The following is a 45,205-nucleotide window of genomic DNA, read 5'->3' as shown; positions in this document are numbered from 1 at the left end:
TGTTTGAGGTGGGTTTACTATCGGAGTAAAGCTTTCTATTCCCATAGAACCTAAATTGCTCACCGTAAAGGTTGCGCCGCTCAATAAATCAGGGCTGATCTTACCTTCTGACGCCATAGCACCGAGTTCTTTTGCTCTTTTAGATATCTCGTTTAAAGACATTTTATTTGCATTAAATATGGTAGGAACCAAAAGTCCTCTTTTGGTATCAACGGCCATACCCAAATGAACATTATTAAATACCCTTAATTTTTCATCATCATAATGAGCATTAAAACTCTTATGATTTAAAATTACTCTTGATACGGCATACATTATTATGTCGTTTACGGTAATTTTTTCAAGTCCCAAACTTTCCATTGATGATTTTATTATTTTCCTGTATTTCATCATATTTGTGGTGTCAAAGCTACGATTAAATGTAAGCTGAGCCATATTGCTTAAAGATGAATGCATTGATTTTGCAATGACTTTTCTTACGTTTGAATGAGGAATATCTTCATATTCGCTTATTGTATTGTTTACATTATCTTCAATAAAAATAACATCTTCTTTGGATGATTTGTTTATTTTATATCCTTCTTTTGCGAGTTGTAATATATCTCTTTCTATTATTCTTCCATCGGGACCTGTAGGAATGGCTTTTGTTAAATCTAAGTGTTTTTCTTCAGCCATCATTTTCGCTCTCGGAGATATTTTTTCTTCGTTTACTTCTCCCGCTGAAATGATATTTGTACTTTCCGGTATTTCTTTTTTGGTTTCTTTTACTTCTTCTTTATCTTCTGTTTGTGTATTTGTCAAAAATTCGCTTATGTCTTCTCCTTCATTTCCGATAACACACACAACATCAAGACAAGGAACATCATCACCTTCTTCTGCCAAAATCTTTAAAATCATTCCGCTTGTCTGAGCTTCTTCTTCAAATGCGGATTTATCGGTTTCGTATTCGAATAATACGTCACCTTCATTTACCATATCACCTTCTTTTACGTTCCAATTAGTAATTATACAGCTTTCTACCGACTGCCCTTGTCTGGGCATTATAACACCGCTCGCCATATTTACCTCCTTAATTAAATAATGCATATTTAAAATAGTTTTAAACTATTTTTTGTCTATAAAATTTTCGATTATATAATCGGCAATTCTGTTTGAACTTTGTCCGTCTGTATATTTGTAATGAACATCGATAAACTTGTCATAATCGTTAAAATCGAATTTGTTTTCTTTTATCAGTTTTATTACCTCATCTGTTGTTGAAACCTGTTCTCCTATGACATCTTTTTTGAAGTCTTGATAAAATCCCGGATTTTTAATGTATTGTTCAAGATCGTAGACATATAAGATTAAAGGTTTTTTCAGTATTGCATATTCTATTATTGCTGAGGAATAGTCTGTTATAAATATATCGCAAACAGGCATTACCTTGTTTAATACATCCTCTTTATCCAAATAAATCAAGAAATCATCATCTTTTCCTGTTTTGGCTTTTGCACTTAAATGAGGTTTGTATACCAAAGTATATCCGAGATCTTTTAATTCTTCTTTCATTTTACTTATATTCAAATGAAGTTCGGTTTCCGCTTCGCTTCCTCTTCCTCTGAATGTAGGTGCATAAAGAATAATTTTTTTGTCTTTGAGAGAAGGATATTTTTCGTAGAATTCTTTTTTTACTCTTTCAAGTGTTTTTTCGTTGAAGAATAAATCTGTTCTTGCACTTCCCAAAATCAGAACTTTATCTTCATCCATACCAAAGGCTGTTGCATAATGTTTTTTTGAAAACTCACTTCCCATTATGCAGTAATCGTAATTTTTATGTCTGAATTTATCTTCTACCGATTCTCCTGTATTTTCTGCGTCGTTTCCGAATTTTTTAAGAGCTCCCGCCGCATGCCAAACTTGTATTACAATTGTTTTCTTTTTATGCTTTATTATATGAACGGGAAAGTAAGCGTTATCCACTATGAATACTCTTGATGTTGCAAGATGATAAACGCCTTTTATAAGTCTTAAAAGGTATGAAATTTTGCCTGTTAAAGAATAACTGTATTTATCAAATAAAAATACAAATTTTATATCTTTTCTTTTTTTGTTTAGAGCTCTGTAAATATACTTTATGTTTCCGTCCAAGATAGTATTTCTTGGAGTTGAAAAAGTTATTTTTTTGTTGTTAACGGGTATAAACCAAAAGATATAATAAAAAATGTGTAAAAATATATTTGATAAAATGTATTCGAGTTTATTCATTTAAGTCCCTTTCATGTATATGTTTTATAAAAATATTATACTTTATAATGTTTCTTTTGTCAAAGAATTTCGAAGCGAAACGTAAAAAATACTTATGTTTATTTTCACTGTGAAAGAAAAAGAAAGATATCTGTCGTTGAGTTTTTTTAGTATTTTAAAAACAAAGAAGAACGAGTGTTATCGTTCTTCTTTAATGTATTTAATATGTTTTTCATTTTTCTATTTTATAGGTATGATTTAAAATTCGGTGTTTTATATTGATTTTACTGTGAAAATACGATTGATAAATACAATCATTCAAAATATGGCTGCATATATAATCGGAATTATCAGTCCGGGCAGCATATTTAAGACTTTTATATCTTTTATTTTCATCAGTCCCAATCCTATACATATTACCATTGCGTATCCGACAAGACATATATTGTTTACAAGCATATCCGAAAGATAAGGGGATAAATATATTCCCAGAAGTGTTATTGCTCCTTGATATATTCCAACGCTTACTGCCGAAAAGTATACCCCAAATCCCAGTGTTGCGGTAAACAGTATTGCTATTGTACCGTCAAGAATGGATTTTGTGAATAGTATTGTATGATCTCCGTTTAGTCCGTCATTTAATGCTCCTATTATTGCCATTGCTCCGGTACAGAATAGAACAGAAGTAGGTATAAAACCGTCGGCAAATCCGTCTAAAGCAAATTTTTTTTCTATTTTTTTTACGAATGTATTTGATTTTTTGTCTAAGTCCAGAAGTTCTCCTATCAAAGTACCAACGACAAGACTTATTACCAGAAGTAAAGTGTTGCTTGTTTCCAGCATGCCTTTTTCGTTTATTGTTATTCCGGAGGTAATAATTCCGAGAAAGCCTACTATAATAGTAGAGAGCCCCAATATGGTTTTCATGCTGTCTTCAAGTTTTTTATTGACGATTTTTTTTAACATAAGTCCAATCGTACTGCCAATTAATATTGATATTATATTTACTATCGTTCCCATTTTGTACCTCTTAAAAATTACATACAGATATCTTACTATCTTTTAAAATAATTTTCAATAAAACTTGTAATCTTAGCTCACCAAAAGTATTTCTTTCACATAATATAATGTGAATAATGATTTAGGAGGGATTATATATTGAAAAAAGTTTTGGCACTGACGGTCAGTGCATTAATGTGTTTAGCTTGTTTTGTCGGTTGTGGTACGAACGAGTCCAAGCTTGAGAAAGTTAAAGTAAGCGAAGTTGCTCGTTCTATATTTTACGCTCCTCAATATGCGGCGATAAGCCTTGGATATTTTGAAGAAGAGGGAATTGATATAGAATTGACTACGGCTCAAGGTGCGGATAAAGTTACGGCTGCGGTACTCAGCGGTGACAGCGATGTGGGTTTTTGCGGTCCGGAAGCTACGATATACGTTGCACAGGGCGGTGAAAAGGATTATCCCGTAAACTTTGCACAGGTTACTAAAAGAGACGGTTCTTTTCTTGTAGGAAGAAAGGATGAAGCCGGAAAGTTCAAATACTCTGATTTAAAAGGTAAGCACATTATCGGAGGAAGAGCGGGAGGTGTTCCCGAAATGACTCTTGAATATGTACTTAAGAAAAACGGTATAGACATAAAAAAAGATATTAATCTTGATACTTCCGTTCAATTTGCCGCAATGGCCGGTACATTCGTAGGCGGAACGGGTGATTATGTTGCTTTGTTTGAACCCAGCGCAACGGAAGTGGAATCAAGCGGTCAGGGTTACGTTCTTAAATCTATAGGAGAAGAAAGCGGGGAAGTTCCTTACACGGTATATAATGCAAGAAAAAGCTTCATAGAAGAAAAACCCGAATTGATTCAAAGCTTTACAAATGCAGTGGCAAAAGGGCTTAAATATGTTCAGACTGCCGACAGTAAAGAAATAGCAGAGCAAATAGCAGAATTTTTCCCTGACAATGATAAAGAAACATTGATAAAAGTTATCGACAGATATAAAAGCATAGACGCATGGAAAGATACTCCTGTACTTACAAAAGATTCTTTTGACAGACTTCAGGATATTATGTCTTCAGCAGGACAGTTGGATAAAAAGGCCGAGTATAAAGATTTGGTAAATACAACATTTGCGGAAAAAACAAAATAGATTATTATAAGGAGTAGATAGAATGAGAAAGCCTTTAGTAAAAATTGACGATTTGGTAAAAAGTTTTCATACCAAAGACAGTATAATTACGGCGGTGGAAGGGTTTTCTCTGGATGTGTATGAAGGTGAGTTTATTGCCTTGGTTGGACCGAGCGGATGCGGTAAAAGTACTATTTTGTCTATTTTATCGGGGTTACTTGAGCCTAGCAGCGGCAGTTATAAGTTTAGTAAAGAAAATCCGAGCGTAGGATATATGCTTCAGCAAGATGAGTTGTTTCCTTTTAAAAAAATTATGGATAATGCTCTGCTGGGGCTGGAAGTAAGAGGCAGAGGGAAAATAAAAGAGGAAGACAGGGAGTATGTTTTGGGGCTTTTAAAAATGTACGGACTCGAAAATTTTCTCGAGGCATATCCAAGACAACTTTCAGGAGGGATGAGGCAGAGAGTCGCACTTATAAGAACTCTTGCTCTTAAACCCGATATATTGTTGTTGGATGAACCTTTTTCCGCTTTGGACTATCAAACAAGGCTTGCAGTGAGTGAAGATATAAGCCTTGCCATAAGAAGAAACAACAAGACGGCCGTTTTGGTTACTCATGACTTATCCGAAGCGATATCTCTTGCGGATAGGGTAGTTGTGGTTTCCGATAGACCCGCAAAAGTCAAGAGCATATATGATATCAACCTTTCAATCGATTCTTTAAGTCCAGTCGAGAGACGTAAGGCGAAGGAGTTTTCCGATTATTATGACAAGATATGGAGGGATTTGGATGTGCATATATGATGAAATAAAAAGCAAAGAGCATGAAGAATACTTAAGAAAAGCAAAAAGGGAAAAATTTATAGTTGTTTTTTCACGAATTGCCATTTTGTTTGCTTTTCTTATTCTATGGGAAGTAAGTGCCAGATTCGGTTTTATAAATCATTTTATAAGTTCTTCTCCAAGCAGGATTTTTAAAACAATAGTAGAACTTATAAGTACGGACAGTTTATATAATCATTTGTTTGTCACTACATTTGAAACCATGACCGGATTTATTTTAGGGACTGTGCTCGGAACACTTATAGCGATGCTTTTGTGGTGGAGTGAAAGATTTGCAAAGATTATGGATCCTTATTTGGTTGTGTTGAATGCTCTGCCTAAAGTAGCATTGGGACCTGTTATAATAGTATGGGCAGGTGCCGGTATGGGCTCCATTCTAATAATGACTCTTGCTATATCGATAATTGCCACAATAATAGGTGTTTATTCGGGTTTTATGCAGATTCCCGAAGAAAAAATAGTTCTTCTTAAAACCTTTAATGCAACAAAAATGCAGATATTTACCAAGGCTGTTTTTCCTTCCAGCATAAAAAATATCATAAACGCACTCAAAATAAATGTAGGACTTTCTTGGGTAGGCGTAATAATGGGAGAATTTTTGGTGAGTAAGGAAGGTCTCGGATATTTGATTGTTTACGGCTCTCAGGTTTTCAATCTCGATCTTGTAATGGCAGGAGTTGTGATTTTATCCGTTGTTGCCGGGTTTATGTATTTTTTAGTTTCATATCTGGAGAAAAAAGTTATTAAATATGATTAAAATATATTGAAAAATTTTCATTAATCGTATATAATGATGTTAATTTAATATAAGTTTTGGAAGAGATTATAAGAGAAACCATAACTGAAACACATATAGTGTGTTATTATGTTATGGTTTTTTTATATAAAATATATATTATACAAAGAGAGGTACATATTATATGGCTAATGTAACAATACTCGGTGCAGGTGCTATGGGCAGTGCTTTGTCCACTCCTTTAAGAAAAAACGGACATAAAGTAAATTTATGGGGTACTCATCTTGATGGTGAGATAATTGATCAATTAAAAAAAGACGGTACTCATATTAAACATAAATGTAAATTGGAAGAGGGTATCAATTATTTTTACAATGAAGAAATCGAAGAAGCTATTGAGGGTGCCGATTTAATCATTATGGGGATTACCAGTGACGGGCTTGCTGATATATTCAAAAAAGCCATTCCTTATTTAAAAGAAGGTATGGTGGTGGGAAGTGTATCAAAAGGTTTTGAATATGATTTGCATGATAAAAACAAAGTAATTATTCTTCCCGATATATTGGAACAATTGCTTCCGGAAGATTTAAAAGGTAAGATTCCTTTGGTTTTTGTGGGAGGACCTTGTAAAGCCGTTGAAGTTGTATGGGAATGCCCTAACTCAGTTGATTATGCAAGCAAAGATATAGAAGCTGCGAAATATATGAGAAGTCTTCTTGCAACGGATAAATACAACGTAGGAATCACAAATGATGTTATAGGCCTTGAAATTTGTGCTGCAATGAAAAATGCTTATTCCATAGGTCTTGGTATGGCCGAAGGGTTTAAAGATCTTGAAGGGAAAAACAATAATAACTGTAAGGCTGCTTTGTTTACTTTTGCTGTAGCGGAAATGGGTGTTTTAACCAAAGCTATGGGAGGAAGCTATGCTTCTGTAATAGGTCAACCGGGAGTGGGAGATCTTGAGATTACTTGTGAAGCCGGCAGAAACAGAATATTGGGAGAAGTTTGCGGTGCCGGAACACCGGGAAGTAAAGCCATAAAAGAAATGAGAGACAACGATATAACAGTGGAAGGTTACAATGCAATAAAATTTGCATGGGAACTTGTCGCTCAGCTTGAAGAAAAAGGTGTGTTGAAAAGAGAAAAACTTCCTTTCTTGGAAGCTTTGTATGATATTTTATATAACGATGCTCCGTCTTATGAAACGATTGTAAAAGTCATGAATAAATGTACGGGATTTGATTACGAATAGGAGGAATAAAAATGAAAAAGATAGCTGTTGGTGCAGATGCGGTAGGTTTACTTTTAAAGGATGAAATAGTTGATTATTTGAAAAATGAGGGTTATGAAGTCGATGATCTCGGTGTAAAAGAAGAAAGTGACAAAACATTCTATGCAAATGTTGCCGAAAAGGTTGCTTTGGCCGTAAGAGATGAAGATTATGACAGAGGGCTTTTGTTTTGCGGGACGGGTATAGGTATGAGTATTGCCGCAAATAAAGTTCCGGGAGTGTATGCGACGGTATGTCACGATCCTTACTCTGCGGAGAGGGCAAGTTTAAGCAACAATGCAAAGATTATTACAATGGGTTACAGAGTAATAGGAAAAGAAACCGCAAAGGTTGTATTGAAACATTGGCTTGACAATGATTTTGAGGAAGGATGCAAAAGTCAAAGCAATGTGGACGAAGTTGGAAAGCTGGATAACAAATACCGTAAATAATTGTTATTTAAGGTTTTGTATATTTATCATTTTTTCTTTTAGGACCGCCGATAAGGCGGTCTTTTTGTTTTGATTTTTTAAATATGTAAGGGACTTTTAGCTTTATAAACTTTTATTGTAAATTATAAAAAACAGATTGTAAGTATTGTATGGGATATATGATCTTTGTTAAAATAATTTATATAGTAATGTCAGAGGTAAGAATATGAAGAATAATGTTTATGTTGTAAATAATGTCATAGTTGATGGTATTTCTAAAGATTTTAAAACAAAGATGAGAGAAAGTGCTGTTTTTGCAGAAAAGAGGAGTATGGAACAAATACAGCCTTGTAAGGAGTTTTATAATATTCAATTCGATAAATTGATTTATGAGGACTTAAAAAAGGAACTGGACAGATATGAAAATGTGTTTCTTGTTTTTGATGTGGCAAAAAACAGAAGTTTGTTTGATAGGATAACAGAGGATAAGGACAATGATGTTTATATTGAATCAAATCTTGCTGTGGAAACTTTGTTTGGTGATATGATATCATACAAGGTGATGAATGCCGAAAGTTCTGAGTTTACGGCACCTGATTTTCAAAGTGTAAATTTGATAAAAAACGTCAGTTCTATGAATATATCTTATGTTAAGACTAATTTGCTTAAATATTTTTATGAAAAAATCGAGATTTATGTTATAAATAATGGAAAAGCAGAAAAAATAACATTGAGAGATTTGAGCACAAATGAAGAAGATGATTGCAGTATTTTACTGTTAGTTCCTAAATATGATTTTTTATCTGTAAAAGGTGATTTTAAATCTTTTATGGAATTGATAGCATATTTACGAAGTGATAAGGGATGTCCCTGGGACAGGAAACAGACGCATAAGAGTTTAAAAAAGCATTTGCTTGAAGAAACTTATGAGGTTTTGGATGTTATTGACAAAGAGGATATGAACGGTTTATGTGATGAACTTGGTGATTTGCTTCTTCAGATTGCTCTTCACGGGCAAATAGCCAAGGAAAAGGGTTTTTTTGATGAAGATGATATTATATATAATATATCAAACAAGTTGATAAGAAGGCATCCTTATGTGTTTGCGGATGTACATTTGGAGGGGGATGATACTTCAAAAGTTTGGAATGATGTAAAAAAAGAAGAAAAGTCTTTCAAAAATTATACTCAGTCTCTTAAAGATGTTCCAAAGGGCTTCCCTGCCTTGGTGTATGCTCAAAAAATACAAAAGCGAGCAGCTGACGCAAACTTTGATTTTGAAAATTATGAGCAAGCCTTAAGCAAAGTTTACGAAGAAATCGAAGAATTGAAAGCCGAGATTGAAAATAATGATTCTGAAGCTTTGATAATCGAAGGAGGGGATTTGCTTTTTAGTACAGTTAATGTACTCAGACTCCTTGGAGTTGACTGTGAAGATGCTTTAAGGTTATCTTCAAGTAAGTTTGTAGAGAGATTTTCTATGATGGAAAGTATAATTGAAAAGGATAACAATGATATTGTGACATTAAAGGGAGATTTTTGGGAAAAATATTGGGAAAAGGCTAAATTACTATTGAAATAAATATATTTTTTGGTAAAATATAATCTAGAGTTTGAAAGTTGAAATATCAACAAATATAAATTTGGAGGAAAGATTAAATGAATAAATCAGAATTAGTAAACGCTTTAAGCGAAAAAACTGGTCTTACAAAAAAAGAATGTGAAAATTGTTTAGGCGCATTCGTTGAAACTATTACTGAAACTCTTAAAAAGGACGATAAAGTTTCATTGGTAGGCTTCGGTACTTTTGAAGTAAGAGATAGAGCAGAAAGAAAAGGTATTAATCCTCAAACAAAAGAACAAATTACTATACCAGCAAGCAAAGCTCCAGTTTTTAAAGCAGGAAAAGCATTAAAAGATTCTTTAAACTAATATTAAATAAAATATAATTATAAAAAGATACCTGATACGAAGGTATTTTTTTATTGTACTTTATGTTATAATAAACATATTTAAAAAACGGGAGTGATAGGATGCCTAAATATGATGCAATTATACTAGGTTTAGACGGGAGCAAAAAATTCTTTGAACTTGGCTCATTTACAGCATTTTTAGAAAATAAGATGAGATTCAAAGCTGTTTCGGCAGGAGGAATGGGTATAATCAATGCTTGCTTTCTTGTATGTAATGATATAAATCAAGCGATTAAATTTTGGACTATGGCAATAAATACGGATTTGTTTAAAATAAACGAAATTATTGCAGATATTTACGAAAATGAATGGTCAAAACTGGATGATACCTCTTTTGTTAATTCTTTTACTAAGTTTTTATCTTCGGATAAGAGGTTGTATGAACTTAAAAAAGCTTTGAAAAAATATATATCAGAGGACGATGTAAGAAAGAGCGACGTTGAGCTGTATATAGATACGATTAATTTATCGAATCTTAATTTTGAAGCTATAAATTTAAAAAGTATTCCCTTCGGTCAGTTTCATTCGTATATACTTTTATCTCTTTGTTTTCCTGAGATTTCCAGAGTCGGTAAAAGCTCTGGTTTGGTTAATTCGTATAATAACAATCTTGTTAATATTCTTGTGGATAAAGGTTATAAAAATATTCTTTCTTTGGAGGAGACGATTGAACCTTTATCTTTCAGAAAGGTTACCCTTTTAAAAAGCAGTGATTTCTTGGAAGCTGAAAATTCCTGTGAAAGTAAATTGATGAAGGAACAGATAATGACAGGTTATTTGGATACGCTAAAATCAATTGGAAAAGTATCTGGGAAAATATATTATATAGATTATATTGAAGATGATGATTATAAGTCTTTTGACGTACATATAGGAGATTTATTTTCGGATAATAAAGATTATTTGATTATGGAGCTTTTGGGGTTAAATGTTTTAAATAAAAACCTTGTAAGAAAAAGCATATGTGATTTGATTAAGTTTTCCGAATTCAGAAAAGAAAACAACGCTTTATTATCTCTTCTGGAGAATTTGGCATGTATATTTCATGTGGAAGAAAAGAAAAAATATACTTTTTTCGAGTTGAAAAACGAGATAATCAAATCATTTAAAAGTGAAGCAAAGATGCATTTAGCAAAAATAGGGGACAGGGATATTTTAAATTCCATAATCTATGACAGTACTCCTGTTTTTTATGTGGATAAAGATATATTTATGGATTATTTCCTTATCTTGATAAGTGCAAAGCCCGAAAATTATCATGTTATAGCAGGAATGTTTTCTAAAGTTCCCGATAAAATTAAACTTGGCATTGTTGCTCTTATATATTTATTGTATTAAAAAAGCAAGGTGGGTACCCCTTGCTTTTTATTTTCTTATTCTTATAAAAAAATCTTTAATAAGTTCACTGCATATTTTTTCTTCTATTCCAGAATAAACTTCTGTATTTTTTGCTTTGTTATGGCTTAACAGATTGTATTTGCTGCCGCAAGCTCCGTATTCGATATCCATTGCTCCGTATACAACTTTGCTTATTTTAGCGTTTATAATCGCTCCTGTACACATGGGGCAGGGTTCTAATGTTGAATATAATGTACACCCGCTTAAGTTATAGGTATTTAACTTTTCACAGGCTCGTTTTATTGCGGTTATTTCTGCATGTGCTGTCGGGTCGTTGTTTTTTACGACTTCATTATGAGCACATGATATTATTTCATCTTCCTTTGTTATAACCGCTCCTATCGGAACGTCATTTTGACATTGTTTGGCTTCCTCTACGGCTAAAAGCATATATTTATTCATTTAATCGGAAAGAAGACTCCTTAGTTTTTGATTTTTTTCGATTATCAAAAGCAGAGGTAGTCCTATAACATAAAGACTTACTGCTTGACCTATACATACACTTATAAAACCTGCAACAAAAGGTATTGCCGCCATTTTATACAGTACAAATCCTACGAATATGCCGTTATATATTATGCTTGGAAGCTCCATTAGGTATTTGTTTTTGATTTTACTTGCTGTTATGGCTGCAAGGAGTGTTGCAATGGAACCGAAAGCTATATCTATAAGCCCGAAAGGACTCGCAAGATTGGAAAGTATACATCCTACAAACAATCCCGGGATTGCCGCAGGGGTAAAGAATACGAGTATGTTTAGTGCTTCTGATACTCTTACTTGATTTTCTCCGAAAGCAATTGGAGAAATCAACATTGTGCTTACAATGTATAAAGCAGCTATTATGGCCGCTTTGGTTAAAAATTTTACTTTTACGTTTGTTGTCGTCATTTTGGCTCCTATCCACCGCAAAAAAAGCTCTTTTAAAAAGAGTTTGGCGGTTTTATTATTATATTTCATAATAACGGTATAACAGCCTTAGGTACCCCTAAAGGGTATATGAAAAACCATGAAACCACGACGTTTCATATACCAGTAAAAACAAGAGGAATATTCCTCTTGTTTTTGCCTCTTATACATATGTTATTATTGGCGTTATTTATTCAACCGTAACGGATTTTGCAAGGTTTCTTGGTTTGTCTACGTCACAGTTTCTTGCCACTGCAAGGTAGTATGCAAGTGTTTGGAGATAAACAACAGTCGGAATAACCGTTAAATCATCCATCACATTGTCGATATATACTACATCGTCGGCTTCTTTTTCTACATTCGAATTTTGTTCTTTTGCGAATGCTACTATATAAGCTCCTCTTGCAACAACTTCTTTTATGTTGCTGAGCATTTTTTCGAATAGAGCATCTTGAGTGCAAAGAGCGATTATTAAAGTGCCTTCTTCTACCAATGCTATAGGACCGTGTTTAAGTTCTCCTGCTTGATAAGCTTCTGAATGAATATATGAAATTTCTTTCATTTTTAAAGAGCCTTCAAGGGATAAGAAATAATCAAGTCCTCTTCCAAGGAAGAATACATCGTGTACTTTAAAATGTTCATAAGCAATTTTCTTGATGTCTTCTTCTTTTGCCAAAACATTTTCTACATTTTTATCTATATTCATTAATCCTGAAGCTATTTCTTCAAAGCTTTCGTCGCTTAATTTTCCTGTAAGTTTACCGAACAATAAAGCTATAAGGTACATACTTACAACTTGAGTCGAATAAGCTTTTGTTGAAGCAACCGCTATTTCAGGACCTGCCCATGTATAAAGCACATCACTTGCTTCTCTTGAAACCGTGCTTCCGACTACGTTTGTAACTGCAAGGACTCTGGCTCCTTGAGCTTTTGCAAGTCTCATTGCAGCAAGAGTATCTGCTGTTTCTCCTGATTGAGAAATTGAAATCAATAATGTATGTTCGTCTATGATAGGATTTCTGTATCTGAATTCACTTGCAATATCAACTTCAACAGGGATTCTTGCGTATTTTTCAATTACGTTTTTTCCTACGTTACCGGCATAATATGCAGTACCGCAGGCAACGATGTATATTTTGTTTATTTTATCCAAATCTTCTTTTGTAATTGTTATGTCATCAAGCTTTACTTCATGTTTTTCTACGTCAAGTCTTCCTCTTAAAGTATCTCTGATTGCTCTAGGCTGTTCATGGATTTCTTTTAGCATGAAGTGTTCGTATCCGCCTTTTTCCGCGCCGGCAGCATCCCAATTTACTTTTAATATTTGCTTTCCTACTTTTTTACCTTCTTCGTCATAGATTGTAACGTTGTCTTTTGTTATTACGGCTATTTCGTCATCATCCAAAAGGTAAATATCTCTTGTGTGTTTAAGTACGGCAGGAATATCACTTGCAATGAAGTTTTCTCCTTCGCCTTTTCCGATGATTAAAGGGCTGTCTTTTCTTACTGCAATCAGTTCGTCAGGATTATCCTTGCACATAACTGCAAGAGCGTAAGAGCCCGATAATTTTTTTGTTACTTTTTTTACTGTAGAAAGTAAATCACCGTCATATAAATCTTCAATCAGATGAGCCGCAACTTCCGTATCCGTATCGGAAATAAATCTGTATCCTTTTTCTACCAATTCTTCCTTAAGTTCAATGTAGTTTTCGATGATACCGTTATGCACTATAACGATTTTTCCGTTATGGCTTGCATGTGGATGTGAGTTTATATCCGATGGTTCTCCGTGAGTTGCCCATCTTGTATGTCCTATACCTATATTTCCTTCTATATCGTGTTTTTCTAAGCTTTCTCTTAAATTGTCCAGTCTGCCTTTATGTTTTCTTATATCTATGTTTCCGTCTTTAAAAACGGCGATTCCCGCAGAGTCATATCCTCTGTATTCCAGTTTTTCAAGACCGTCAACTAAAATGTCGCTCGCTTTTTTATTTCCTATATAACCTACTATTCCGCACATATTTTTTATGTTCTCCTTAAAATTTTAATTTTTTAATTAAAGTTTTAAATCTGAATTTGTCCTTAAAATTACTTTTAAGTTTTGCCAGACTTTAAGGAATACTTCTATCCCAAAGGGTATCCGCCGAAATTTCGATAAACCCTTTTCCTCGTCAACCATACTTAATATATTCAGGAATTCGGTTCGGGCGCTTTGATTTTAAATTCCTGTTTAAAAACCTCCTTTATACATTATATCAAAAGAACAATAAAAGTAAAACCAAATTAATTTATTTTTAATGTTCTGTTTATATTACTTATAAAAAGTTTAAAAGAGACAGTAAACTGTCTCTTTTGTTTTGATTATTATTTTTAATATTTCTATACTTTATTGGTTGATGTTGCAATTACGAATGCTATCGCATATTCTTTTTCGTGGGATATAGACAGTTTAAAATCATGAATGTTATTTTCTTTCATTACAATTTTTGCATTACCATGGAGTTTTATGAAAGGTTTATTTTCGCTGTCTTTTATGATTTCTATATCTTTGAATTTAATTTTATTCATACCTTTTCCTATAGCTTTCATGGTGGCTTCTTTTGCGGCAAAATAGCCGCTGATGCTTTGGGGGCTGAACATTGTGCTTTCAAAGTAATCTATTTCTTTTTCTGTGAATATTTTTTTTAAAAATAAGCTTTTGTGTTTGCCGTTTATGATTTTTTCTATTCTGCTTACTTTTACTATATCGACTCCGTTTGATATTATTTGTTTGTCAATCATTAATTTATACCTTTTGTTATTATAAAATGCAAAAAGACCTTTCCGGATACGAAAGGCCTTAAATAGTCTATATAATCATACTAACCTAAAGCATTGACTTTTTTAGCTAATTGAGCTTTTTTTCTGTTAGCAGCGTTTTTATGGATAACACCTTTGCTTGCAGCCATGTCAAATTTCTTGCTGGCTAATTTACATGCTTCGTTAGCTTTTTCTACATCATTAGATAAAACAGCTTGTTCAAAATCTTTTTCAACAGTTTTTAAGTTAGTTTTGATAGCTTTATTTCTAAGTCTGCTTTTTTCGTTTGTAATCGCTCTTTTCTTTGCAGATTTAATGTTTGCCACTTGCTACACCTCCACTTTAAATAGTCTCGCGAATGATATTATAGCATTTCTATATATCAAATGCAAGCATTTTTTTCCTTTCTTTTACAATGATTTTTAAAAATATTGATGTTTATATTGCATACTGCTCTTGTTTTTTCAAAATCACTGTTGCTTTGTTTTTGTTTGTGCTTAAATCCTTACAATTTTGTGTTTCTTTTTGGTATTCCAAAAGCCCTTTATCCAAAATTTCAACAGCTTTTATTAAATCTTCTGACTTTAATACATAAGCTATTCTTACTTCGTCTACTCCCAATTCTTTTGTAGAATAGAATTCGCTTGCGGGACACAGCATTACGGTTTCGTTATTGAGAGTATATTTTTCCAAAAGCCATTTTGAGAATTCATGTGCATTTTCAACAGGCAGTTTTGCTATTAGATAAAATGCTCCCGCCGGTTTTTTTACTTGTATTCCTTTTATTTTTTTTAGTCTTGAGTATATTGTATCTCTTCTCTTTTTGTATTCTTTGATTACATTATTTATGTATTCTTTGCTTGTATTTTTAAGTACTGCGGCAGCTCCCACTTGGTCTATATAAGGTGCGCATAATCTTGCCTGTGCAAGTTTTAATACATGAGACATGAATTCTTTGTTTTTTGATGCGAGAAGTCCTATTCTTGCTCCGCATGCCGAAAATCTTTTTGATATACTGTCTATTATTATTACCCTTTCTTCCATATCTTTGATGGTTGAAAAGCTTATGAAATTTCCGTCATATACAAATTCTCTGTAAACTTCGTCGACTATTATAAACATATTGTTTTCTTTTGCAATGTCGCAAAGTAGTCTTATTTCTTCCCTTGTATAAACCCTTCCAGTTGGATTTGATGGGTTTGTTATGCAAAAGGCTTTAGTTTTGTCTGATATATGTTTTTTAATTTCTTCTTTACATGGCAGTCTGAAATTATCTTCCGGTTTGGTCGTTATCGATACCATGTTTATTCCTGCCTGAGTGGCAAATATATTGTAATTTGTATAATAAGGTTCTAATACTATTATTTCGTCTCCTTCATTACAAAGGGTTAAGAATGAAAAGAGTATAGCTTCGCTTCCGCCGTTTGTTACTATCATGTCTTCTTTGTGTATGTTTGTACCTATTTGTGAATAGTATTCTTCAAAGGCTTCAAGCAGTTCTGGTATTCCCCTTGAATTTGTGTATGACAATATGTTTTCGTCAAAATTTTTTACGGCGCTGAAAAATTCTTTTGGCGTTACTATATCCGGTTGACCTATGTTTAGTTGATATACATGGACTCCTTCTTTTGTTCTTTTTTCTTGTATTGGGGCAAACTCCCTTATCGGTGACTGTCCTATTGATGTAACTTTATTTGAAAACATAATATTCTCCTCATTATTTTTATTTTCTATTGATATGCTATCATAAAATAAAGTATATTTCAAGTATTAATTTAATAAATAAATATATTATCTTTTTATACGTTATTATAATATGTGAATAATAAAAATATGTTAATTATATTAAGAAAATATATACAGCCGTTTATGTTTGTTTTATTAAATTAAGTAAAAGGAAGAAAAATTTTATTTTTTTAATTTGTTGATATATTGTCAAAAAAATGATATATTTAGTTAGTAAATGCTAACTAAAGTTTGGTTTGTATTTTTTTTAAATTTGTTATAAAATATTGATATTTAAAATTAAGAAAGAAGGGTTAATATGACAAAGGTAGATATTGTTTCAGGTTTTTTGGGAGCAGGAAAGACTACTTTTATAAAAAAACTAATCGGTGAGGTTTTTCACGGCGAAAAAATTATATTGATAGAAAATGAGTTTGGAGAGATAGGTGTTGACAGTGGTTTTTTGAAAGATTCCGGTGTTGAAATAACTGAGATGAACTCGGGATGTATCTGCTGTACATTGGTGGGGGATTTCAGTAAAGCTTTGGAAGATGTAATAAATACATATTCGCCAGACAGAATAATTATAGAGCCTTCGGGAGTAGGTAAACTTTCAGATGTGGAAGGGGCTGTTTTGAATGTTAAGGATAAACTGGATATTGTTCTTGACAGTAAAATTACCGTTGTGGACGGCAAGAAGGCAAAGATGTATATTAAAAACTTTGGGGAATTCTTTAATAATCAAGTTGAAAGTGCAAACGTAATAGTATTAAGCCGTACACAGATGATGAGTGAAGATAAGATTAATGATTGTATAAATTTATTAAAAGAACATAATGAAAAAGCGAATATAATAACCACTCCGTGGGATGAGTTAGACAGTGATGTGATAAAAAATGCAGTTATGAAATTCGACGGAGAAAATGAACTGTTGGAAGAAGTAATCAAGAAGGAAAATGAACATCGTCACAGTCATGGTGATGGGTGCGGATGTAATCATGACCATCATCATGAGCATAACCACGAATGCTGTGAACACAGTAATGAACACGAAGGACATCACCACAAGGACTGTGGATGCAATCACAAGCATAAACATGAACATCACCATCATGATGAGCATCATGAATGCAGTCATGAGCACCACCATGATCATACATGCTCATGCGGTTGCGGGCATCATCACCATGATGCTGATGAAGTATTTTCAAGTTTTGGAATGGAAACCGTACACAAATATTCCAAAGATGAGTTAAATGATATTTTGGAACAACTTGCCGACGGCAGCACTTTTGGAGTGATTTTAAGAGCCAAAGGCGTTGTAAACGGTGAGAGCGGTATTTGGTATGAGTTTGATTTGGTTCCCGGAGAATACGAGATAAGAGAAAGAAAGGCCGATTATACCGGTAAAATATGCGTAATAGGAACCGATTTGAAAAAAGAAGATCTAAATAAATTATTTGGCTGTTAAGAGGTAAAGAGATGAATACACCGATATTTGTTGTTTCAGGTTTACTTGAAAGCGGTAAAACCACACTTATTAAAAATATGTTCAGAAGCCCGGAATTCAGAAATAACGGACCTACCTTGCTCATAGTTTGCGAGGACGGGGAAGAGGAATATGACAGAGAGTTTTTGACTTCTTGCAATGTGCATAAAGTAACGGTCGAAGAGTGTGAAAAGTTTACGCCTTCTTTACTTCAAAATTATGAAGCTTTGTATCGTCCAAGACAGATTATTATAGAATACAACGGTACATGGAAAATGGATATGCTTCTTGATACAAAGCTTCCTTTGGGTTGGGAGATAGCCAGTGTTTATTCTGTTGTTAACTGTGAGAGTGCAGAGCTTTATATGCTTAATATGAGAGCGATGTTTATGGAGCCTTTGGGTTTATCCAGTTTGATAATATTCAACAGATATGAAGACGGAATGGACAGAGCCAAACTTAGAAGAAACATAAAGGCGTTGAATCCTATGGCTCAGATTGTTTTTGAAAGAGTTGACGGAAGTGTGGTTGAAGAGACGTCTGAGGACCTTCCCTTTGATATAAATGCTGATGTTATAGAAGTGAAGGACGAAGATTATGGTATTTGGTTCATTGATACTTTGGATAACCCCGGACATTATATAGGCAAAAAGGTTAAATTTAAGGCTCAAGTGTATACAGATAAGTCTCTTCCGATGAAAACTTTTGTTCCCGGTAGATTTGCGATGACATGCTGTGCTGATGATATACAGTTTTTAGGGCATGAGTGCAGATATTTTAAGAACAAATTGGGTTTTAATAGCAGGGACTGGGTAGATGTGTGGGTTAGAGTGGAATATGAATTTAACCCTCAGTACGGCGAAGATATTCCTATTTTATATTTGGAAAAAATAAAAGGAGCATCAAAACCTTCGGATGAATTGGTATATTTTATTTGATATTTAAAGAATGTGTTTTATGATGTGAATTTAAATTATTAGAGAATTTTTATTAAATTAACACAAAAGGGACAGAATCCTTTTGTGTTTGCATTGCATATATTTGAGATCTTTCCGGTAAAATAAATTTTGTCTTTTATTTAAGCCTGTTTGCCCATTAATGGCAGCAGGTTTTTTTATGTCGTTTTGTATTGTTGTGTCAAAAAATGCGGAAAATTGTTAAATAAAAGTTAAAAATGTTGAGTTATTACATAATAACATATATAATCTATTATGTTAAAAGGAGAGAAGTATGGAGAGAAAAAAAAATATAAAAGTTAAAAAAACAATAAGAAAAACAAATAACTCAAATAAAATAAACAATGATAAACCGAGGCTTAATTTAGGTAATAAATCCAAAATTCCTTTTATTATCGGCGGAGCCGTTGTTGTATTAGTTGCTGTGATATTTTTATCATACAATATTCTCTTGGGTGCCGTGGATAAATCGACGGGGCAAACCAAGGAGATTTTTATTGAAGAAGGCTCTTCTTTAAGTGGTATTACAACTGTACTTAAAGAAAATGATCTTATAAAAAACGAAACTGCATTTAAGATTTATGTTAAAATTTCCGGTAAATCAAATGATTTAAAGGCAGGGTATTATTCTCTTTCTCAAAAGCTTCCCGCAAGTGAGATAGTAAAATCCTTAGTTAAAGGCGGAACCAGCAAAACGACTTCGATAACCATAAAAGAAGGTTTGGATCTTAACAGAATCGGAGATGAGTTTGAAAAGAAAGGTCTGTTTACAAAGGAAGAGTTTTTGAAAGAAATCAAAGACAATGCGGATTTTTACAGGAGCAATTATGATTTCTTGTCAAGTGTTCCAAAAGACAGAGAATATATATTGGAAGGATATTTGTATGCGGATACTTATGATGTATATGTAAAAGCTCTTCCAAGAGATGTTATAACAAAGATGCTTGACAGATTTGATCAAGAATATACGGATGAATATAAGAAAAGAACTAAGGAAATGGGAAAAACCATTGACGAAATTGTTACGATGGCTTCCGTTGTGGAAAGAGAGACTATTTTGGATTCAGAGCTTCCTACGATTGCCGGAGTATTTTATAACAGAGTGGATAAAGGAATGATGCTGCAGTCGTGTGCAACGCTTCAATATATATACAAAGATTATCAATTTTCGTTTACGGATTCTCAAAAGAATATAGATTCTCCGTATAACACATATAAATACGAAGGGTTGCCTGCAGGTCCTATATCGAACTTCAGAGGTTCGGCATTAAAGGCTGCTTTGTATCCGGAAAAGACTGACTATTTGTATTTCTGTACAAAAAATGACGGTACAGGAGCAAGTGCCTTTGCAAAGGATTTAAGCGGGCATGAGGCGAATATAGAAAAATACAGCAAGAACTGGGAATAAATTATGATAGAAGAAGTAACAAAAGAGTATTTGGACGGGCTTATCACTCTTTCTTGTGATTTAAGCCCTCTTCATGAATTCAGAACAGAAGCAAAGGAAGAAGGTATTCCTATAATAACAAAGGATGTTGAAAGGCTTATAAGTATACTGCTCAAATCAAGCAATTCGAAAAGATTGTTTGAAGTTGGGAGTGCAGTGGGATACTCTGCTTGCGTTTTTGCACAAAACATGGGTAAAGACAGCTATGTAAAGACTGTTGAAAGAGACGAGATAAGGTATATACAGGCTAAAAACAATATTAAAAAATACGGTTATGAGGATAATATAGACTTATTTATGGATGATGCCGGAGAGCTTTTGAAAAACGAAAAGGAATCATATGATGTTGTGTTTTTGGACGGCAATAAGGGACATTATATTCATATGCTTGACGATTGTAAGCGTATTTTGAAGTCCGGAGGACTTTTGATTTGCGACAATGTTTTGTTCAGAGGTATGATAGACAAGAGTAAGCCTTTGGTAAGAAGAAAGATTACCATTGTAAAAAGACTCAGGACTTTTTTGGAAGCAATAAGTAAGGACGAAGAATTGATTACTTCCGTTTTGCCAATCGGTGACGGACTGAGTGTGAGCATAAAAAAATAATCATTTTATTAAAATTATGCTGGTAATTTATTAACTTTATGTTATAATTGAATTAATATTGATAAAGATAAAAATTAGGAGGAACTATATAATGTATTCAAAAAATGTAACTATTACAAATCCTACAGGTCTTCATGCTAGACCAGCATCACAATTTGTACAAACTGCTGCTAAATTTTCATCTGAAATTCTTTTAGTAAAGAACGGAAATGAAATTAACGCAAAATCTATCATGGGCGTTATGGCTGGTGGATTATCTCAAGGTACAGAATTGGAAATCAGAGCTAACGGTGCTGATGAACAAGAAGCTGTAGATACATTAGCAGCTTTAATCGAAGACGGTTTCGGTGAATAATTAGTATTTATAAATAAAAGACATATCTTAGTGATATGTCTTTTTTATTTGTTTTAATCAGTATTTATATTCTTTTATATATTCCTCCAGTTTTTCTATGTATTTTTTTGCTGGAATACTTAAGCTTACATTTTTATGTTTTATGTATCCCAGTTTTATTATTTCGTCGGATTCCAACGGTATGGATACAAGGTTGCTTCCGTTTAGTTCTACGCTGAGTATTCCCGTCGTTATAGTGTACCCTTGGAGTCCTATTAAAAGATTGGAAAGGGTCGCTCTGTCGCTTACAAGCAAGTTTTTTTTGTGAGATAAAGTACTTAGGATTTCTTCCGAAAAATAAAAAGAATTGTGTGTTCCTTGTTCAAAGGAAATTCTAGGATACGGATCCAAGTCTTCTATTTTTATTTTTTTCTTCTTTGCCAAAGGATTGTCTGCACTTATGAATATGTGGGGTTTTGCATCAAACAAATGGGTAAAAATCAGACCGTTGTCTTTTATGATTTTATTAAGTACTTTTTCGTTAAAATCGTTTATGTATATTACACCTATTTCGCTTCTTAAGTTTTTTACGTCTTCTATTATTTCATGAGTTTTGCTTTCTCTTATTGCAAACTCGTATTCATCTTGATCGAATTCTTTTACCGTGTTTACAAAGGCATGAACGGAGAAAGCATAATGTTGAGTTGAAACGGAGAATAATCTTTTTGAAGGCGCTTTTTTCATATATCTTTGTTCTAAGAGTTCAGCCTGTTCCACGACCTGTCTTGCATACCCCAGAAACTCCGCCCCGCTTGTAGACAGGGATATTCCTCTGTTGGAACGCAGAAATATTTCTATTCCGATTTCATTTTCCAATTCTTTTACGGATTTTGAAAGACTAGGCTGTGTTATGAACAGTCTGTTGGCGGCTTCGTTGATGGATCCGCAGTTTACTATTTCGATTATGTATTTCAGTTGTTGCAGTGTCATTATTTTTTACCTTTATTTTACATTTTTTTAATATATATTTAACTAATATAATATATATTATAACATATTATATAAGTTGTTATTACAAATTTACATATTTAAAATTTGTTGTTAGGAGATTGAATTGCAGGAATCTTTAATAAGTATAATAAATGATTACGGATATTTAGGCATAATGTTTTTGATTTTGGCGGAAAATGTTTTCCCTCCAATACCTTCCGAAGTTGTGCTTCTTTTCGGTGGATATTTAACGACAGTGACGGATATGAATCCGTTTGTCGTTATAATATTTGCGACAATAGGTGCAGTTTTGGGTGCATTGGTATTGTATTCTTTGGGGTATGTATTAAAACGGGACAAATTAAAAGCTCTTTTCTCCGGTCGTTTTGGGCAGATTTTGCATTTGAAAGAAAGGTATATAGATTTGAGCTATAAGTGGTTTGTGAAATATAAAAACAAAGCGGTACTGATATGCAGATGTATTCCTGTGGCTAGGAGTTTGATTTCCATACCTGCGGGACTTTCGAGGATGAATTTGTCTGTTTTTTTGATTTTGAGTACTTTGGGGACTTTGATTTGGAATACGGTGTTGGTATTGCTGGGGAACTTTATGGGGGATGCTTGGGAAGTCTGTATTCCTTATTTAAAAGGATATTTTGAAGTTGTGGTTGCAGTCATTTTGATTTTGGGAGCTTTGTATATATTTTATTATAAAAAAAAGAAACGTGAAAGCGGGATTGGATAATTTTCGGAAAGATTTAAATTTTTATAAAGGATTTTTATTTGTTTTTTAGGATACTGTTGGTTTAAAGTGTTTTTATATCACTTTTCTTTTATGAGCGTTTTTTTACTTTCTTTTGCAAATCTTGACAAAAAAATAAAGTTCATATAAAATATTAAACAGGTAGCGTATCAGTACGGTACCTGATTTTTATTATCGGTGATAATTTATGATATTTTAAAATTGACGGGAGAAATTTTATGGAGACTAATCAAATAGGTATGCTTGTCGTTATTTTTGTATATCTGATAGGCATGGTTATAATAGGAGCTTATTTATCTAAGAAAAATGAGACTGCAAGCGATTTTTATCTGGGAGGAAGAAAGCTAGGGCCTTTTGTTACCGCCATGAGTGCGGAAGCGTCGGATATGAGCAGTTGGCTTCTTATGGGGCTACCCGGAGTTGCTTATCTATCGGGGATTGCCGATGCGGGATGGACTGCAATAGGGCTTGCGGTCGGTACATATGTAAACTGGCTTATAATTGCAAAAAGAATAAGGATTTATACGGAAGTTTCAAAAAATTCTTTTACCCTTCCTGATTTCTTTTCAAATCGTTTCAGAGAAAAAAAGAAAGTACTTATGTTGATATCTTCATTGTTTATTATAATTTTCTTTATTCCTTATACAGCATCGGGTTTTGCCGCATGCGGTAAATTGTTTTCAAGTTTATTCGGAATAGATTATTTTACGGCAATGGTTGTAAGTGCCGTTGTTATAATATTGTATACTGCGCTTGGCGGATTTCTTGCTGCCAGTACAACTGACTTTATTCAAAGTATAATCATGTCGGTTGCCCTTGTTATCATTCTTGTTTTCGGTGTCGGTGCCGCCGGAGGGTTTGATGCTGTTATTAGCAATGCAAAAGAACTTCCCGGATATTTAAGCATGATTGCAACCCATGATATGGTATCAGGTTCAGCCAACAGTTACGGATTTTTAACTATAGTTTCAAAAATGGCATGGGGACTTGGGTATTTTGGAATGCCTCATATACTTCTCAGATTTATGGCTATTGAAGATAAAGATAAATTAAAAACATCAAGAAGGGTTGCTTCTCTATGGGTTGTTATATCAATGTTTGCTTCAATATTGATTGGAATTATAGGTTACGGAATGACAAAGGCGGGAGTTATACCTATGCTTGAAGGAAGCGCTTCTGAAACCGTAATAGTTAAAATTGCCGAAGTATTGAGTACTCACGGTTTGATTTTTGCGGGATTTGCAGGTGTTATACTTGCCGGTATATTGGCTTCTACTATGTCTACTGCCGATTCTCAGCTTCTTGCTGCTTCATCAAGTGTATCTGAAAATATAATTGGTGGAGTGTTCGGTAAAAAGCTTGACGGAAAGAAAACCATGATTGTTGCCAGAGCGTGTCTTGTATGTATTGCTGTTTTGGGTATAATACTGGCAAAAGATCCGAACAGTTCTGTTTTTGGTATTGTTTCTTTTGCATGGGCAGGTTTCGGGGCTACTTTCGGACCTGTTATATTGTTTGCTCTTTTTTGGAGAAGAGCTAATAAATACGGTGCCGTTGCTTCGATGATTTCTGGAGGATGTATGGTATTTTTGTGGAAATACGTTATAAGCAATCTCGGCGGTGTGTTTGATATTTACGAATTGCTTCCTGCATTCTTGACAGCAAGTATCTTTATGGTGGTAGTAAGTCTTCTTACTCCTGCACCTGAAAAAGAGATAACAGACGAATTTGATAAAGTAAAAGAAATGATATAAATAAAAAGGCAGGGGGATACCTGTCTTTTTTGCTTTCTTTGATAAGCTTTACGTAAGTTTGTTTTTTTGTGATTCAAGCGAAATGTGGTATATATTTGTGTTACATTTGTTTTGTGTTTTGGATGATTGTATATTTTGTCTTTTTTTGTTTAAAGTTTACTAAAATTTATAACAAAAATATATAAAAATACTAATTAAAATTTATAAAAATGTGGTATTATTAATAAATACATAAAAGTTTTATTTTTTTATAATAATATTACATGATTTGGAGTAAAAGATGATAAAAAGAGTATTTATAGGTAAAAAGGAAGGCTTTGACACCGCAGGAGAAAATCTTCTTAACGATTTGAAAGTTAATCTTAATATAACGGGATTGACAAGAGTAAACATATTCAATCGTTATGATTTGCTTGTGGACAGCAGTGAACATTTTGAGAATTTGGTTAACAATGTTTTAAGTGAAGTAAATGTAGATGATATCTATGTTGACGAGCTTCCTGAATTTGAAGGGGCAAAGCTATTTGGTATAGAATATCTTCCCGGACAATATGATCAAAGAGCCGACTCTGCACAGCAGTGTGCGAATTTGATTATGACAAATGAGGATTTAAAGATAAAAAATGCAAGAGTTTATGTTCTTTATGGGGATATAAGCGATGCGGAATTAAATGAAATCAAAAATTATCTTATTAATCCCGTTGATTCCAGAGAAGTTATTCTCGCTAACGACATAGACCTTACGGAAGAGGAAGTAGAGGTTAAGAGAACACCGATAATCGAAGGTTTCATTGACTCTGATGATTCTTATTTGGAAAAACTCCTTAATGACATGGGTCTTGCGATGGACATAAATGACCTTAAACTTATAAGGGATTATTTTAAAAATGATGAAAAGAGAAATCCTACTCTTACGGAAATAAGAGTTCTTGATACATACTGGTCTGACCATTGCCGTCATACTACATTCTCCACTCATTTAACCGATATTGATATAGAACAGGGCGGAATAAATGATGAAATTAAAGGTGTATATGATGAATATATGGCTTTAAGAGAAAAATTATATGTAGGTAAAAATAAACCTGTTACACTTATGGATATGGCTGTAATAGGAACAAAAGAGATAAAAGCAAGAGGTCTGTTAAATGACCTTGAAGAAAGTGATGAGATTAATGCTTGCAGTATAAGAGCTAATGTTGATGTTGACGGAAAAGACGAAAAATATCTTATCATGTTTAAAAACGAAACTCATAATCATCCTACGGAAATTGAGCCTTTCGGAGGGGCTGCAACGTGTCTTGGTGGTGCAATAAGAGATCCGCTTTCAGGAAGAAGTTATGTTTATCAGTCAATGAGGGTTACAGGTAGTGCTGATCCTACGGTTCCATACGACAAGACTTTAAAAGGTAAACTCTCTCAAAGGGAAATCACAACGGGAGCCTGTCATGGTTTTTCTTCTTACGGAAATCAAATCGGACTTCAAACAGGGCAGGTTAAAGAATATTATCATCCGAATTATGTAGCCAAAAGAATGGAAGTAGGGGCTGTTATTGCAGCTGCAAAAGAAGAAAATGTAAAAAGACTTACTTCCGACCCGGGAGATATTATTGTTCTTGTTGGAGGAAGAACGGGAAGAGACGGCATCGGCGGTGCCAGCGGTTCTTCAAAAGAGCATACGGAAAAATCGGTGCTTACTGCGGGAAGTGAGGTTCAAAAGGGTAATCCTATTGAAGAAAGAAAACTTCAAAGATTATTCAGAACAGATGAAGTTGCAAAAATGATTAAAAAATGTAACGACTTCGGTGCCGGTGGAGTAAGCGTTGCGGTAGGCGAACTTGCGGACAGTTTGAACATTAATCTTGACAGTGTGTTAAAAAAATACGAAGGACTTGACGCAACTGAAATAGCAATAAGCGAATCGCAAGAGAGAATGGCCGTTGTAATAGCAAAAGAAGACAAAGAAAAGTTTATAGAAGCGGCAAGAAAAGAAAACCTTGAAGCCGTTCAGGTTGCTACGGTCACTGACGACGGTAACATTGTAATGACTAAAGACGGTGAAGAAGTATTAAAAATCAAAAGAAGTTTTGTCGATACTAACGGAGCGAGCAAAAGTGCTAGTATCAAAGTAAGAAAAACTTCAAATGTAATATCTTCTTTAGCAGATAAAAATAAAACAAACGAAGAAAATTTTGTAAATATACTTAAAAATCACAATGTATGCTCTCAAAAAGGTCTTGTGGAATACTTTGACAATACGATTGGCGCAAACAATGTTTTGATGCCTTACGGCGGTAAGTATATGTTAAGCGAAGTTGACGGAATGGTCGCAAAAGTACCTCTTGAAAAAGGAGATACGAAGACTGCAACGGTTATGACAAATGGATTTGACCCTGAACTTTTAAGTGAAAATCCTTATCTTGGAGCGATGTATGCAGTTATTTCTTCGGTTTCAAAAGCCGTTGCCTTAGGTGCTGATTACAAAAAATTAAGGCTTTCGTTCCAGGAATATTTTGAAAGACTGAGAAAAGATCCTGAAAGATGGGCTAAGCCGTTTATTGCTCTTCTTGGTGCATTAAAGGTTCAGTTGGAACTTAATACTCCTGCAATCGGAGGTAAAGACAGTATGTCGGGGTCTTTTGAAGATATCGACGTTCCGCCTACACTTATCTCTTTTGCAGTGGGGGTTGTGAATGCCGATAAGGTTGTAAGCAGTGAATTTAAGAGGGCCGGAAATAACGTATATGTAGTTAAGGTAAACAAAACAGAAAACAACACTCCTGATTTTGAAAGTGCAAGAAATGTTTTTGATTTGGTACATGACTTAATAGAAGAAGGTAAAGTCAAAGCCTCTAAATCAATAACTGTCGGCGGTGCTTGTGAAGCTATTTCAAAAATGTGTTTTGGTAACAAATTGGGATTTGAATTTGCTGAATCTGATTATGATATTTACGCTAAAAACTATGGTGATATTATTATAGAAACAAGCGAAGTAATAGAAAATGAGAATGTTGTTTTACTTGGTAAAACAATAGAAGAAAAAGAAATAAGAGTTAAAGGTGAAGCAATTGACCTTGAAATGTTAATCAAAGAATGGGAAAATCCTCTTTTAAGTGTGTTCCCAATCGATAGCGGAATTGAAACAGATGTAAAGGAAATTACTTATACAAAAGGAAGTGTAATAAAAAGAAAAACCAGTATTGCATCTCCTAAAGTTATCGTTCCTGTATTCCCGGGAACTAACTGTGAGTATGATACGGCAAAAGCTTTTAACGAAGCTGGGGCCGACAGCGATATATTCGTATTTAAAAATAAAACCCAAAAGGATATAGAAGATTCTGTTTTGGAACTTGAAAATAGAATAAGAAGTTCTCAAATTATCGCTCTTCCAGGTGGATTTTCTGCCGGGGACGAACCGGACGGTTCAGCTAAGTTTATTGTCAGCGTATTTAAAAACGAAAGAATAAAAGATGCGGTTATGGATTTACTTAAAAACAGAGACGGGCTTATGCTTGGTATTTGTAACGGATTCCAAGCACTAATCAAGACAGGTCTTGTTCCTTACGGAGAGATAAGGGATTTGGATGAAAACAGTCCTACTCTTACATTTAATTTGACTAACAGACATATAGCGAATATTTCATACATAAGAGTTGCTTCAAACCTTTCTCCATGGTTTAAAAACGTAAATGTCGGAGATACTTTTGTAAATCCTATTTCTCATGGAGAAGGTAGGTTCGTATGTGAAGAGAAAGTTCTACAGCAACTTATTGCAAACGGACAGGTTGCTACACAATACACAGATGAAAGCGGTAATTTATCTGTGTCACCTAGAATAAATCAAAATGGTAGTGTATGTGCAATTGAAGGTATTACATCACCAGACGGTAGAATTCTTGGTAAAATGGGACATAGCGAAAGAAAAGGTTCAAATCTATATAAAAATATTTATGGAGAAATGGAACAAAATATTTTCTTAAGCGGAGTTGAATATTTTAAATAAAAGGAGATACAAATGGGTAAAGTAGCAGTTATTATGGGCAGTGACTCTGATCTTGGAGTTGTTGAAAAAGGTTTAAAAGTTCTTAAAGATTTTGGCGTTGAATACGAGGCGAGAGTAATATCGGCTCACAGAACACCGAGACAAGCAGAAGAATTTGCAAAAAATGCGAAGAAAAACGGTTTTGATGTTATAATAGCGGCAGCGGGTAAAGCTGCTCATCTTGGAGGAGTATTGGCTGCGATGACGACTCTTCCCGTAATAGGTATTCCCATTAAAACGTCTTTAATGGGAGGAATGGATTCGCTTTTGAGCATAGTACAAATGCCGAAGGGGATTCCTGTTGCGACGGTTGCCGTTGACGGAGCTGAAAATGCCGCTTTGTTGGCGATTCAGATGATGGCTCTTAAAGATAAAGATTTGGAAAACAAGCTTGAAGACTACAAATTAAAAATGGAAGAAGAAGTAGTCGAAAAAGATAGAAAATTACAAGAAAGAATTTAAGGAGTGTTTGGTAATGGAAAAGTTGGAAATGTTATACGAAGGAAAAGCTAAAAAAGTATTTAAAACAGAAAAAGCAGACGAATATATAATCGAATACAAAGATGACGCTACCGCATTTAACGGTAAGAAAAAAGACACGATTGCAAACAAAGGTATAGTAAACAACAAATTTACAGGTATAATTTTCGGAATGCTTGAAGAAGCGGGAGTACCTACTCATCTAATCAAAGTTTTGGATGATACACATCAACTTGTTAAAGCTGTTGAAATCGTACCTGTTGAAGTTATTATCAGAAATGTTGCCGCAGGTTCTATTTGTAAAAACTTAGGACTTGAAGAAGGAAAAGAACTTAACCCAACGGTATTTGAATTCTGCTACAAAAATGATGACTTTGATGATCCATTAATCAACGATTATCATGTTCTTGCAATGGGACTTGCAACAAAAGAAGAAATTGATACAATCAAAGAATATACATTTAAAATAAATGAATTACTAAAAGATTTCTTCTTAAAACACAACTTAAAATTAATTGACTTTAAAATAGAATTCGGTAGATGTAACGGCAAAATCGTTTTAGCTGATGAAATTTCTCCTGATACATGCAGACTATGGGACAAAGACACAAACAGAAAAATGGATAAAGACAGATTCAGAAGAGACCTTGGCGATGTTGAGGAAACTTATAAAGAAGTTTTAGGCAGAATCAGCGAATAATAATTACTCTATATTTGATTTAATAAACATATATAAATAAGGAGAATTTACTTTGGGTTTTCAATTAGATAAATTTAAAGATGAATGCGGAGTTATGGGAGTATTGCAAGATACTCCCGAAAATACAGCCGCTTATGTATATTTGGGGCTTTATGCTCTTCAACACCGTGGACAGGAAAGCTGTGGTATCGCAGTTAATAACGATACACAAATAACTCAGCACAGAGGAATGGGACTTGTCGGAGATGTATTTACATCAGATGAGTTGAAAAAACAAAAAGGTGAAATTGCGATAGGACACGTAAGGTATTCAACAGCCGGAGACAGTGATATAAAAAATGCACAACCTCTTACAGTGAACTGCAAAGACTGGCAGATAGCGCTTGCTCATAACGGAAATCTTGTAAATGCGGATGCTATAAAAAATATGCTTCAGGATGACGGAGTTATATTTATGACCAGTTCAGATACTGAGGTTATAGCAAATTTGATAGCAAGAAACTATAAGTTCGGTATTGTTGAAGCGTTAAAAAGGGTTGGACAAATTGTAAAAGGTGCATATGCATTGGTTCTTACAATGGGAGATATGCTCATAGGTGTCAGAGACCCTTACGGACTCAGACCGCTATGTCTTGGAAGACTTGAAAACGGCGGATATGCTTTAGCCAGCGAATCATGTGCTTTGGATGCTATAGGTGCAACTCTTGTAAGAGATATAGAGCCGGGAGAAATAATAGTTTTAAGTTATAATCATATGGAAAGCTATAAGATAGAAAGCTGGGCAAAACCGAGAAGATGTATATTTGAGCTTGTTTATTTTGCCAGACCGGACAGTATAATCGATGGTGATGAGGTTCATGAATCAAGGGCAAGAGCCGGAAAACTGCTTGCAAAAGCTGATGAAGGCAAAATAAATGCCGATGTTGTCATGGCAGTGCCTGACAGCGGTGTGTCTGCTGCGATAGGGTATGCGGAAGAATCCGGTATACCGTACGGAGTGGGACTTATAAAAAACAGATATATAGGAAGAACCTTTATACAGCCTACTCAGGCTATGAGAGAAGAAGGCGTTGATATAAAATTAAATGTGTTAAAGTCAAATGTCGAAGGAAAGAGTGTCGTATTGATTGACGACTCAATAGTTCGTGGAACGACATCAAAAAGAATTGTTGACAAACTGAAAAAAGCGGGAGCCAAGGAAGTACATTTCAGAGTTGCTTCGCCTCCTACATCTTACAGTTGTTTCTTCGGTATCGATACACCGAACAGAGATAAGTTGATTTCTTCAAAATTGTCTTTGGAAGAAATTAAAGAATTTATAGGAGCCGATTCTTTGTATTATTTAACCTTGGATGAATTAAAACAAACGGTTGCGGATTTTGACAAAGGATATTGTATGGCTTGTTTTAACGGGGATTATCCTATGGAAGTGCCTTTTAGAGAAGAGCAGGTAAGGAGTAGTAAATAAAATGGAAAAATTAACATATAAAAACAGCGGTGTTGATAAAGAAGCCGGATACGAAAGCGTTGAGCTTATAAAAAAACACGTTAAAGAAACATTCAGTGAATATGTTCTTACAGGTCTTGGAAGTTTCGGAGGAGCAGTGGAGCTTCCTGAAGGTTATAAAAAACCTGTGCTTATAAGCGGAACGGACGGAGTAGGTACAAAGCTCGTGCTTGCGCATAAACAAGACATTCATGATACTGTAGGTATAGACCTTGTTGCGATGTGCGTTAACGATATATTATGTCACGGGGCAAGACCTTTGTTTTTCTTGGATTACATTGCCTGCGGAAAAAATTACCCAAAGAAAATAGAATCCATAGTAAAAGGTGTAAGTGAAGGGTGTAAACAAGGGATGTGCGCTCTTGTCGGAGGTGAAACCGCCGAAATGCCGGGTATGTACAAAGAAGAGGACTATGACCTTGCGGGTTTTTGCGTAGGAGTTGTGGATAAAGATAAATTTATCTCAGGCAAAGACATAAAAGCAGGAGACAAGCTCATAGGTATACCTTCAAGCGGGGTTCACAGCAACGGGTATTCTCTTTTGAGAAAGTTGTTTTTTGAGGTTAAAGGATACGATGTTGATACATATGTTGAGTCTTTAGGCGAAACTATCGGAAAAGCTTTGCTTACCCCTACAAAGATATATGTAAAAAGTATCATGACTTTGCTTGAAAAAGTGAATGTTAAAGGTATGTGTCATATAACAGGAGGAGGCTTTGTCGAAAATATTCCGAGAATGATACCGGATGGACTTTGTGCAAAGGTTGACACAACAAAAGTAAATGTTCTTCCTATATTTGATTTAATCGAAAAAGAGGGAGAAATAGATAAAAAAGAAATGTTCTCGACATTTAATATGGGAATAGGTTTTGTCGTTGCGGTTAAGGATTCTGACGCAGCAGAAACAATGGAAGTTTTGAAAGCAGCGGGAGAAGAACCTGTTATGTTGGGCGAAGTGATTGAAGGTAAGGAGAAGATTGAATTATGTCTTTAAAAAAGATAGCCGTACTTATAAGCGGGGGAGGCAGCAATCTTCAAGCCGTGATTGACAAAGTTCATAAAAAAGACGGGATTATAGACATAGTTATTTCCGATGAAGAAGACGCTTACGGGCTTACACGTGCACAAAAGGCGGATATAGAAACATTGGTAATAAACAGTAAAAGTTACGATTCAAGAGAAGATTTTGCAGGTGCAATTGAGGAAGAATTGACAAAAAGAAATATAGACCTGATTGTTTTGGCAGGATTTATGAAGATACTTCCTCCTTCATTTGCAAAAACATTTAAAAACAGAATTATTAATGTACATCCTTCATTGATTCCTTCTTTTTGCGGGAAGGGATATTATGGTATAAAAGTACATGAAGCTGTTTTGAACTACGGCACAAAGATTACGGGGGCGACCGTGCATTTTGCCGATGAAGGCGCCGACACCGGACCGATAATAATACAAGGGACGGTTCCCGTACTGAATGATGATACCCCTGAGATTTTACAAAAGAGGGTTTTGGAGGTAGAACACATGATTTTACCGAAAGCCGTAAGTTTATTTTGTTTGGATAAGCTTGAAATAAAGGGCAGAATAGTGTATATAAAAGAATAGATATTGGAGGAAGTATAAATGATAAAAAGAGCACTTATAAGCGTTTCAGATAAAACAGGAATAGTTGATGTTGCAAAAGAACTTGAAAAAATGGGAGTAGAAATTATTTCTACGGGAGGAACCAAGAAAGCTCTCGAAGAAGAAGGGGTTAATGTTATATCGGTTGAAGAAGTAACCGGTTTTCCGGAATGTTTGAACGGAAGAGTAAAGACTCTTCATCCCGGAATAATGGCGGGGCTTCTTGCAAAAAGAGATAACGAAGAACATATGCAGCATTTATTTGACTTATCGATTGCACCTATCGATATGATTATTGTAAATTTATATCCTTTTAAAAATACAATATTGAAAGAAGGATGTACTTTTGAAGATGCAATTGAAAATATTGATATAGGCGGGCCTACGATGCTTAGAGCCGCAGCCAAGAATTTTCAGGATGTAGCTGTTGTTATAGACCCTAAAGATTATGATGTTGTTTTAGGTGAACTTAGAGAAAACGGTGAAGTGTCTTATGACACAAAACTAAATTTAGCTAAAAAAGTATTTATGTCGACAAGTTACTATGATACATTGATAGCAAACTATTTGAGAGAAAAAGTAGGGGATGATTCTTATCCGGAAACGCTTACTTTATGCTATGATAAAGCGCAGGATTTAAGATATGGGGAAAATCCTCATCAAGATGCTGTTTTTTATAAAGAAGTACAACCTATGAAAGGTTCTCTACCAAATGCCAAACAATTACATGGCAAAGAACTTTCTTACAATAATATAAATGATACAAACGGTGCACTTGAAATTCTTAAAGAATACAATGACGAGCCTACAATTGTGGCTGTAAAACACGCAAATCCTTGTGGTATAGCGAGTGATGAAGCTATTTCAAATGCATTTAAGAAATGTTACGAAGCAGACCCTCAATCTATATTCGGGGGAATCATTGCTTCAAACGAAGAGATAGACAAAGAAACCGCAGTTCAGATAAGCAACATATTTATTGAGGTTGTAGTAGCTCCCGGTTTCAGTGATGAAGCTTTGGCAATACTTACAAAGAAGAAAAATATCAGATTATTGGAACTCAGTGATATAAAACACAACGAAGAAGGTAAAGATATTAAAAAAGTTATGGGCGGACTTTTGATGCAGTCTAGAGACACAAAACTTTTAAGCGAAGAGTTAAAAGTCGTAACCAACAGACAGCCTACAAATGAAGAAATGCAGGATTTGATTTTTGCATGGAAAGCAGTTAAGCATACGAAGTCAAATGCTATTTCTTTAGCAAAAGACAAAGTCTTGGTTGCTAACGGTCCCGGACAGGTGAGCAGAATATGGGCTCTTGAAAATGCCGTTAAGCAGGGCGGCGATTCAGTAAGGGGAAGCGTGTTGGCTTCTGATGCTTTCTTCCCATTTGATGATTGTGTCAAAGCGGCTCATGAAGCCGGTGTGACTGCGATCATACAGCCTGGCGGATCAATAAGAGACGAGGATTCCATCAAGGCTTGTAACGAATATGGTATTGCTATGGTCTTTACGGGTATGAGACATTTTAAACATTCATAAAAGGAGAAATTGAAATGAAAGTTTTAGTAGTAGGTTCCGGCGGCAGGGAACATGCATTGGTTTATAAATTAATCCAAAGTCCTTTGGTTACTGAGGTATTTTGTGCTCCGGGTAATGCGGGTATTGCACAGATGGCCGAATGTATTGACATTAAAGTCGACGATATAGAAGGATTAAAAGAATTTGCAAAGACAAACGAGATAGGTCTGACCGTAATAGGTCCTGAACTTCCTCTTGTTATGGGAATTGTCGATGAGTTTGAAAAAGAGGGACTTAAGGTATTCGGTCCGAATCAAAAATGTGCGGCTTTTGAAGGCAGTAAAGGACTTACAAAGAGATTCCTTGAAAAATACAAAATACCGACTGCCAAATATTTGGAAGTTTCAACTTATGAAGAAGCCGTGAAAAATCTTGAAAAATTCGGATTCCCCGTTGTTGTAAAAGCTGACGGGCTTGCTGCAGGTAAGGGCGTAATAATCTGTGAAAACAGAGAAATGGCCGTGAATGCACTTAAAGAAATAATGGTGGATAAGGTGTTCGGTTCTTCGGGGGACAGTGTTGTAATAGAAGAATTTTTGACCGGTACGGAACTTTCTACTCTATGTTTTGTTGATGGTAACAAAATCATTCCTATGGAAAGTGCAAGGGATTACAAACCTGCTTATGATAACGATGAAGGATTGAATACAGGGGGAATGGGAAACTATTCTCCGAATAAAATCTTTGACGAAAAATTGAATTCAAAAATAAGAACAAAGATATTGGATCCGATAATCAATGGTTTTATCAAAGAAGATTTGGATTATAAAGGGGTATTGTTTATAGGTCTTATGGTGGAAAACGGAGAGCCTAAAGTTCTTGAGTTCAATGTTCGTTTTGGAGATCCTGAAACACAGGCTGTTATGCTTAGACTCGAAAGTGACCTTGCCAATATAATGCTTAATACTGCTGACGGTATTTTGGAAGAAGAAGATATCGTTTGGTCACAAGATCCGTCTGTTTGCGTTGTTATGGTTTCAGGAGGATATCCTGAAAGTTATGAAAACGGAAAAGTGATAAACGGACTTGATAAAGTAGACGATGATGTTATAGTATTCCATGCCGGAACAAAAAGAGAAGGCGACAATATCGTAACAAACGGCGGAAGAGTGCTTAATGTATGTGCAACCGGCGAAACATTGGACGAAGCAAGAGAGAAGGTTTATAAAGAAGTAAACAAGATTACTTTTGACGGTGCATATTTCAGAAATGATATTGCAAGGTAATAAAATTGGCTAAGATAAAAAAGTTAACGTGCTTAGTATCTCTTTGTTTTGTACTGTTATTTTCTTTTGCATGCAGTGCTGATTTTGAAGAGATATATGATATTTTCGGTACTGCCGATTCCGTTACTTCTTTGGAAGAGGGTTCTACACTGGTTGAAGCCGTCGATGTTGGACAGGCGGATTGTTTTCTTATAAGCAATGAAAGTTTCGGAAATATACTAATAGACACGGGAGATACCGAACATTCCGAAGATTTGGTTGATTATTTAAAGAAAAAGGATGTTGATTATATAGATTATATAATTCTTACTCATCCTCATTCCGATCATATAGGGGGAATGAGTGAGATACTCGACAATTTCGAAGTAAAAAATATTTATATGCCGAAAATGACCCATAATACCGCTACTTTCAGAAAAGTAACAGGTAAAATGAGAGAGAACAATCTGCGTTTTAAAGAAGCAAAAAGCGGGGTTAAGATTGCCCTTGGGGAAGGAAGCAGTATTGAGTTTTTATCTCCTACAAAGGATATGTCATTAAAAGATTTGGATAATTCCGATGCTGTTTGTATGCTTAAAACAAACGGCAAAAAAGTTTTGTTTACAGCAGATATATTTAAAGAAACAGAACTTAGGTTGATACACAGAACAGGGAAAATAGATATTTTAAAAGTTGCCCATCACGGAAGTCACAAATCGACTTGCAGTGAGCTGCTCCTTGCCACAAGGCCTACATATGCCATGATTGGAGTAGGTGAAAATAACAAATATGACCATCCTTCAGAGGAAACTTTAAAGCGCCTTGATAAATTCGGGGTGGAAGTTTACAGGACCGATTTGGACGGTAATATTTCTTTTGTTATAAGTAATGAGGGAAACATAGAAGTTAATACAAGCAGGTAGTTTTATGAAAAAAGGTACAGTAGACAGGTTTGAAAACGATAAAGTGGTGATAGAGTTTGATGACCTAAAAATCGGTGTTTTGCCAAAAGATTGTTTTAACGAAGATATAAGAGAAGGCGATGAAATAATACTTAAAGTGGAATCAAAGCACTGTAAAAATATTGATATAGATGATTTATTTGAATAATTTATTAGGAGAACCTTATGAGCGAATATTACATGAAAATGAAAGACCTTATAGCCAGGTTGAAGGTTGACGGCTATAGCATAACGGGAAGGATGATTAAGCATTATATAGATATAGGGATACTTCAAAAACCTTATTATGTATGTTCAAATCAAGCTTTGTATGCAGACTTTCATTATATAAGACTTAAGAGAATTTTATCGGAAAAAAAAGCCGGTAACAGTATAGCAAAAATCAAGGATGAGATTTTTAAGGAAAACGAAGAGCTTGTTGTAAAAGCAGGTGAAAAAGGTTTGGATTCTTCCGATATTGTTGATATATTTAAGATGTTCGGGTTCGTTGAAAAAGAAGAAGCTAAACTTGCAAGACAGGAAAGAACTGAAAATAAGACATATTCAAAGGTGGAGATACTTGAAAAGCTGGACAGTGACGGAAGCATTTTGGATTTGGCAGTCGATACCGGAGTTTTGCAGGATAAAGATGAATATGACAGTTATGAACTTTATATTTTAACTTGCGTCAAAAATCTTATAAAGGTAAAAAAACAGAATAAAAAAGTAAGCGGTCAGCTTATTGAAAGAATAAGCGAAATATCAAAGTTGAACAGTATAGCAAACGAACTTGCTTATTTAATCAATTCCGATAAAGACAACTCATGGTTATATACTTATTTGTTGGAAGCCATTTTATTTAGTAAAACGGAAAGAGAGAGCGAAGAAGAAAAGAAGATTTCCGTTAAAGAAGAAAATGACTATAAGTATAAACAGGCATTGGCGGCATTGGAAAGTATGGAAAAAGATAAAAATTTTGAAGGATAAGGTGAAAAATAGGATGAAGTTTATACATAGTGCGGATTTGCATCTCGGATCTTCTTTTCTTTCATCTTCTTTTGGGAAAAATATTGCAAAGGAAAGAAGAGAGGACTTATTTAAAGCCTTTAATAAATTGATAGCAGCCTGCAAAAAAAGAGAAGCGGATCTTCTCTTGATTGCAGGTGATTTATTTGAGGACGAATTGGTCAGAGCAAGCGACATTAACAGGGTTATAGACGGTTTTAAGTCTATTCCTGAGGTTAAAGTTGTGATAGCTGCTGGAAATCATGATTATATACATGAAAAATCTTTTTATAATTTGCTGTCTTTCCCGGACAACGTAACTGTTTTTAAAGAAGACAGACTTGAGATGGTTGAATTTGAAGATTTAAATACGCGTGTTTATGGGTTAAGTTTCTTAAAAAAACATTATGATGAGGATATTTTACAGGTTCCTGATTTGGATGAAAGTAAAAATAATATACTTCTTCTTCATTGTGATATTTTGAGTAAAGAGAGTGAATATTTGCCGGTGGACAAGAAAAAACTTGAAAATTCGGGATTTGATTATTGTGCGCTTGGACATATTCATAAATCTGTAAAAATAAATGGCAACAGTGTTTATCCTGGAAGTTTGGAGCCTTTGGGTTTTGGAGAAACCGGGTATCACGGGTATATATTCGGACAAATTGAAGAGAAGAAACTCGGCGTAAAACTTATTAAAAGTAATATCAAACAATTTGAGGTGTTTGATGTAGATGTTACGGGAGTGGATTCTTTGGAAAAGGTTATTACTCTTATAAAAGAGAAATCAAACAAAGACTTTGACAAGTGGTTGTTCAGAGTTACTTTAAGGGGAATATTAAGCGAGCTTGTTAAAACGGAAGACATAAAAACCAGGTTAAACGATGAGTTTTATTATATCGAGGTAATCGACAATACATCGGCGGATTATTATCTGCCTAAAATATATACCGAAAACAAAGACAATATTATCGGTCTATACATTGATGCTTTGAAAAACAGAGAAAGCGAAGCTGATTTGGAAGCTTTGTATCTGGGACTTGATGCACTTTTAAATGAGGGGTCAAAATAGATGAAGATAAGAAAATTGAATATTAAGAGTTTTGGTAAATTTAAAAATAAAGAAATAGAATTTAAAGACGGACTTAATATAGTTTACGGTAACAACGAAGCAGGAAAATCCACAACCCACAGATTTATTCAGGGTATTTTCTTTGGTTTTTTCAAACCTTACAGCAAGAATAAAATATATACAAAAGAATATGTAAGGTTTAAACCTTGGAACAGTAATCTATACAAAGGTAGCCTGGAATTTAATATAGGTAAAAGAGAATACAGAATAGAAAGAAACTTTGATAAAAAGAATGAAGACTTTAAATTGTTTGACAATATAACAGGGGAAGATTTGACGGATAAGCTTCCTTATGACGCATCCACAAAGCAAAGGATTATTTCTCCCGTAATAAAGCTTAACAGTGTGCTTTACAATAATACTATATCCATTGCTCAACTTGGGAATAAAACTGAAAAGGATTTTAAAAGAGAAATAAGCGAGGCGTTGGCGAATTACGAAAAAGGTAACAACAACAAAATTTCCGTAAATAAGGCTCTTGGCTACTTGGAAAAACAAAAAGCTGACATAGGAACGAGAAAGCAATCTAAATCTAATTACGGAAGTGCGGTAATAAAGCTTGAAGAACTGAAAAAATCCAAAGAAAAAGCAATCCTGGCAATGGAAGAAAACAAAGAACATTATCTTGAAGCAAACAGGCTTGAAGAACAATTAAGAGAGCTTAAAAAGAAAAAGCGGGATATTTTAAATGACATAAACAGTGTAGCCAGAAACAGAGAAAAAGTAATATATTTTAAATATAAATCCGTAGAAGACGAAAATAAAAAAATCAGAGAAAAGATAGAAGAATTAAAGAAATACAGAGATATAAACAATGAACTGTATACCGAGTTTTTGAATCTTAATTCTGAGAACAAAGCCTTACACGAACAAATTGATGAATTAAATAAAAAGCAGGAATATGTAAACAGTGCTCTTTCTAGTTTGGATGACGAAGCCAAAGAAGTAAACAAAGAAACAAAAGGGAAAGACTATAACAGAATAATTTCTGATATCGAGATATTAAAAGACAGGCTTGGGAATATAGAAAGATTAAAAGGAAGATTATCGCAGAAAAAGGATGTAAAAGTCGAAAAAGATTATTCGGCAAAGACCACCACAAACAAAGTAATAAACATACTTTGTGTCGTAACTGCCGTTATAAGTGCGTTTATGTTGGCTTTTAGTTTTACCATAAGCAAAGCTCTTCTTTTGTATTTTTATATCTCTCTCGGTGCTGCTGCTATCTGCTTAATAATGAAGCTGGTTATAATGAGTGTATACAAAGAAACATCGAAGAAATATGAGAAATACGATACTTCTTTAATAAGAACACAAAATATGATTGAGCTTAACGAAGTTGAGATAAATAAGATATTGATGGATTATGAGGAAGAAGATCCGTATAAATTAATAGAAATATTGGAAGAAAAAAGTATTGTGGCGAAAGAAGCCTCTCAAAATCAAAATAGACTGGAAAAGTATAAAATGGATCTTGAGGATTTTGAAGGCACGGGTAAAATTCTTGAAGAAAAAATAAGCAATAATGCTTATAAGATGAATGAAATATTGATAAAAAACAATATTTCAAGTGTAGAAGAATTCAAGGATGCCTTAGAAAAAAGAGAGGAATATGATAGACTTATTGACAGATACGAAAGCAACAACAAGCTTTTGATGAATATCATTGACGGTAATGACATCAATTTGTTGGCAGAAAAATTTAAAGACGAAACCGTTGACGAAGATACTCTAAAGAAGATTAACGGAGTAAACAATGATTTTCTTTCGGAAAGTGCGGATACGGTTAATGATGAGATTACAAAAATTTCCGCAGAATTGTCAAGAATAAAAGGTATATTGGAAGAGTCCAACTCTTTTAACGAAAATCTTTGTGTTATTAACGAAGATATAAATAAATATGAAACAAGAATAAAGGAATATGAGTTTAAATTATTGGCTTTGGAAAAGGCTATTGATACGATAAACAGCATTTCCAAAGATATTCATACAAGTGTTGCTCCGAGAATAAACGAAACTTTGGGATTAATAATGTCTAAAATAACCAAAGGAAAATATTCGACGGTAAAAGTTAACGACAACATGGATGTAATGGTCCTTGACGAAGAAAGCGGACAGATGGTTGACGCCGAAAGTTTAAGCAACGGTACTATAGATCAGATATATTTGGCTTTAAGATTCAGTATAATAGACAACCTATTACTAAATAGCAAAATGCCTATCATACTTGATGATTGTTTTGTTCAGTATGATGATTACAGAGTAAAAGAAGTGTTGTCGTATCTTGAAAGTGTGTCGGAAGAAAAACAGATAATCATATTTACATGTCATACCAGAGAGGAAAAAGCTTTGGATGAACTCGGACTCAAATATAATAAAATAACATTATAAAAAGGAGAAAGTAAGTGAAAAAAGTTGTCATTGGTATGAGCGGTGGCGTAGACAGCGCCGTGAGCGCATACCTGTTAAAAAAGCAAGGATATGATGTGATAGGGCTTTTTATGAAGAATTGGGATGAAACCGATGAAAACGGAGAGTGTACCGCAGAAGAAGATTATGATGATGCAAGAGCGGTATGTTTGCGAATAGGAATTCCATGTTACACCGTAAACTTTACAAAGGAATATTGGGATAATGTATTTACTTACTTTTTGGATGAATATAAAAAGGGAAGAACTCCCAATCCGGATGTCCTTTGCAACAAAGAAATAAAATTCAAATGCTTTTTGGATTATGCTCTTAATGTATTGGATGCGGATTATATTGCAACCGGTCATTATGCAAAAGTGGAGCATACTGATAATGGAACTTTACTTTTAAAAGCAAAAGACCAACATAAAGATCAGACTTATTTTTTGTCTTTGCTAAAGTCAAAGCAGCTCGAAAGAGTTATTTTCCCTTTGGGGGACATTGAAAAGACTCAGGTAAGGGAAATAGCCGAAAGAGAAGGATTTAGAAACGCAAAGAAAAAAGATTCGACGGGTATATGTTTTATAGGTGAAAGAAATTTCACAAAGTTTCTTCAAAATTATCTTCCGAATCAAAAAGGCGATATGATAGATATGGATACGGGAGAAAAAAAGGGAGAACATATAGGTCTTATGTATTATACTTTGGGACAGAGAAGAGGTCTTGGAGTAGGAGGATGCGGAAGCGGAGAAAGATGGTATGTTGCGGATAAGGATTTAGAAAACAACATACTTTACATAGTTCAGGGAGATAAAAATCCTAAATTATATAAAAACGGATTTATCGCAACGGATGTAAATATGGTATCAGGGGAGTACCCTGCAAAAAAATTCAGATGTGAACTTAGGTTTAGGCATCTTCAACCTTTAAAAAAAGTTACGGTGGAAGTGCTTGATGAAAGTAGAGTGAAGGTTATATTTGATGAAGAGCAAAGCGGTGTTACTCCGGGGCAGGTAGGAGTTTTTTATGACGGAAATGTTTGTCTTGGCGGAGGCGTGATAGATAAATTAATTAAATTTTAATATTATTTATGTATTTATTATGATAAAATATAATTCAAATCAGATATGAGGTAATATAGTATGAAGAATTTTAAAAAAATATTCAGCGTTTTAATTGTTGCATTGATGCTTGGAAGTTTGTTTGGATGCGGAACGGATCCAAAAGAGCATTCTACGGATTTTTCCGATATTGAAAACAAATGGACTTTAGATTGTATTTATATCGATGCTCATGCGAAAAAACAAAGTAAAAATGCCAAGACAGATGTAGTGATTGATGATTCGTCTATGGTTCTTACTACAACCAAGAAGAAAGGTTCGCCTTCTACCGTTACTTATACAGTAAGCGGTGTATCGGATGGGAAATTTACGGCAAGCGGCAACGGAGAAACAATAGAGTATACATTTAATTACGATCCCGGAGCCAACTTGGTTCATCTTTATAATAAAGACGAAAAAGGAAGAACCGTTCATACGATTTACAGAGAATACAGTGAAGCTCTTCCTTGGGGTGACGGTAAGACAGATACAACAAAGACGGAATAATTATTTTCCCGGAGGAATCGGATGTTTGATATTTTAAAAGAGAAATATTTTGAGGAAATAAAGAGAATAAGAAGAGACTTGCACAGGATTCCGGAAGAGGGACTGAAAGAATACAAGACAAGTCAATATATTAAAGATTATTTGACAAGTTTGGGGCTTGAATACGATATAACCGCCCAAACAGGAGTTCTTTGCTATTTCGATGCAGGAAGCAGTGATACCTATGCTTTCAGAACGGATATGGATGGATTGAGTATCGTTGAAAACAATGATATCGATTTTAAGAGTTCTCATTGCGATATGATGCATGCCTGCGGACATGATGGTCATATGGCGATACTTTTGGTCTTTGCAAAATATTTAAGCGAAAACAAAATCAACTTAAAAAGCAATATTTTGCTTATTTTTCAGCCTGCGGAGGAAGGTCCTGGTGGTGCAAAGCTTATAATAGAAGAAGGTAAATTGAAAGAGTATAATGTTAAAAATGTATTTGCACTTCATTTAAGTCCAAATGTACCAAAAGGTAAATACTCATCAAAACCTTATGGTTTTTATGCGGCTTCTACGGAGTTTTCTGTTTTTATTGACGGTAAAGCCTCTCATGGGGCGGCTCCTCACAACGGAGTTGACGCTATAGTGATTGCGGCTCAGTTTATAAACGGTATACAAAGTATAGTAAGCAGAAATATCAATCCTATAAAAGAAGGACTTATTACAATAGGAACCGTAAAAGGCGGAGACAGAATAAATATAATTGCAGAGCATGTGGAGATGGAAGGTACCATTAGGACTCTTGACAAAAATACTTACGGTATTATAGATAAGAGAATGCATGTTTTGGCTGATGGATTAAGTGAAGCGTATGGATGCCAAATTACTTATGACTGGAGACCTTTTTACGGTATAACTTACAATGATAAAGATTTATTCGATAAAGTGATACCTGCTTTCGGTGATGATTTTATTCCTGCCGAAGCTATACTTAGTGCCGAAGATTTTTCTTTTTACAGTGAAGAAGTTCCTTGCTTTTTCTATGAACTCGGAATAAGAGAAGAAGAAAAAGGATATATCTACCCTTTGCATAATGCTAACTTTAATTTTGATGAAGAGAGCTTGCTTTATGGAGTGATGGGAAATATAAATATATTAAAAACATTGGGAGCTATAGAGTAAAAAGTATCGGTATAATATCAGTAAAATTATATTATGATTTTAATAAGATAAAGATAAATAAGCATATAGAAATTTTTCTATATGCTTTTATAATTTATTTTATAATTCTTAGGATTTTGTTTAATTATAGAGAGATAATTTGATATTTTCTTGTTATAATGTTTTTGGAATATATGTAAGTTTATTTAAAATTTATAAAATGGGGAATAGAAAAATATGGAGATGAATATTAAAAGACCTGCAATAATTATATTTCTGTATGTTTTATACGGTATTATCGCTGCCTATTTTGATGTGCCGTTTTTAATATTTGCGCTTATTGGCATTTTGTCAGGTATTGTTTTGATTATATCGTTTAAGGATATTCCTCTGAGAATTATTTTTGTTATTTGTATTTTATTGGGTTTTGTCTCTTTCTTACATACAAATTTCAAGCTTGATTATAAAAGCGCGCTGGATAGTTATGTAAATAATAAAGTTACTTTTGTTGGAAGAATATGCAAAGTACCTGTAGAAAAGGAAAAGAAAACACAGCTTTATGTGAATGACATTTCTTTTAAGGACGGCAATAAGATTGTTAACACAAATGACAAAATACTTATAAACGTTTATTATGACAATCACAGTTATAAAGTCGGCGATTATTATGAATTTTCGGGCAAAGTTAAAAGAGCTGTTTCTTTTGATGACTTTGATTATAATCTTTATCTTAAAACAATAGGTGTTTATAACTATTTAAATATAAGCAAGAATAATGTGAGCTTTGTAAGAGAAGGGCATCTCCCATTATATTTGGATAAAGCTTTTGACTTAAGGGATAAATTTAAAAGTAACCTTGCGGAAAATATTGATGACAAAGACAATTTAAATTTACTTATGGGAATTTTATTTTCTGATAAAAGTTTAAGTGATGATATTAAAGACAACTTTAACGATACGGGTTTGAGTCATATTCTTGCCGTATCGGGTGTCTGTTTTCTGTGTTGGGTATTTCTAATAGGAGAAGAACGGCTTAAAATG

General features: G+C 34.2%; 42 protein-coding genes. 32 read left to right on the top strand and 10 right to left on the bottom strand.

What is annotated here, in order from left to right:
* From QZ357_RS04120 to QZ357_RS04110, 3 genes are all read right to left on the bottom strand, one after another.
* On the bottom strand, positions 1 to 1,059 hold a 1,059-nt coding region (locus QZ357_RS04120; protein WP_290772145.1), incomplete at its 3' end, for a dihydrolipoamide acetyltransferase family protein.
* Positions 1,060 to 1,104: 45 nt separating this feature from the next.
* On the bottom strand, positions 1,105 to 2,247 hold the full coding sequence (locus tag QZ357_RS04115; protein ID WP_290772142.1) for a CDP-glycerol glycerophosphotransferase family protein: 1,143 nt from the start codon (positions 2,245 to 2,247) through the stop codon (positions 1,105 to 1,107).
* Between the two features lie 297 nt (positions 2,248 to 2,544).
* On the bottom strand, positions 2,545 to 3,246 hold the full coding sequence (locus QZ357_RS04110) for a DUF554 domain-containing protein (RefSeq protein ID WP_290772139.1): 702 nt from the start codon (positions 3,244 to 3,246) through the stop codon (positions 2,545 to 2,547).
* 174 nt (positions 3,247 to 3,420) lie between these two features.
* Here QZ357_RS04110 and QZ357_RS04105 point away from each other — a divergent pair, with 174 nt between their 5' ends.
* The 8 genes from QZ357_RS04105 (at position 3,421) to QZ357_RS04070 (ending at position 10,951) form a co-directional block, all read left to right on the top strand.
* Positions 3,421 to 4,377, top strand: coding sequence for an ABC transporter substrate-binding protein (locus QZ357_RS04105; protein ID WP_290772154.1), 957 nt, complete (start codon positions 3,421 to 3,423; stop codon positions 4,375 to 4,377).
* A 22-nt stretch (positions 4,378 to 4,399) separates the two neighbouring features.
* Complete coding sequence (locus tag QZ357_RS04100) at positions 4,400 to 5,161, top strand: ABC transporter ATP-binding protein (protein ID WP_290772136.1); 762 nt, start codon at positions 4,400 to 4,402, stop codon at positions 5,159 to 5,161.
* Entirely contained in the window at positions 5,124 to 5,957 is an 834-nt protein-coding gene (locus tag QZ357_RS04095) for an ABC transporter permease (protein WP_290772133.1), read from the top strand. Before QZ357_RS04100 ends, QZ357_RS04095 begins: the two co-directional genes overlap by 38 nt.
* 163 nt (positions 5,958 to 6,120) lie before the next feature.
* Positions 6,121 to 7,191 carry a 2-dehydropantoate 2-reductase N-terminal domain-containing protein gene (locus QZ357_RS04090; RefSeq protein ID WP_290772131.1) on the top strand — a complete coding sequence of 357 codons (1,071 nt, stop codon included), beginning with the start codon at positions 6,121 to 6,123 and terminating at the stop codon, positions 7,189 to 7,191.
* A gap of 11 nt (positions 7,192 to 7,202) precedes the next feature.
* Complete coding sequence (locus QZ357_RS04085; RefSeq protein ID WP_290772127.1) at positions 7,203 to 7,661, top strand: RpiB/LacA/LacB family sugar-phosphate isomerase; 459 nt, start codon at positions 7,203 to 7,205, stop codon at positions 7,659 to 7,661.
* A 205-nt stretch (positions 7,662 to 7,866) separates the two neighbouring features.
* Positions 7,867 to 9,222, top strand: coding sequence for a nucleoside triphosphate pyrophosphohydrolase (gene mazG / locus QZ357_RS04080; RefSeq protein WP_290772124.1), 1,356 nt, complete (start codon positions 7,867 to 7,869; stop codon positions 9,220 to 9,222).
* A 77-nt stretch (positions 9,223 to 9,299) separates the two neighbouring features.
* Positions 9,300 to 9,572, top strand: coding sequence for an HU family DNA-binding protein (locus QZ357_RS04075; protein ID WP_290772121.1), 273 nt, complete (start codon positions 9,300 to 9,302; stop codon positions 9,570 to 9,572).
* Between the two features lie 101 nt (positions 9,573 to 9,673).
* Entirely contained in the window at positions 9,674 to 10,951 is a 1,278-nt protein-coding gene (locus tag QZ357_RS04070) for a hypothetical protein (protein ID WP_290772119.1), read from the top strand.
* A 27-nt stretch (positions 10,952 to 10,978) separates the two neighbouring features.
* Here the strand turns inward: QZ357_RS04070 and QZ357_RS04065 are convergent, their stop codons facing one another.
* The 6 genes from QZ357_RS04065 to QZ357_RS04040 all read right to left on the bottom strand — a co-directional run bounded on the left by QZ357_RS04065 (position 10,979) and on the right by QZ357_RS04040 (position 16,423).
* Positions 10,979 to 11,401: a nucleoside deaminase gene (locus tag QZ357_RS04065; RefSeq protein ID WP_290772116.1), complete on the bottom strand. Its 423-nt coding sequence runs from the start codon at positions 11,399 to 11,401 to the stop codon at positions 10,979 to 10,981.
* 12 nt (positions 11,402 to 11,413) lie between these two features.
* Positions 11,414 to 11,899 (bottom strand): QueT transporter family protein, encoded by a 486-nt coding sequence (locus QZ357_RS04060; RefSeq protein WP_290772113.1) that lies wholly within the window; start codon positions 11,897 to 11,899, stop codon positions 11,414 to 11,416.
* Positions 11,900 to 12,107: 208 nt separating this feature from the next.
* A complete protein-coding gene (gene glmS, locus QZ357_RS04055; protein ID WP_290772110.1) occupies positions 12,108 to 13,937 on the bottom strand; it encodes a glutamine--fructose-6-phosphate transaminase (isomerizing) in 1,830 nt (609 codons plus the stop codon).
* Positions 13,938 to 14,296: 359 nt separating this feature from the next.
* The gene (gene acpS, locus QZ357_RS04050) at positions 14,297 to 14,698 is read right to left on the bottom strand and encodes a holo-ACP synthase (protein ID WP_290772107.1); all 402 of its coding nucleotides are present in this window, start codon (positions 14,696 to 14,698) and stop codon (positions 14,297 to 14,299) included.
* Positions 14,699 to 14,778: 80 nt separating this feature from the next.
* A complete protein-coding gene (gene rpsT / locus QZ357_RS04045; RefSeq protein ID WP_290772104.1) occupies positions 14,779 to 15,042 on the bottom strand; it encodes a 30S ribosomal protein S20 in 264 nt (87 codons plus the stop codon).
* A 112-nt stretch (positions 15,043 to 15,154) separates the two neighbouring features.
* A complete protein-coding gene (locus tag QZ357_RS04040) occupies positions 15,155 to 16,423 on the bottom strand; it encodes a pyridoxal phosphate-dependent aminotransferase (RefSeq protein ID WP_290772151.1) in 1,269 nt (422 codons plus the stop codon).
* 337 nt (positions 16,424 to 16,760) lie between these two features.
* Between QZ357_RS04040 and QZ357_RS04035 the strand changes: the two genes are divergently transcribed.
* From QZ357_RS04035 to QZ357_RS04015, 5 genes are all read left to right on the top strand, one after another.
* Positions 16,761 to 17,912, top strand: a complete 1,152-nt coding sequence (locus tag QZ357_RS04035) for a CobW family GTP-binding protein (protein WP_290772101.1) — start codon at positions 16,761 to 16,763, stop codon at positions 17,910 to 17,912.
* A gap of 11 nt (positions 17,913 to 17,923) precedes the next feature.
* Entirely contained in the window at positions 17,924 to 18,868 is a 945-nt protein-coding gene (locus tag QZ357_RS04030) for a GTP-binding protein (protein ID WP_290772098.1), read from the top strand.
* A 292-nt stretch (positions 18,869 to 19,160) separates the two neighbouring features.
* Positions 19,161 to 20,294, top strand: coding sequence for an endolytic transglycosylase MltG (gene mltG, locus QZ357_RS04025; protein ID WP_290772096.1), 1,134 nt, complete (start codon positions 19,161 to 19,163; stop codon positions 20,292 to 20,294).
* Positions 20,295 to 20,297: 3 nt separating this feature from the next.
* Positions 20,298 to 20,939: an O-methyltransferase gene (locus tag QZ357_RS04020; RefSeq protein ID WP_290772094.1), complete on the top strand. Its 642-nt coding sequence runs from the start codon at positions 20,298 to 20,300 to the stop codon at positions 20,937 to 20,939.
* A 91-nt stretch (positions 20,940 to 21,030) separates the two neighbouring features.
* Positions 21,031 to 21,294, top strand: coding sequence for an HPr family phosphocarrier protein (locus tag QZ357_RS04015; RefSeq protein WP_138268669.1), 264 nt, complete (start codon positions 21,031 to 21,033; stop codon positions 21,292 to 21,294).
* A gap of 57 nt (positions 21,295 to 21,351) precedes the next feature.
* Here the strand turns inward: QZ357_RS04015 and QZ357_RS04010 are convergent, their stop codons facing one another.
* On the bottom strand, positions 21,352 to 22,263 hold the full coding sequence (locus tag QZ357_RS04010; RefSeq protein ID WP_290772088.1) for a LysR family transcriptional regulator: 912 nt from the start codon (positions 22,261 to 22,263) through the stop codon (positions 21,352 to 21,354).
* A 124-nt stretch (positions 22,264 to 22,387) separates the two neighbouring features.
* On the opposite strand from QZ357_RS04010, the gene QZ357_RS04005 reads away from it, so the two are divergent.
* The 19 genes from QZ357_RS04005 to QZ357_RS03915 form a co-directional block, all read left to right on the top strand.
* Positions 22,388 to 23,008 carry a DedA family protein gene (locus QZ357_RS04005; protein ID WP_290772086.1) on the top strand — a complete coding sequence of 207 codons (621 nt, stop codon included), beginning with the start codon at positions 22,388 to 22,390 and terminating at the stop codon, positions 23,006 to 23,008.
* Positions 23,009 to 23,244: 236 nt separating this feature from the next.
* Positions 23,245 to 24,780, top strand: coding sequence for a sodium/proline symporter PutP (putP, locus tag QZ357_RS04000; protein WP_290772083.1), 1,536 nt, complete (start codon positions 23,245 to 23,247; stop codon positions 24,778 to 24,780).
* A 280-nt stretch (positions 24,781 to 25,060) separates the two neighbouring features.
* Positions 25,061 to 28,783, top strand: coding sequence for a phosphoribosylformylglycinamidine synthase (locus QZ357_RS03995; RefSeq protein WP_290772081.1), 3,723 nt, complete (start codon positions 25,061 to 25,063; stop codon positions 28,781 to 28,783).
* 12 nt (positions 28,784 to 28,795) lie between these two features.
* Positions 28,796 to 29,284 carry a 5-(carboxyamino)imidazole ribonucleotide mutase gene (gene purE / locus QZ357_RS03990; protein WP_290772079.1) on the top strand — a complete coding sequence of 163 codons (489 nt, stop codon included), beginning with the start codon at positions 28,796 to 28,798 and terminating at the stop codon, positions 29,282 to 29,284.
* Between the two features lie 13 nt (positions 29,285 to 29,297).
* Entirely contained in the window at positions 29,298 to 30,002 is a 705-nt protein-coding gene (gene purC / locus QZ357_RS03985; protein ID WP_290772077.1) for a phosphoribosylaminoimidazolesuccinocarboxamide synthase, read from the top strand.
* A gap of 94 nt (positions 30,003 to 30,096) precedes the next feature.
* The gene (gene purF, locus QZ357_RS03980) at positions 30,097 to 31,470 is read left to right on the top strand and encodes an amidophosphoribosyltransferase (RefSeq protein ID WP_290772148.1); all 1,374 of its coding nucleotides are present in this window, start codon (positions 30,097 to 30,099) and stop codon (positions 31,468 to 31,470) included.
* A 1-nt stretch (position 31,471) separates the two neighbouring features.
* A complete protein-coding gene (gene purM / locus QZ357_RS03975) occupies positions 31,472 to 32,503 on the top strand; it encodes a phosphoribosylformylglycinamidine cyclo-ligase (protein WP_290772075.1) in 1,032 nt (343 codons plus the stop codon).
* On the top strand, positions 32,494 to 33,114 hold the full coding sequence (gene purN / locus QZ357_RS03970) for a phosphoribosylglycinamide formyltransferase (protein ID WP_290772072.1): 621 nt from the start codon (positions 32,494 to 32,496) through the stop codon (positions 33,112 to 33,114). The genes purM and purN overlap by 10 nt, the downstream gene beginning before the upstream one ends.
* An 18-nt stretch (positions 33,115 to 33,132) precedes the next feature.
* Positions 33,133 to 34,674 (top strand): bifunctional phosphoribosylaminoimidazolecarboxamide formyltransferase/IMP cyclohydrolase, encoded by a 1,542-nt coding sequence (gene purH / locus QZ357_RS03965; protein ID WP_290772069.1) that lies wholly within the window; start codon positions 33,133 to 33,135, stop codon positions 34,672 to 34,674.
* A 14-nt stretch (positions 34,675 to 34,688) separates the two neighbouring features.
* Positions 34,689 to 35,939, top strand: coding sequence for a phosphoribosylamine--glycine ligase (purD, locus tag QZ357_RS03960; RefSeq protein WP_290772066.1), 1,251 nt, complete (start codon positions 34,689 to 34,691; stop codon positions 35,937 to 35,939).
* A gap of 5 nt (positions 35,940 to 35,944) precedes the next feature.
* A complete protein-coding gene (locus QZ357_RS03955; RefSeq protein ID WP_290772063.1) occupies positions 35,945 to 36,841 on the top strand; it encodes a ComEC/Rec2 family competence protein in 897 nt (298 codons plus the stop codon).
* A 4-nt stretch (positions 36,842 to 36,845) separates the two neighbouring features.
* Positions 36,846 to 37,028 (top strand): hypothetical protein, encoded by a 183-nt coding sequence (locus QZ357_RS03950; RefSeq protein ID WP_290772060.1) that lies wholly within the window; start codon positions 36,846 to 36,848, stop codon positions 37,026 to 37,028.
* Positions 37,029 to 37,045: 17 nt separating this feature from the next.
* Positions 37,046 to 37,846 (top strand): hypothetical protein, encoded by an 801-nt coding sequence (locus tag QZ357_RS03945; protein WP_290772057.1) that lies wholly within the window; start codon positions 37,046 to 37,048, stop codon positions 37,844 to 37,846.
* Between the two features lie 13 nt (positions 37,847 to 37,859).
* A complete protein-coding gene (locus QZ357_RS03940) occupies positions 37,860 to 38,936 on the top strand; it encodes a metallophosphoesterase (protein ID WP_290772054.1) in 1,077 nt (358 codons plus the stop codon).
* Positions 38,937 to 41,387, top strand: coding sequence for an ATP-binding protein (locus tag QZ357_RS03935; protein WP_290772051.1), 2,451 nt, complete (start codon positions 38,937 to 38,939; stop codon positions 41,385 to 41,387).
* Between the two features lie 14 nt (positions 41,388 to 41,401).
* The gene (gene mnmA, locus QZ357_RS03930; RefSeq protein WP_290772048.1) at positions 41,402 to 42,487 is read left to right on the top strand and encodes a tRNA 2-thiouridine(34) synthase MnmA; all 1,086 of its coding nucleotides are present in this window, start codon (positions 41,402 to 41,404) and stop codon (positions 42,485 to 42,487) included.
* Positions 42,488 to 42,547: 60 nt separating this feature from the next.
* Positions 42,548 to 43,012 (top strand): hypothetical protein, encoded by a 465-nt coding sequence (locus QZ357_RS03925; RefSeq protein ID WP_290772045.1) that lies wholly within the window; start codon positions 42,548 to 42,550, stop codon positions 43,010 to 43,012.
* 21 nt (positions 43,013 to 43,033) lie between these two features.
* Positions 43,034 to 44,185 carry a M20 family metallopeptidase gene (locus tag QZ357_RS03920; protein ID WP_290772042.1) on the top strand — a complete coding sequence of 384 codons (1,152 nt, stop codon included), beginning with the start codon at positions 43,034 to 43,036 and terminating at the stop codon, positions 44,183 to 44,185.
* A 216-nt stretch (positions 44,186 to 44,401) separates the two neighbouring features.
* Positions 44,402 to 45,205 (top strand): ComEC/Rec2 family competence protein (locus tag QZ357_RS03915; RefSeq protein WP_290772039.1); only part of this gene is annotated, 804 nt, incomplete at its 3' end.

Origin of the sequence: Anaerofustis sp. (assembly GCF_019420015.1) — a bacterium.
Classification (GTDB): domain Bacteria; phylum Bacillota; class Clostridia; order Eubacteriales; family Anaerofustaceae; genus Anaerofustis.
Note: the sequence above shows the minus strand (reverse complement) of the source record. Positions and strands in the feature narration are given on the sequence as shown.

Coding starts and splice junctions, on each gene's coding strand:
- QZ357_RS03940 (WP_290772054.1), top strand. CDS start 37,860: ATGAAGTTTATACATAGTGCGGATTTGCATCTCGGATCTTCTTTTCTT.
- QZ357_RS03950 (WP_290772060.1), top strand. CDS start 36,846: ATGAAAAAAGGTACAGTAGACAGGTTTGAAAACGATAAAGTGGTGATA.
- QZ357_RS04075 (WP_290772121.1), top strand. CDS start 9,300: ATGAATAAATCAGAATTAGTAAACGCTTTAAGCGAAAAAACTGGTCTT.
- QZ357_RS04065 (WP_290772116.1), bottom strand. CDS start 11,401: ATGCTTTTAGCCGTAGAGGAAGCCAAACAATGTCAAAATGACGTTCCG.
- QZ357_RS04060 (WP_290772113.1), bottom strand. CDS start 11,899: ATGACGACAACAAACGTAAAAGTAAAATTTTTAACCAAAGCGGCCATA.
- putP (WP_290772083.1), top strand. CDS start 23,245: ATGGAGACTAATCAAATAGGTATGCTTGTCGTTATTTTTGTATATCTG.
- purC (WP_290772077.1), top strand. CDS start 29,298: ATGGAAAAGTTGGAAATGTTATACGAAGGAAAAGCTAAAAAAGTATTT.
- purM (WP_290772075.1), top strand. CDS start 31,472: ATGGAAAAATTAACATATAAAAACAGCGGTGTTGATAAAGAAGCCGGA.
- purD (WP_290772066.1), top strand. CDS start 34,689: ATGAAAGTTTTAGTAGTAGGTTCCGGCGGCAGGGAACATGCATTGGTT.
- QZ357_RS04030 (WP_290772098.1), top strand. CDS start 17,924: ATGAATACACCGATATTTGTTGTTTCAGGTTTACTTGAAAGCGGTAAA.
- purE (WP_290772079.1), top strand. CDS start 28,796: ATGGGTAAAGTAGCAGTTATTATGGGCAGTGACTCTGATCTTGGAGTT.
- QZ357_RS04100 (WP_290772136.1), top strand. CDS start 4,400: ATGAGAAAGCCTTTAGTAAAAATTGACGATTTGGTAAAAAGTTTTCAT.
- acpS (WP_290772107.1), bottom strand. CDS start 14,698: ATGATTGACAAACAAATAATATCAAACGGAGTCGATATAGTAAAAGTA.
- QZ357_RS04070 (WP_290772119.1), top strand. CDS start 9,674: ATGCCTAAATATGATGCAATTATACTAGGTTTAGACGGGAGCAAAAAA.
- QZ357_RS04035 (WP_290772101.1), top strand. CDS start 16,761: ATGACAAAGGTAGATATTGTTTCAGGTTTTTTGGGAGCAGGAAAGACT.
- QZ357_RS04105 (WP_290772154.1), top strand. CDS start 3,421: ATGTGTTTAGCTTGTTTTGTCGGTTGTGGTACGAACGAGTCCAAGCTT.
- QZ357_RS04085 (WP_290772127.1), top strand. CDS start 7,203: ATGAAAAAGATAGCTGTTGGTGCAGATGCGGTAGGTTTACTTTTAAAG.
- mltG (WP_290772096.1), top strand. CDS start 19,161: ATGGAGAGAAAAAAAAATATAAAAGTTAAAAAAACAATAAGAAAAACA.
- QZ357_RS03925 (WP_290772045.1), top strand. CDS start 42,548: ATGAAGAATTTTAAAAAAATATTCAGCGTTTTAATTGTTGCATTGATG.
- QZ357_RS03995 (WP_290772081.1), top strand. CDS start 25,061: ATGATAAAAAGAGTATTTATAGGTAAAAAGGAAGGCTTTGACACCGCA.
- QZ357_RS04090 (WP_290772131.1), top strand. CDS start 6,121: ATGGCTAATGTAACAATACTCGGTGCAGGTGCTATGGGCAGTGCTTTG.
- QZ357_RS03935 (WP_290772051.1), top strand. CDS start 38,937: ATGAAGATAAGAAAATTGAATATTAAGAGTTTTGGTAAATTTAAAAAT.
- QZ357_RS03920 (WP_290772042.1), top strand. CDS start 43,034: ATGTTTGATATTTTAAAAGAGAAATATTTTGAGGAAATAAAGAGAATA.
- glmS (WP_290772110.1), bottom strand. CDS start 13,937: ATGTGCGGAATAGTAGGTTATATAGGAAATAAAAAAGCGAGCGACATT.
- QZ357_RS03945 (WP_290772057.1), top strand. CDS start 37,046: ATGAGCGAATATTACATGAAAATGAAAGACCTTATAGCCAGGTTGAAG.
- QZ357_RS04115 (WP_290772142.1), bottom strand. CDS start 2,247: ATGAATAAACTCGAATACATTTTATCAAATATATTTTTACACATTTTT.
- purN (WP_290772072.1), top strand. CDS start 32,494: ATGTCTTTAAAAAAGATAGCCGTACTTATAAGCGGGGGAGGCAGCAAT.
- mazG (WP_290772124.1), top strand. CDS start 7,867: ATGAAGAATAATGTTTATGTTGTAAATAATGTCATAGTTGATGGTATT.
- QZ357_RS04110 (WP_290772139.1), bottom strand. CDS start 3,246: ATGGGAACGATAGTAAATATAATATCAATATTAATTGGCAGTACGATT.
- QZ357_RS04015 (WP_138268669.1), top strand. CDS start 21,031: ATGTATTCAAAAAATGTAACTATTACAAATCCTACAGGTCTTCATGCT.
- purF (WP_290772148.1), top strand. CDS start 30,097: ATGGGAGTATTGCAAGATACTCCCGAAAATACAGCCGCTTATGTATAT.
- purH (WP_290772069.1), top strand. CDS start 33,133: ATGATAAAAAGAGCACTTATAAGCGTTTCAGATAAAACAGGAATAGTT.
- QZ357_RS04020 (WP_290772094.1), top strand. CDS start 20,298: ATGATAGAAGAAGTAACAAAAGAGTATTTGGACGGGCTTATCACTCTT.
- QZ357_RS04095 (WP_290772133.1), top strand. CDS start 5,124: ATGACAAGATATGGAGGGATTTGGATGTGCATATATGATGAAATAAAA.
- QZ357_RS04010 (WP_290772088.1), bottom strand. CDS start 22,263: ATGACACTGCAACAACTGAAATACATAATCGAAATAGTAAACTGCGGA.